Annotated in this window: 53 protein-coding genes and 1 pseudogene (1 of these 54 only partly in view); 20 read left to right on the top strand and 34 right to left on the bottom strand. The window is 75.3% G+C overall.

Annotation, left to right across the window (positions count from 1 at the left end; all coding sequences use genetic code 11):
* Positions 1 to 455 precede the first annotated feature (455 nt).
* Positions 456 to 1,121: a response regulator transcription factor gene (locus ACIRD3_RS30320; protein ID WP_402222993.1), complete on the top strand. Its 666-nt coding sequence runs from the start codon at positions 456 to 458 to the stop codon at positions 1,119 to 1,121.
* Entirely contained in the window at positions 1,118 to 2,416 is a 1,299-nt protein-coding gene (locus tag ACIRD3_RS30315; RefSeq protein ID WP_402222992.1) for a sensor histidine kinase, read from the top strand. Before ACIRD3_RS30320 ends, ACIRD3_RS30315 begins: the two co-directional genes overlap by 4 nt.
* Before the next feature lie 114 nt (positions 2,417 to 2,530).
* Here the strand turns inward: ACIRD3_RS30315 and ACIRD3_RS30310 are convergent, their stop codons facing one another.
* Positions 2,531 to 3,493 (bottom strand): DUF5937 family protein, encoded by a 963-nt coding sequence (locus ACIRD3_RS30310; RefSeq protein ID WP_402222990.1) that lies wholly within the window; start codon positions 3,491 to 3,493, stop codon positions 2,531 to 2,533.
* Between the two features lie 91 nt (positions 3,494 to 3,584).
* Between ACIRD3_RS30310 and ACIRD3_RS30305 the strand changes: the two genes are divergently transcribed.
* Positions 3,585 to 4,490, top strand: coding sequence for an alpha/beta fold hydrolase (locus tag ACIRD3_RS30305; RefSeq protein ID WP_402222988.1), 906 nt, complete (start codon positions 3,585 to 3,587; stop codon positions 4,488 to 4,490).
* A 150-nt stretch (positions 4,491 to 4,640) separates the two neighbouring features.
* The gene (locus tag ACIRD3_RS30300) at positions 4,641 to 5,912 is read left to right on the top strand and encodes an MFS transporter (protein ID WP_402222986.1); all 1,272 of its coding nucleotides are present in this window, start codon (positions 4,641 to 4,643) and stop codon (positions 5,910 to 5,912) included.
* 7 nt (positions 5,913 to 5,919) lie between these two features.
* On the opposite strand, the gene ACIRD3_RS30295 is transcribed toward ACIRD3_RS30300, so the two are convergent.
* The 7 genes from ACIRD3_RS30295 to ACIRD3_RS30265 all read right to left on the bottom strand — a co-directional run bounded on the left by ACIRD3_RS30295 (position 5,920) and on the right by ACIRD3_RS30265 (position 13,785).
* The gene (locus ACIRD3_RS30295; protein WP_402222984.1) at positions 5,920 to 6,795 is read right to left on the bottom strand and encodes a helix-turn-helix transcriptional regulator; all 876 of its coding nucleotides are present in this window, start codon (positions 6,793 to 6,795) and stop codon (positions 5,920 to 5,922) included.
* Positions 6,796 to 6,933: 138 nt separating this feature from the next.
* On the bottom strand, positions 6,934 to 7,818 hold the full coding sequence (locus tag ACIRD3_RS30290; protein WP_402222982.1) for a class I SAM-dependent methyltransferase: 885 nt from the start codon (positions 7,816 to 7,818) through the stop codon (positions 6,934 to 6,936).
* Entirely contained in the window at positions 7,815 to 9,317 is a 1,503-nt protein-coding gene (locus tag ACIRD3_RS30285; RefSeq protein WP_402222980.1) for a 4-hydroxyphenylacetate 3-hydroxylase family protein, read from the bottom strand. The genes ACIRD3_RS30290 and ACIRD3_RS30285 overlap by 4 nt, the downstream gene beginning before the upstream one ends.
* Entirely contained in the window at positions 9,314 to 9,883 is a 570-nt protein-coding gene (locus tag ACIRD3_RS30280) for a flavin reductase family protein (protein WP_402222979.1), read from the bottom strand. Before ACIRD3_RS30280 ends, ACIRD3_RS30285 begins: the two co-directional genes overlap by 4 nt.
* Positions 9,880 to 11,715, bottom strand: coding sequence for an asparagine synthase (glutamine-hydrolyzing) (asnB, locus tag ACIRD3_RS30275; RefSeq protein WP_402222977.1), 1,836 nt, complete (start codon positions 11,713 to 11,715; stop codon positions 9,880 to 9,882). Before asnB ends, ACIRD3_RS30280 begins: the two co-directional genes overlap by 4 nt.
* Position 11,716: 1 nt before the next feature.
* On the bottom strand, positions 11,717 to 12,595 hold the full coding sequence (locus tag ACIRD3_RS30270) for a hypothetical protein (protein WP_402222975.1): 879 nt from the start codon (positions 12,593 to 12,595) through the stop codon (positions 11,717 to 11,719).
* Positions 12,596 to 12,867: 272 nt separating this feature from the next.
* A complete protein-coding gene (locus ACIRD3_RS30265; protein ID WP_402222973.1) occupies positions 12,868 to 13,785 on the bottom strand; it encodes a LuxR C-terminal-related transcriptional regulator in 918 nt (305 codons plus the stop codon).
* Positions 13,786 to 14,500: 715 nt separating this feature from the next.
* Between ACIRD3_RS30265 and ACIRD3_RS30260 the strand changes: the two genes are divergently transcribed.
* The 7 genes from ACIRD3_RS30260 to ACIRD3_RS30230 all read left to right on the top strand — a co-directional run bounded on the left by ACIRD3_RS30260 (position 14,501) and on the right by ACIRD3_RS30230 (position 21,938).
* The gene (locus ACIRD3_RS30260) at positions 14,501 to 15,445 is read left to right on the top strand and encodes an ABC transporter permease (protein WP_402222971.1); all 945 of its coding nucleotides are present in this window, start codon (positions 14,501 to 14,503) and stop codon (positions 15,443 to 15,445) included.
* A gap of 1 nt (position 15,446) precedes the next feature.
* The gene (locus tag ACIRD3_RS30255) at positions 15,447 to 16,448 is read left to right on the top strand and encodes an ABC transporter permease (protein WP_402222970.1); all 1,002 of its coding nucleotides are present in this window, start codon (positions 15,447 to 15,449) and stop codon (positions 16,446 to 16,448) included.
* Positions 16,445 to 17,227, top strand: coding sequence for an ABC transporter ATP-binding protein (locus ACIRD3_RS30250; RefSeq protein WP_402222968.1), 783 nt, complete (start codon positions 16,445 to 16,447; stop codon positions 17,225 to 17,227). Before ACIRD3_RS30255 ends, ACIRD3_RS30250 begins: the two co-directional genes overlap by 4 nt.
* The gene (locus tag ACIRD3_RS30245; protein WP_402222967.1) at positions 17,224 to 18,093 is read left to right on the top strand and encodes an ABC transporter ATP-binding protein; all 870 of its coding nucleotides are present in this window, start codon (positions 17,224 to 17,226) and stop codon (positions 18,091 to 18,093) included. Before ACIRD3_RS30250 ends, ACIRD3_RS30245 begins: the two co-directional genes overlap by 4 nt.
* Positions 18,090 to 19,706 carry an ABC transporter substrate-binding protein gene (locus tag ACIRD3_RS30240; RefSeq protein ID WP_402222965.1) on the top strand — a complete coding sequence of 539 codons (1,617 nt, stop codon included), beginning with the start codon at positions 18,090 to 18,092 and terminating at the stop codon, positions 19,704 to 19,706. The genes ACIRD3_RS30245 and ACIRD3_RS30240 overlap by 4 nt, the downstream gene beginning before the upstream one ends.
* A 35-nt stretch (positions 19,707 to 19,741) precedes the next feature.
* Positions 19,742 to 20,767, top strand: a complete 1,026-nt coding sequence (locus ACIRD3_RS30235) for an LLM class F420-dependent oxidoreductase (protein WP_402222963.1) — start codon at positions 19,742 to 19,744, stop codon at positions 20,765 to 20,767.
* Between the two features lie 76 nt (positions 20,768 to 20,843).
* Positions 20,844 to 21,938 (top strand): LLM class flavin-dependent oxidoreductase, encoded by a 1,095-nt coding sequence (locus ACIRD3_RS30230; protein ID WP_402222962.1) that lies wholly within the window; start codon positions 20,844 to 20,846, stop codon positions 21,936 to 21,938.
* A gap of 18 nt (positions 21,939 to 21,956) precedes the next feature.
* Here ACIRD3_RS30230 and ACIRD3_RS30225 read toward each other — a convergent pair whose 3' ends face one another.
* The gene (locus tag ACIRD3_RS30225; RefSeq protein ID WP_402222960.1) at positions 21,957 to 22,448 is read right to left on the bottom strand and encodes a signal peptide protein; all 492 of its coding nucleotides are present in this window, start codon (positions 22,446 to 22,448) and stop codon (positions 21,957 to 21,959) included.
* A gap of 203 nt (positions 22,449 to 22,651) precedes the next feature.
* On the opposite strand from ACIRD3_RS30225, the gene ACIRD3_RS30220 reads away from it, so the two are divergent.
* Positions 22,652 to 22,954 (top strand): hypothetical protein, encoded by a 303-nt coding sequence (locus ACIRD3_RS30220; protein WP_402222959.1) that lies wholly within the window; start codon positions 22,652 to 22,654, stop codon positions 22,952 to 22,954.
* Between the two features lie 69 nt (positions 22,955 to 23,023).
* On the opposite strand, the gene ACIRD3_RS30215 is transcribed toward ACIRD3_RS30220, so the two are convergent.
* From ACIRD3_RS30215 to ACIRD3_RS30205, 3 genes and pseudogenes are all read right to left on the bottom strand, one after another.
* The gene (locus tag ACIRD3_RS30215) at positions 23,024 to 23,752 is read right to left on the bottom strand and encodes a hypothetical protein (RefSeq protein ID WP_402222958.1); all 729 of its coding nucleotides are present in this window, start codon (positions 23,750 to 23,752) and stop codon (positions 23,024 to 23,026) included.
* Positions 23,753 to 24,040: 288 nt separating this feature from the next.
* Positions 24,041 to 24,460: a TlpA family protein disulfide reductase gene (locus tag ACIRD3_RS30210; protein WP_402223022.1), complete on the bottom strand. Its 420-nt coding sequence runs from the start codon at positions 24,458 to 24,460 to the stop codon at positions 24,041 to 24,043.
* A gap of 5 nt (positions 24,461 to 24,465) precedes the next feature.
* Positions 24,466 to 24,951: pseudogene (locus ACIRD3_RS30205) on the bottom strand (DUF4395 domain-containing protein).
* Between the two features lie 130 nt (positions 24,952 to 25,081).
* Between ACIRD3_RS30205 and ACIRD3_RS30200 the strand changes: the two are divergent.
* Positions 25,082 to 25,282: a hypothetical protein gene (locus ACIRD3_RS30200; RefSeq protein WP_402222957.1), complete on the top strand. Its 201-nt coding sequence runs from the start codon at positions 25,082 to 25,084 to the stop codon at positions 25,280 to 25,282.
* A gap of 91 nt (positions 25,283 to 25,373) precedes the next feature.
* On the opposite strand, the gene hypE is transcribed toward ACIRD3_RS30200, so the two are convergent.
* From hypE to ACIRD3_RS30120, 16 genes are all read right to left on the bottom strand, one after another.
* Positions 25,374 to 26,471 carry a hydrogenase expression/formation protein HypE gene (hypE, locus tag ACIRD3_RS30195; protein ID WP_402222955.1) on the bottom strand — a complete coding sequence of 366 codons (1,098 nt, stop codon included), beginning with the start codon at positions 26,469 to 26,471 and terminating at the stop codon, positions 25,374 to 25,376.
* Positions 26,464 to 27,588, bottom strand: coding sequence for a hydrogenase formation protein HypD (hypD, locus tag ACIRD3_RS30190; RefSeq protein ID WP_402222954.1), 1,125 nt, complete (start codon positions 27,586 to 27,588; stop codon positions 26,464 to 26,466). Before hypD ends, hypE begins: the two co-directional genes overlap by 8 nt.
* Positions 27,585 to 27,917, bottom strand: coding sequence for a HypC/HybG/HupF family hydrogenase formation chaperone (locus ACIRD3_RS30185; RefSeq protein WP_402222952.1), 333 nt, complete (start codon positions 27,915 to 27,917; stop codon positions 27,585 to 27,587). Before ACIRD3_RS30185 ends, hypD begins: the two co-directional genes overlap by 4 nt.
* A gap of 6 nt (positions 27,918 to 27,923) precedes the next feature.
* Positions 27,924 to 30,242 carry a carbamoyltransferase HypF gene (gene hypF, locus ACIRD3_RS30180; protein ID WP_402222950.1) on the bottom strand — a complete coding sequence of 773 codons (2,319 nt, stop codon included), beginning with the start codon at positions 30,240 to 30,242 and terminating at the stop codon, positions 27,924 to 27,926.
* Entirely contained in the window at positions 30,239 to 31,033 is a 795-nt protein-coding gene (gene hypB / locus ACIRD3_RS30175; protein WP_402222948.1) for a hydrogenase nickel incorporation protein HypB, read from the bottom strand. The genes hypF and hypB overlap by 4 nt, the downstream gene beginning before the upstream one ends.
* 5 nt (positions 31,034 to 31,038) lie before the next feature.
* The gene (gene hypA, locus ACIRD3_RS30170) at positions 31,039 to 31,419 is read right to left on the bottom strand and encodes a hydrogenase maturation nickel metallochaperone HypA (RefSeq protein ID WP_402222946.1); all 381 of its coding nucleotides are present in this window, start codon (positions 31,417 to 31,419) and stop codon (positions 31,039 to 31,041) included.
* Between the two features lie 171 nt (positions 31,420 to 31,590).
* Positions 31,591 to 31,695 carry a DUF6893 family small protein gene (locus ACIRD3_RS30165; protein ID WP_402222944.1) on the bottom strand — a complete coding sequence of 35 codons (105 nt, stop codon included), beginning with the start codon at positions 31,693 to 31,695 and terminating at the stop codon, positions 31,591 to 31,593.
* Positions 31,689 to 32,195 (bottom strand): hydrogenase maturation protease, encoded by a 507-nt coding sequence (locus ACIRD3_RS30160; protein ID WP_402222942.1) that lies wholly within the window; start codon positions 32,193 to 32,195, stop codon positions 31,689 to 31,691. The genes ACIRD3_RS30165 and ACIRD3_RS30160 overlap by 7 nt, the downstream gene beginning before the upstream one ends.
* Complete coding sequence (locus ACIRD3_RS30155; RefSeq protein WP_402222941.1) at positions 32,192 to 33,580, bottom strand: hypothetical protein; 1,389 nt, start codon at positions 33,578 to 33,580, stop codon at positions 32,192 to 32,194. The genes ACIRD3_RS30160 and ACIRD3_RS30155 overlap by 4 nt, the downstream gene beginning before the upstream one ends.
* Positions 33,577 to 34,221, bottom strand: a complete 645-nt coding sequence (locus ACIRD3_RS30150; protein ID WP_402222939.1) for a DUF6084 family protein — start codon at positions 34,219 to 34,221, stop codon at positions 33,577 to 33,579. Before ACIRD3_RS30150 ends, ACIRD3_RS30155 begins: the two co-directional genes overlap by 4 nt.
* On the bottom strand, positions 34,218 to 34,865 hold the full coding sequence (locus ACIRD3_RS30145) for a DUF5947 family protein (RefSeq protein WP_402222937.1): 648 nt from the start codon (positions 34,863 to 34,865) through the stop codon (positions 34,218 to 34,220). Before ACIRD3_RS30145 ends, ACIRD3_RS30150 begins: the two co-directional genes overlap by 4 nt.
* On the bottom strand, positions 34,862 to 35,329 hold the full coding sequence (locus ACIRD3_RS30140) for a thioredoxin (RefSeq protein ID WP_402222935.1): 468 nt from the start codon (positions 35,327 to 35,329) through the stop codon (positions 34,862 to 34,864). The genes ACIRD3_RS30145 and ACIRD3_RS30140 overlap by 4 nt, the downstream gene beginning before the upstream one ends.
* A complete protein-coding gene (locus tag ACIRD3_RS30135; RefSeq protein WP_402222933.1) occupies positions 35,326 to 37,110 on the bottom strand; it encodes a nickel-dependent hydrogenase large subunit in 1,785 nt (594 codons plus the stop codon). Before ACIRD3_RS30135 ends, ACIRD3_RS30140 begins: the two co-directional genes overlap by 4 nt.
* Before the next feature lie 94 nt (positions 37,111 to 37,204).
* Positions 37,205 to 38,251 carry a hydrogenase expression protein HypE gene (locus tag ACIRD3_RS30130; protein ID WP_402222931.1) on the bottom strand — a complete coding sequence of 349 codons (1,047 nt, stop codon included), beginning with the start codon at positions 38,249 to 38,251 and terminating at the stop codon, positions 37,205 to 37,207.
* Between the two features lie 134 nt (positions 38,252 to 38,385).
* Entirely contained in the window at positions 38,386 to 40,089 is a 1,704-nt protein-coding gene (locus tag ACIRD3_RS30125) for an enoyl-CoA hydratase-related protein (protein ID WP_402223020.1), read from the bottom strand.
* A gap of 174 nt (positions 40,090 to 40,263) precedes the next feature.
* Entirely contained in the window at positions 40,264 to 41,397 is a 1,134-nt protein-coding gene (locus ACIRD3_RS30120) for an FAD-dependent oxidoreductase (protein WP_402222929.1), read from the bottom strand.
* A gap of 182 nt (positions 41,398 to 41,579) precedes the next feature.
* Between ACIRD3_RS30120 and ACIRD3_RS30115 the strand changes: the two genes are divergently transcribed.
* Positions 41,580 to 42,485 (top strand): hypothetical protein, encoded by a 906-nt coding sequence (locus ACIRD3_RS30115; protein WP_402222927.1) that lies wholly within the window; start codon positions 41,580 to 41,582, stop codon positions 42,483 to 42,485.
* A 38-nt stretch (positions 42,486 to 42,523) separates the two neighbouring features.
* On the opposite strand, the gene ACIRD3_RS30110 is transcribed toward ACIRD3_RS30115, so the two are convergent.
* Positions 42,524 to 43,108 (bottom strand): hypothetical protein, encoded by a 585-nt coding sequence (locus ACIRD3_RS30110; protein ID WP_402222925.1) that lies wholly within the window; start codon positions 43,106 to 43,108, stop codon positions 42,524 to 42,526.
* Between the two features lie 128 nt (positions 43,109 to 43,236).
* On the opposite strand from ACIRD3_RS30110, the gene ACIRD3_RS30105 reads away from it, so the two are divergent.
* Positions 43,237 to 43,740 (top strand): N-acetyltransferase, encoded by a 504-nt coding sequence (locus ACIRD3_RS30105; RefSeq protein ID WP_402222923.1) that lies wholly within the window; start codon positions 43,237 to 43,239, stop codon positions 43,738 to 43,740.
* Between the two features lie 245 nt (positions 43,741 to 43,985).
* Here the strand turns inward: ACIRD3_RS30105 and ACIRD3_RS30100 are convergent, their stop codons facing one another.
* The 3 genes from ACIRD3_RS30100 to ACIRD3_RS30090 form a co-directional block, all read right to left on the bottom strand.
* Entirely contained in the window at positions 43,986 to 44,573 is a 588-nt protein-coding gene (locus ACIRD3_RS30100; protein WP_402222921.1) for a hypothetical protein, read from the bottom strand.
* 172 nt (positions 44,574 to 44,745) lie between these two features.
* Positions 44,746 to 45,855, bottom strand: a complete 1,110-nt coding sequence (locus ACIRD3_RS30095) for a sensor histidine kinase (RefSeq protein WP_402222919.1) — start codon at positions 45,853 to 45,855, stop codon at positions 44,746 to 44,748.
* Positions 45,856 to 45,865: 10 nt separating this feature from the next.
* Positions 45,866 to 46,576: a response regulator transcription factor gene (locus tag ACIRD3_RS30090; RefSeq protein WP_402222917.1), complete on the bottom strand. Its 711-nt coding sequence runs from the start codon at positions 46,574 to 46,576 to the stop codon at positions 45,866 to 45,868.
* Positions 46,577 to 46,663: 87 nt separating this feature from the next.
* Here ACIRD3_RS30090 and ACIRD3_RS30085 point away from each other — a divergent pair, with 87 nt between their 5' ends.
* From ACIRD3_RS30085 to ACIRD3_RS30065, 5 genes are all read left to right on the top strand, one after another.
* Entirely contained in the window at positions 46,664 to 47,749 is a 1,086-nt protein-coding gene (locus ACIRD3_RS30085; protein ID WP_402222915.1) for an endonuclease/exonuclease/phosphatase family protein, read from the top strand.
* Between the two features lie 277 nt (positions 47,750 to 48,026).
* On the top strand, positions 48,027 to 50,225 hold the full coding sequence (locus ACIRD3_RS30080) for a PQQ-binding-like beta-propeller repeat protein (RefSeq protein WP_402222913.1): 2,199 nt from the start codon (positions 48,027 to 48,029) through the stop codon (positions 50,223 to 50,225).
* 2 nt (positions 50,226 to 50,227) lie between these two features.
* Positions 50,228 to 52,705 carry a PQQ-binding-like beta-propeller repeat protein gene (locus ACIRD3_RS30075; RefSeq protein ID WP_402222912.1) on the top strand — a complete coding sequence of 826 codons (2,478 nt, stop codon included), beginning with the start codon at positions 50,228 to 50,230 and terminating at the stop codon, positions 52,703 to 52,705.
* A 171-nt stretch (positions 52,706 to 52,876) separates the two neighbouring features.
* The gene (locus tag ACIRD3_RS30070; protein ID WP_402222911.1) at positions 52,877 to 53,296 is read left to right on the top strand and encodes an SsgA family sporulation/cell division regulator; all 420 of its coding nucleotides are present in this window, start codon (positions 52,877 to 52,879) and stop codon (positions 53,294 to 53,296) included.
* A gap of 213 nt (positions 53,297 to 53,509) precedes the next feature.
* A complete protein-coding gene (locus ACIRD3_RS30065) occupies positions 53,510 to 55,135 on the top strand; it encodes a cytochrome bc complex cytochrome b subunit (protein WP_402223018.1) in 1,626 nt (541 codons plus the stop codon).
* Here the strand turns inward: ACIRD3_RS30065 and ACIRD3_RS30060 are convergent.
* A complete protein-coding gene (locus ACIRD3_RS30060) occupies positions 55,101 to 55,493 on the bottom strand; it encodes a cytochrome c oxidase subunit 4 (protein ID WP_402222909.1) in 393 nt (130 codons plus the stop codon). The two genes, ACIRD3_RS30065 and ACIRD3_RS30060, sit on opposite strands and share 35 nt — an antisense overlap.
* On the bottom strand, positions 55,490 to 55,601 hold the 3' end of the coding sequence (ctaD, locus tag ACIRD3_RS30055) for a cytochrome c oxidase subunit I (RefSeq protein WP_402222907.1). It continues 1,595 nt past the right edge of the window; only the last 112 of its 1,707 coding nucleotides appear in the window; its start codon lies off the right edge, out of view; the stop codon is at positions 55,490 to 55,492. Before ctaD ends, ACIRD3_RS30060 begins: the two co-directional genes overlap by 4 nt.

Below are 55,601 nucleotides of genomic sequence, written 5' to 3'. Positions count from 1 at the left end.
CTGCTGGGCAGGGCCGGTCGGTCGGCCGTCGTACCGGCGGCGGCCCTGGTGACGGTCATGGCCACGGGTGCCGCGACGGCGGCCCACCTCGTGGCGGACGCGGACATCCGGCCGGCCGAGGCGATCTGCGAGCGGCTGGCGGTGATCCGGCACCACCGGCTACTGGCGCAGCACTGCCCTCCCGGGCCGCCGAGCCGCCGCAACGGCACGGTCGTCCCGTCGAGCGCGGGAGCTCCCGATCCCGCGCCCGACTCCGCGACCGGCCCCATCCCCGATTCCGCTGCTCCCGGCTCCGCTGCCGGCCCGGCCGGCCACCGGCCTCATCGAATCCTCAGGTTCCCCCGGTGATGCTGGTCCCCGTCGACGGCGGCGCCTCCCCGGTCCCCCACGGAGGGGGAGGCGTCCCGTCGCCACCACGGACGGCTCCGCCGCAGGTCACGGCTATCCTGACCGGCATGCGCGTACTGGTGGTCGAGGACGACGATGACCTGCGGTTCGCCGTGGCCGCGGCCCTGCGCGGCAGCGGCCTGGCCGTCGACGAGGCCGGAGACCTCCCGGCCGCGGACGAGGCGTTGTTCGTGACCACCTACGACTGCGTGGTCTTCGACCGGATGCTGCCCTCCGGGGACTCCGCCGAGTACGTGCAGCGGATGCGGGCGGACGGCCGGACGGTGCCGGTGCTGTTCCTCACCGCCCGCGACACCGTCGCCGACCGGGTCGAGGGCTTCGCCACCGGCGGCGACGACTACCTGGTCAAACCCTTCGCCGTGCCCGAACTCGTGGCCCGGATACGGAACCTGTGCCGGCGCACCGCCGTCGCCCGCCCGCCGGTGGTGCGCTGCGGCGGGCTGGAGATCGACACCGCCCGCCGTACGGTCCACCGCGACGGCGTCCTGCTGTCCCTCACCACCAAGGAGTTCGCCGTTCTGGAGACGCTCGCCGCCCGGCCCGCGGAGGCGGTGCGGCGCGCCGACCTGATCGAGCGCTGCTGGGACGAGCTGACCGAGCCCAACTCCAACGTGGTCGAGGTGCTGGTGTCGCAGCTGCGCCGCAAACTCGGCGACCCGCCGCTGATCCACACCGTGCGCGGGGTCGGCTACCGCCTGGAGTCACAGCCGTGAGACGGGCCGGGCGGGAGCCGCGCCGGGGGCGCAGGCCCCCGACCCCGGCGGGCCGGATCCGTCGGCTGCGCCGGCGGATCGCCCTGCTGTTCGCCCTCGTCAGCGCCGTCGGCCTGGTCGGCATGGCCGTCATCGCGGTGCGCGCCGACGACTCGTCCTGGCGCGCCCAGGTGGACGCCGATCTCAAGCTCAGGACCGGCGAGTTCTCCGCCGACCTGCACTACGACGAACAGGGCGCCCTGGAGTACCCGGATCCCAAGGAGGGCGCCTACGACTGTCCTCCGGTGACCCTGTTCACCGGCACCGGCGGCCGGTTGACTCCGCTCGCCTCGCCGCACCGGCCGTGCCTGGCGGTCCCCGCCCCCGCCCTCCGGGCGGTCGCCGAGGCGGCCGCCCGGGAGGGGGACTTCGCCCGGGCCACCGTCACGGCGGCGAACGGCCACCCGCTGCGGTTGTCCGCCGAGCCCTTCGCCGGACCGGCCGCCGAGAACACGGACGGCGTGGTGGTCGCGGCCGTCGACACCTCCGGCTACCTGGACGACCACGACCGGCTGACCGTGCTCCTCGGCATCGCGTGCGCCGTCCTGATCGCGGTGTCCGCCCTGGCCGGCCACTGGCTCGCCGGGCGGGCCGTCCGGCCGGCGCTGGCCGCGCTCGACCAGCAGGAGGCGTTCTTCGCCGACGCCGCCCACGACCTGCGCACCCCCGTCACCTCGATGCGGCTGCTCGCCGAGACCGGCCTGCGCGGCGAGGCGGACGGCCGGGAGGTGCTGCGCCGCACGCTGCGCCAGTCCACCCGGATGAGCGAGCTGGTGGACGACCTGTTGACCCGGGCCCGGCTGATGGCCGGCGCCGTTCCGCTGGACCGGGAACCGCTCCGGCTCGACCAGCTCGTGGACGCCGTGGTGGCCGACACCCCGGCGGAGGGGCACCGGGTGACCGTCCGGACCGAACCGGTGGTCGTGCTCGCCGACGCGTCGCTCCTGCGCCGGGCCGTCGCCAACCTGCTGGGCAACGCGCTCGCCCACGGGCACGCCCCGGGCGAGCCGGCCGACGTCGAGGTCTCCGTCGGCGCGGACGGCACCGTGACGGTCGACGACGCCGGCCCCGGCATCCCGCCCGAGCAGGCGACGTCGCTGTTCGAGCGGTTCCGCAGCGGCGCCGGGTCCAGCGGCCTCGGACTGTCGATCGCCGCGTGGGTGGCACACGCGCACGGCGGCTCGCTCACCGTCGACCGCGGCGCCCGTGGCGGCGCCCGCTTCCTCCTGCGCGTCCCGGTCCAGAAGCAGCCCTGACCACCCGGGACGGACCCGCCCGGACGGACACGCCCGGACGGTCAGCGGATCCCGGCCGTCCGGACGCCTCCGCCCCCCGGACCGGCGCGAGGCCCCGGCCCGGCGGCTCCCGGCTCAGGCCGGGGCGGTGGTGAGGGCGGTGCCGGTGGCGGTGCGGAGGTGGACGGCGGTGCGGCCGGTGCGGTGGGTGGCGACCAGACCGGCGGCGCGCAGGGCGCCGAGGTGTTGGGAGACGGCGCTGGGGGTGACGGCGAGCCGGGTGGCGAGGTCGGGGGTGGTCAGGGGTTCGCCGAGGGCTTCGAGCAGGGCGGCCCGGGTGCGGCCGAGGACGGCGGCGAGGCCGGCCCGGGTCGCGGTGGGCCGTTCCCAGAGCAGGCCGACGCCGGTGGCCGGGTAGCGGATGGAGGCGGCGCTGCGCGGGTCGTGGTCGACGATCACCTCCGGCCAGGCGAAGACGGAGGGCATCAGCACCAGGCCGTGCCCGTCGGCCTCGACGGTCCAGGGGGTGCCGGAGCGGCGGCGGCCGTGCACCAGCAGGTCGCCCTCGCGCCAGACCACGTCGTCGTGCAGCTGGGCGAAGAGCCCCTCCACCCCGCCGTCCACCAGGGCCACCGCCCGTCGGCCGAGGTCCGCGTCGAGGACGGCGCGCATCCGCCCCCAGTGCGGGGCGAGCAGCCGGGCGTGGCAGCGCTCCAGCAGGGCGGCCGTCCGGCGCAGCAGTTCGGGCGGTTCGGGCAGGCCGGCGCCGCGGTGGCCCAGGGCGGCGGCGCACTCGGCGGCGACGTAGGCCGGGTCGGTGGCGCGCAGGCCCGCCAGCTCCGACGCGAAGGCCGGCAGGCGTTCGTCCGGCACCGGGAAGAGGAACGCGGGCAGGCAGCCCTCCAGCAGTGCGCGCAGCAGCGGGGCGTCGGGGTCCCGGGCCAGGACGGGCCGGGCCTGCTCCAGCCACGGCCGGTGCACGCCGTGTCCGCCGACGCCGAGCGCCGCCCGCAGGCCGAGGACGGTCTCGGCCAGCGGTGACACCGCGAACCGGACCCTGGCCACCTCGGCCGCCGACAGCCGGATCTCCACCGCCACGTACGCCCCCGTTCACCGATCCTGAAGCCCGATCGTGTAGCCCTGGCTGAACGGTAGCCGAGCGCGGACGGCAGCCCTCAGGGTGTCCACCATGGACACCTTCACGAGCTTCCCTTCGTACGACGGCACCCGGCTGGCCTTCCGCACCCTCGGCGGCGGCCCGCCGCTGGTCTGCCTGCCGGGCGGCCCCGGCCGGGCCGCCGCGTACCTGGGCGACCTGGGCGGGCTCGGCGCGCACCGGACGCTGGTCCTGCCGGACACCCGGGGCACCGGCGCCTCCGCCGGGTCCGCCGATCCGACGGCCTACCGGGTGGACCGGCTGGTCGCCGACGTCGAGGCGCTGCGCCGGAGGCTCGGCCTCGACCGCATCGACCTGCTCGGCCACTCCGCCGGCGGCAGTCTGGCCCTGCTCTACGCGGCCGCCCACCCCGAGCGCCTGGCGAGCCTGACCCTGGTCACGCCCTCGTTCGCGGCCGTCGGGCTGCCGTCGGACACCGGTGCCGAGGAGGTGATCGCCGCCCGCGCCGCCGAACCCTGGCACCCGGAGGCGGTGGCGGCCTACCGGAGGATGAAGGCGGCCCGCTCCTTCGCCGAGGCCGCGCCGCACCGGCTCGCCTTCGAGCCGCTGATGTACGGCCGCTGGGACTCCGCCGCACGGGCCCACGCCGCCGCCGACCCGGCGCAGCGTTCGCTGACCGTCAGCGAGCACTTCTACGCGGGGTACCGGCCGGACGGCGAGGACCTGCGGCGCCGGCTGGCCGGGCTGACCTGCCCGGTGCACCTGCTGGCCGGGGAGCTGGACCTGTGGCCGACCGCCACGGCCGCGGCCGACGCGGCCGCGCTGTTCCCGGAGGTGTCGCTCACCGTGCAGCCGGGGGCGGGCCACTACCCGTGGCTGGACGATCCGCGGGCGTTCACCGCCGCCGTCGGAGGCTTCCTCGCCGACCTGGAGGGGGCCCGCCTGGAGGGGGCCCCCTCCAGGCGGGCCAGCCTGTGACCCGGACTCACAGGATCACCGCCTGTCTGGTTGGCCGCCGCGCCGGTCCGCAGGATGGCCGCATCGGACGTCCCGTCAGCCGTCGCGGCCGCCTGCGCCTGCCGTCCGAGGGCCCGGCCGCGTCCCCGTACGTGAAGGTGGTACTTCGCCGTGAGCAGCATCTCCGATCCGCCCCGGCCCTCCGACCGGGCCGAGGACGTTCCCGAACTGCCCGCGCCGGCGGGGGGTTTCGACCGGTGGCGGTACGCCGGGGTGTTCCTCCTGCTGTTCCTGTTCGGCACCGAGACCTTCCTGGTCTCGCCGCTGCTGCCGACCATCGCGGACTCGGTCCACACCAGTGAGGCGGCCGCCGCGTCCAGCGTCACGGCCTACGTGTTGGTGTACGCCGTCGCGGCGCCGTTCCTCGGGCTGCTGAGCGACCGACTGGGCCGCCGCCGCACGCTGCTGGCGGGCACGCTGCTGTTCGTGGTGTCGAACGCGGCGGCGGCGCTGTCCACCGGGCTGACGCTGCTGGTGGTCTCCCGGGCGGTGGCCGGGCTGGCGGCGGCCGCGGCCGGGCCGGCGATCTGGGCGCACATCGCGGAGACCGCGCCGGAGGCGGTGCGCGGGCGCGCGCTCGGGCTCGGCATGGCGCTGTTCTCGCTCGGCCAGGTGATCGGGGTGCCGCTGGGCGGCTTCCTGGCCGGGCTGGCGGGGTGGCGTTCGGCGTTCTGGGCGCTGGCGATCGGGACGGCCGCGGCGGTGCCGCTGCTGCTGCGTCAGGTCGGACGGAGCACGGCGCCGGCTCCGGCGGCGCGGGTGGGAGCCGTCCGGGCGATCCTGGCGGGCTGGGCCGATCCGACGCTGCGCCGGGCGCTGCTGGTCAACACCGTCTTCCACACGGCCAACCTGGGCGCCTACACCTTCCTCGGCGCGCTGCTGGTGGAGCGCTTCGACCTGTCCGTGCAGGCCCTCGGCCTGGTCGGCGTGCTGGTCGGTGCGGGCAGCATGACCGGCTCGCTGCTGGGCGGGCGGCTCGGTGACCGGGCCAGGACGGCGGGGCGCTCGGACCTCCCGCTGCTGCCGCTGTGGGGCCTGCTGCTGGCGGTGGGCGTCGCGGTCGCGGCCACCGGGCCGGGCCTGGTGCTCGCGCTGGCCGGGGTGACGCTCTGGTTCGTCGCCTCGGGCGGCTTCGTGACGGACCAGCAGACGCTGGCGGGCACGATCGCCCCGGAGCTGCGGGCGACCTCCAGCGCGTGGCTGACCTCGACCATGTACGCGGGCACCGGCGTCGGTGCCTGGGCGGTGGGCGCCTTCGGCGACGTCGCGGACGGCACGCTGCTGATCGGCGCCGGGCTGGCGCTGGTCGCGGCACTGGGCGGCCTGGCGGTCAGCCTGGGGCTGCGCAGGGCGGGCGCGGCGACGCCCGCGACGGACGCCTGAGGGCGGCTCAGCCGACCCGCCGCTCCCCCTCCACGCCGCCGACCGCGCGCAGCGGGTGTTCGACCAGTTCGGACATCCGCGCCCGGTCGGCGGCGTCGGTCGGGGTGAACAGCAGGACGGTCGCCGAGGGGTCGTCCACCGGGTGGAAGGAGGACAGGGTCAGCCGGACGGGGCCGAGCCCGGCCGGCTCCACGGCGACGGTACGGACGGTCAGCTCCGCCACCGAGTGGCAGCCCCACCAGTGGCGGAGCTCCGGCGCGTCCTCGTCCAGGTGGCGGTAGACCTCGCCGGTGCGCGGCTCGGCCAGGGCGGGGCCCGCCTGGGCCCGGAAGTGCTGGAAGACGTTCATCGCCAGCGGCTCCCAGTCCCGCAGCACCGCGCGCACCCGCCGGTCGGCGGCCATCACCCACATCAGGTTGCGCCGGTCCGCGGGCACGAACTCGGGTGAGCCCCAGAGCGCCGCCCACGCGGCGTTCCAGCCGCGCAGGTCGAAGTGACGGTCCAGCAGGACGGCCGGGCTGACGGGCCAGGAGTCGAGGACGGGCTGGATGGCCCGGGTGACGCGGTCCTCGGCGTCCGAGCCGCCGACCGGCGCCGGCTCGTGGAAGCCGGCCAGGCGCAGGGCGTGCCGCAGGCCGGCGTCGTCCAGCTTGAGCACCCGGGCGATCGCCTCCAGCACCTGCCGGGAGGCGGCGACCCTCCCCTGCTCGACCCAGGTGTACCAGGCCAGGCCGACGCCGGAGAGCGAGGCGACCTCCTCGCGGCGCAGGCCGGGGGTGCGGCGGCGGGTGGTGGCGGTGAGGCCCACGTCGGCGGGCTTGAGGAGTTCGCGGTGGGCGCGCAGGAAGGCGCCGAGTTCCCGTCCGGCGGGGGGAGTTGACACGGTGGCTCCTCGGCCGTGGTCGGTGCTGCGGTTTCTGGGACGGTCCCCAGCGTAGGCGTGGCCCGCCGCTCGTCCCAGGGATGAGCGGCGGGCTACACACACTGTTAACGGGAGGCCGCCCCAGGCGGGGGAAAGGCCCTATCGGGCGACCAGCGTCCAGAGCCGGACCGGCATGTGGCTGACGTGCCCGCGCTCCTGCTGCCGCCGCCAGGCGCTCTCGCCGACGGCGCGGAAGAACGCGGCCCGCCGGTCCTCCGGCACCAGTCGGCTGTAGTAGTCGCCGAAGGTGGCGGCGTGGAAGTGCTCGTACCGCGCGGCGCTGTCCACGGTGACGACGGCGTCGCGCTCCCGGTGACCGGCCACCGCCAGGTGCGGCCCGAGGAGCGCCGTGAGGTCCTCGACGGTCCTGGTGCGGGTCGCGATCGGCAGCACCCCGCCGCGCGCGAACAGGGCGGGCACCTCCTCCTCCGGGGTGCCGAGGGCCACCAGGGCGTCGCGGACCAGCTCGTCCTCGCCGCCGAGGCCGTGCTCGTCCCGGGCGGGGTGGTAGGTGGTGAGCAGGAAGCGGCCGCCGGGGGCGAGATGGGCGGCGGCCCAGGCGAAGATCCGTTCCTCGTCCGGGTACAGCCAGTGCAGCACCGAGGTCTGGGTGATCACCTCGGCCCGGTACGGCAGCGGCTCGGGCGCGGTGAGGTCGGCCCGGTGCAGGGCGGCCCGCTCGCCGTACGGCCGCAGCCGGGCGGCGGCCTCGGCGATCCGGTGCTCGGAGCGTTCCAGGCCGACGGCGCGGCGCAGCGTGGGGAAGCGCTCCAGCGCCTCCTGCAGCAGTTGGCCGATGCCGCTGCCCAGGTCGATCAGGGTCTCGGGGGCACCGGTGACCTGGTCGAGCACCCAGTCCCGGTCCTGGACCTGGCGCAGCCGGCTGGCGTCGGCGTACCCGGCGAGGGTGCGGGCCTGGATCTCGACGGCGGACGTGCTCACTGCTGCTCCTCGCTGCTCCTCCTCGACGGCGGACGTGCTCATTCCTGCTCCTCCTCGGCGCCGGTGGGCCGGTCGTCGACCAGGTGCAGCAGGCGTGCGCGGGCCTCGCTCTGGTCGTACCGCTTGAAGATGTTGATCCGGTTGCGGGTCAGGTCACCCCGGTGGACGTACTCGTAGAGGTCCTGGCGCTGGCCGAAGCCGTCGCCGGTGAGCTCCCAGGCGATCCGGAACAGCCGGGACTTGCGCTCGGCGTCGATGCCTCGTCCGCGCATGTAGCGGTCCAGGTGCGGGCGCAGCCGGGGGTTGTCGAGGTCGGCGGCGGTGGGCTGGATCAGCAGTCCCGAGGCGCCGATCCGGCGGACGATCTCCACGGCGCTGCCGGCCACCTCGGCCGACCAGACCCGGGAGGCGGCGGTGTCGCCGGGAGCGAACAGGCCGCCGTCGGTGAGCCCGCCGCGGGCCTCGGCGGCGTCCAGGAAGTACTCGGTGAGCTCGGCGTAGCCGGCCAGGCGGCCGAGGTCCTCCTGGATGTTGCGGAAGCCGTCCACCCCGATCGACTCGGCGACGAGGGTGGCGGTGGCGAGCAGGGTGCGTAGCCGCTCGCGGTAGCGGATGTGGCCGACGTAGGCGCTCCAGGCGTTGATCCGGCCGAGGCCGAGCCGGGCGAGGCCGGCGTCGCGCAGCAGGAAGACGCGATCCCAGGGCACCAGGACGTCGTCGAAGAAGAGCATCGCGTCCTGCTCGTCGTACCGCGCGCCGAGCGGGTGGGCGTGGCCCCAGGGGGCGCTGCCGAGCGGTTCGCGGGCGAGTGTGACCAGGCCGGGGGTGTTGAGCGGCAGGGCGAACCAGGTCACGAACTGCTCGCCGCGGCCCTCGGTGAAGGAGGCGGAGAGGTAGACCAGCACCTCGTGGGCGAGGGGTGCGAGGGTGGTGAGCTGTTTGGCGCCGCGCACCACGATGCCCCGGTCGTTCTCCTCGATGACGCGCAGGGCGAGGTCCGGGTCGTCGAGCGGGTTCGCGGAGCGGTCGATCTGCGGGTCGCCGAGGGCGTGCGAGAGGACGAGGTCGTTGGTGGCGCAGTGGCGGTACCAGGCTTCGGCGTTGGCGCCGAAGCGCGGGTCGGCCTCGGCCAGGCGGTGCCGGAAGTCGTACACGCCGACGGCGATGGAGGCCATGAAGGCGGGCGAGCGGCCCTGCTGCCCGAGGGCCTCGGCGTGCCAGAACTCGGCGCTGCGGCGCTGGAGCCGGAGGTCTTCCAGGGTGCGCGGGGGCTGGTAGGCGCGGGCCAGTCGCAGTCCGCTGTCCGGGTCCTTCCAGGTGAGCAGGTCGTGGTGCTCGGGGTGGTGCTGGAGGTCGAGCAGTCGGGCCAGTTCGTCGACGGCCGGTCGGAAGGCGGGGTGCTCGGCGGGGTTGGTGATCCGCCGGCCGTCGAGGTAGAGCTCGCGGCCGTCGTCGAGTTCGGCCCGGTAGCGGTCGCCGGTGAGCAGGCCTCGGGCGGTGGCGGGCGCGCCGCGACCGGTGGCGGTGTCCAGCAGTGTCATGCGCCAACTCCGGTGGTGGTGAGGGGGGTCGGGGCCAGTAGGCGGTACCGGCCGTCGTGGTAGAGGAGGGGTGCGCCGTCGCCGCGGGCCGCGGCGGCGACCCGGCCGACCAGCAGGATGTGGTCGCCGCCGGGCAGGGCCGCGTGCAGCCGGCAGTCGAACCAGGCCAGGGCGGATTCGACGAGCGGCGCCCCGGTGGCGGCCGTCCCCATGGGTACGGCGGTGAAGGCGCCGAGCGCCCGCCCGGCCCCGGGGGCGGCGAACCGTCGGGCGACGGCTTCTTGATCGTCCGTCAGGATCGACAGCCCGAACCGTCCGGCGGCCCTGACGGCGGTCACCAGCGGGCTGTGCCGGCCGATCGCGACGGTGACCAGCAGCGGGTCGAGGGAGAGGGTGCTGAAGGAGGAGACCGTCTTGGCGAAGACCTCCTCGCCCGACCGGGTGGTGACCACGGCGACCCCGCTGGTCCAGCCCCGGGAGGCGGCCCGGAAGTCCTCCTCGGTGGCCTGCGCGGCGAGACCCTGCGCCACCCGCACGTCCCGTGCGGCCGGTGCGGCCCCGCTCATCGCAGCCCCACCCGGTAGGCGCGCAGCCACTCGTCGACCTGGACCAGGTGGTCGAGGCCGCCGACCGGGTTCGGCGCGGTGCGCGGGCTGGGCAGCGGGCGGCCGTCGGCGAGCAGCCGGCGGACCGTCTCGCGGTCGACCAGGTCGAAGACCGGCGCGTTCGGGTCGGCCAGCAGTTCCCGCGCCCGGGCGGTGAGCACCTCGGTGTAGCGGACGGCGGGGGTGGACGGGTAGCCGCTCTTGGGCCGGTCGGTGACCTGCGGCGGCAGCAGGTCCCGTACGGCGTCGCGGAGCAGCCCCTTGGCCCGGCCGTCCGGCGCCTTGAGCGCCCACGGGACGTTCCACAGGTACTCCACCAGGCGGTGGTCGCAGAACGGCACCCGGACCTCCAGGCCGACGGACATGGACACCCGGTCCACCCGGTCCAGCAGCGGCGGCAGCCAGCGGGTGAGCGCGAGGTGGAAGACCTCGCGGACGCGCGCGTCACCGGCCGACTCGCCGCGCAGGCGGGGCACTTCGCCGAGCGAGCGCCGGTACGCGGCGGCGGTGTACTCCTCGGGCCGCACCTCGGCCCGGACGTCCGGGCGCAGCAGGTCCGCCGGGGTGGCCCTGCCGTGCAGCCAGGGGAAGGTCGGGGCGGCGAGCGCGTCGGCGTCGTGGAAGTACGGGTAGCCGCCGAAGATCTCGTCCGCGGCCTCGCCGGAGAGGGCGACGGTGGAGCGCCGCCGCACCTCGCGGAAGAGCAGGTGCAGCGAGGCGTCCATCTCGCCCCAGCCGGGGCGGTCGCGGGCGCGCAGGACCGCGTCGCGGGCGTCCAGCAGGTCGTCGTCGGGGACCAGCACGGTGGTGTGCAGGGTGCCGATGTGCTCGGCGGCGGCCTCCACGTAGGGCGCGTCGCGGGTGGTCCGCCAGGCGTCGGGGGTGCGGTCGGCACTGCCGGGGAAGTCGACCGAGAAGCTGGTGATCTTGCCCTGGCCGGCCCGTTCGCGGGCGGCGGCGGCCAGCGCGGTGACGGCGCTGGAGTCGACGCCGCCGGAGAGCAGGGTGCACAGCGGCACGTCGCTGATCAGCTGCCGCTCGACGGCGTCGGCGAGCAGCTCGCGCACGGTGCGCCGGGTGGTCGCGGCGTCGTCCCGGTGCTCGGCGGACTCCAGCCGCCAGTACCGGACTTCACGCGTGACGGAGCGCCTCACCACCACCAGGTGGCCCGGCCGGACCTCGTGCAGACCGCGGAAGATCCCGTGGCCGGCGCTCGGCGCGGCGGGCAGCGCGAACAGCTCGGCGATGCCCTCGGCGTCCAGTTCGGCGCGGAACAACGGGTTGGCGAGGACGGCCTTCGGCTCGGACCCGAACAGCACGCCGCTGCCGTGGGCGTGCCAGTAGAGCGGCTTGATACCGAGGTGGTCGCGGACGAGCAGCAGTTCCTCCCGCCGGGCGTCCCACAGGGCGTAGGCGAAGATGCCGTTGAACCTGGTCGGCGCCTCCCGGCCCCACTGGAGGTGGGCGCGCAGGACGACCTCGGTGTCCGAGCGGGTCCGGAAGACGTGCCCGAGGGCCTCCAGTTCGGCGCGCAGCTCGCGGTGGTTGTAGAGCTCGCCGTTGTAGCTCAGTACGGCCGCCGGGTCCGGGCCGGGCCGGTCGGCGAGCGGCTGGGCGCCGCCGTCCGGGTCGATCACGGACAGCCGGCGGTGGCCGAGGGCGGCGTGCCGGGACAGCCAGAGGCCGTCGGCGTCCGGGCCGCGGCAGGCCAGGGTGGCGGTCATCTCCCGGACGGCCCGCGCCTGGTGGAGCAGGTCGGCGTCCCAGTCGATCCAGCCGGTGATTCCGCACATCTCAGGACTCCCCGGGTTCGTCGGTGGCGGCGGGCGCGGCGGGCGCGGTGGTCCCGGCGGGCGCGGCAGGTGCGGCGGGCGCGGTGGTCCCGGCGGGCGCGGTGGTCCCGCTCCCCGCCGTGGCCTCCCAACGGCAGCCGTGGCCGGTCGGGCCGTGGGTCAGCCGGTGCGCGGGCCGGTAGCCCTTGGCCCGGATGTTGGCGGACAGCGCCTCGGTGCAGTAGGTGCAGGGCGAGGCGAGGGTCAGCCGGACGCCGGAGCGCCGGGCCTTCTCGCGGTAGTCCCAGATCGCGCAGTGCGTGATGGTGAGCGCCGCGTGCTCCGGGCCGGGCGGCGCCTCGTCGTCGAACTCGTAGTCGGAGCCGTACAGTTCGGCCTGCCGGGCGATCCGGTGGATCGGGTCGGCGGCGCCCCGGCCGTGGTCGGGTTCGACCTCGCGGTGCACCTCGGCATTGGACCGGGCCCAGTGGCCGAGGACCTCCTCGCCGTAGCGCAGGACGAGGAAGCGCTCCATCAGCGCCTGGTCGCGGAAGAACACCCGCTGCCATTCGACGGCCGGGGCGTCCGGCGCCGGCAGGTCGGCGAACAGCTCCGACTGCAGGACGAACCAGTCGGTGAGGTGCAGTTCGTCTCCGCGGGACACCAGGTACCGGGTCAGCCCGGCCTCGGCCTCGTGCAGCCGCTGCCGCCAGAGCGCGGACCGCTCGGCGTCCCCCATGGCGCGGTACGGGGACCGCGGCTGCTCCGCGCCGGGGCGCGGACTCGCGGCGGCGGCCAGCACCGCCGTACGGGGGCCGAGGTCCCCACCCGCCCGCGCACCGGAGCCGGGGCCGGGACCGGGGCCGGCCGGAACGCCGCTCCCTTCGGACACACCCCCCATCGGGCCATCTCCCTTCGGCTGAACGATCCTTCGGACCGTCGCGTCGTCGTGTCGTCGTCGTTCCCGCCACGCTACGAAGCGGTCCACCGGCCCCGGTAGCCCCGAACGGCGCCGGTCAGGGCGCCGATCGTCGCCGAAGGGATGCTCCGAAGGTCGCCCCTCCCGGAGCCCCCGGACACCACGAAGCCCGGACACGACCGAGGGCGGGCCCCGCGAACGAGCGGGACCCGCCCTCCGGCGGTCGGTCATGCGATCGGAAGACGGCGACGGGCCTACCCGGCGAGCCCGTGCCGGTGCGCGTAGAGCGCGGCACGCAGCCGGTCCGGCTGCCCGATCTTGCGCATGGCCTGGGTCAGGTGCTTCTTCACCGTCGCCTCGGCCAAGGCGAGTTCACGCCCGATCTCGGCGTTGCTCAGCCCCTGACCGAGCTTGACCAGCACTTCCCGCTCGCGCTCGGTCAGCCCGGCCTGCTGGGGCTGCGGCTCGCCCAGGTGGCGCGCGGGGGCCGCCGCGTGGATCCGGGCCGGCGGCGGGGCCGGCAGGAACACCGACCCGCCGGCCGCGGCGAGTTGGACCGCGCCGATGATCCGCTCCCCGGCCAGGTCGAGCGGGAAGCACCCGCTGGCCCCGGCCAGCAGCATCCGGCTCGCCTCGGCGGTGGACTCGGCCCGGCGCAGCAGCAGGACCCGGGCGTCGGGTGCCCCGTCCGCCGCGCGCAGCGCCACCACGGTGGCCAGGTCCTCCTCCAGGCTCGCACCGCGCCCGAGCAGCACGACGTCGGGGGCGGTCCGGTGCACGGCCGCGACGGCGCGCAGCGGGTCGCCGGTGGAGCCGACCACCGTCAGTCCGGGCGCGGTGGCCAGCACGCTGCGCAGTCCGGCGCTGGTCACCGAGTTCCGTTCGACCAGGAACACCCGGGCCAGCGCGCTGCGGTCGCGGTCCCGGTCCACGCACATCGGATGGCCGCAGCCGCATGCCGCGACGGTGTGGCCCGCGGCGGGCACGGCCGTTTCGGCCAGCAGCTGGTGACCGGCGATCAGGTCGAGCGGGTTGTCGATCTCGGCCTGCAGCCGGGCCGGGCCGACGGCCGGGGTGTCCCCGGGGCCGGGGCCGCCGCAGCCGGGGCGGCGGGCGCTGTGGCGGCGGCCGCGCGGGCCGGCCGGGGCGGCGAAGGCGCTCACCGCTGCCATCGCGCACCTCCGGCAGCGGAGGCGGGGCGTCTGAAGTTGGGCATGGCTTTCGGTCCCCCTAGCTGGTGGCTGGTCGTCCCGGTGGTCGCGGCGCGCGCCGGCGACCGGGCCCCGCCGCCGACGCGGACCGGCGTCGGGTGCGAACGGGCAGGTCGTGGACGGGAGTCGGCCGCGTACGGGTGCGGATCCGGGTGGTGAGGTGGGGGCGCCGACCGCGGCGGGTGTGGACCGGGGCGGTCAGCGCGCTGCGCGCGGTCGACACAGCTCGTCGAAGCACCTGCGGTGCCACGAGCCGCCGATCCCGACCAGGGTGAAGTCGGTCCGCCGAATAGCCATGCCGGAAACCCTAGGTCCGGTTCCTTGTGCAGGTCAAGGACGGGACCGGGCCTCGGTGGCCCGGGCAGCGGCACTCCGGCGGCCACGGATGCTGTGAGTGGGAGTAACAGCATCAGGAGCTGACTGGCTGTCCGGGACGGACGTCCGCAACGCTCCTCCCAGCGACGCCGGCCGTCCCGCCGCCGCCCCGACGTCTGCGGGGACGACCCCGCGACCGCGCCCAACGCGCCGTCGTGCTCAGCCGATCTGACGGATCGACACCTCACGACACCTCACGACACCTCACGCACCCTTCCCGAAGGAGCAGCAGCGCCATGCCCGCCCCGCCCCACCGGCCCGACGCCGGCCCGTCCGGTGCGCCGCCCCGGAGGGCCGAAGGGTGACCGGGTTCCTGCTGCGCCGGCTCCTGCTGGCCGTCCCCACGCTGCTGGGCGTCACCGTCGTGGTCTTCGCGACCGTCGCGCTCGTCCCCGGTGACCCGGTCACCGCCTTCCTCGGTCCGGGCGCACCGCCCGAGGCCCGTCGGGAGCTCGGCGAACGGCTCGGCCTGGACCAGCCCCTGCCCGTCCGCTACGCCGACTGGCTCGGCCACGCCCTCACCGGCGACCTCGGCACCTCCGTCTCCGGACAGCGCCCGGTCGCCGACCTGCTGCTCCCCGCGCTCGGCCAGACCCTCACCCTCACCGCGGCCGCCTTCGCCCTGGTGCTGGCCGGCGGGGTGGCGCTGGGCGCCCTGGGCGCACTGCGTCCGCGCGGCCCCGGCGGCCGGATCTCCGGCGCGCTGTCCACGCTCGCGGTGTCCGCCCCGCAGTACTCGGTGGCCCTGCTGCTGATCGCCGTCTTCGCGGTCGGGCTGCGCTGGCTCCCGGCCGGCGGCACGCACGACGCGTTCGGCTCCGGCGGCACGGCCGACCTGCTCCGCCACCTGGTCCTCCCGGCGGTCGCCGCCGCGCTGGTACCGCTCGGGCTCACCGCCCGGGTGTTCCGGGCGGCGCTGGGCACCGTCCTGGCCGGTGAGCTGGCCGACTCGCTGCGCGCCCGCGGCCTGCGCCCGGCCGCCGTGCTGCGGCACTGCGTGCACAACGCCTCGCCCGCGCTGCTGACCATCGGCGGCCTGCAACTCGCCTACCTGCTGGAGGGGGTGGTCTTCGTGGAGACCCTGTTCGCCTGGCCCGGCATCGGCCGGCTGCTCTACGACGCGCTCACCGCCCGCGACCTGCCGCTGGTGCAGGGCGGGGTGCTGGTGGTGGCGGTCGCGTTCGTCGGCGTCAACCTCCTGGTGGACGCGGCGCACGCGGCGATCGACCCGCGGGTGAGGGTCTGACATGGCCGCCCACCCGCCCGCCGGACCGCGCCCCGCTCTGCGCGCCGTCCCACGCACCGGCCTGCCCGCCGTCCCCCGCACCGGCCTGCCCGCCGCACCGCGCGGAGGCCTGCCCGTCCGACGGAACCTCGGCCTGCTCGTCCCCGCCGCCCTCGCCGTGCTGCTCGTCCTGCTCGCCCTCGCCGCGCCGCTGGTCGCCCCGTACGACCCGGCCGCCGGCACGCTCACCGACCGGCTGCTCGACCCCGGCAGCCCCGGCCACCCGCTCGGCACCGACGGGCAGGGCCGCGACCTGCTGAGCCGGCTGATCTGGGCCGGGCGGGCCTCGCTCACCGGAGGCCTCGTCCCGGTCAGCGTCGCCACCGTCGCCGGGACGCTGCTCGGCGTCGCGGCCGGACTCGGCGGCCGGTTCACGGAACAGGCCCTGCTGCGCACACTGGACGTCCTCTACGCCTTCCCCGGCGTGCTGCTGGCGATCGCCGTCGCCTCCCTGCTCACCCCCGGCCTGGGCGCGACCGTGCTCGCGCTGTCCGTGGTGCTCACCCCCGCAGTCGCCCGGGTCGCGTTCACCGAGACCCGGCGGATCCGCTCCGCCGAGTACCTGGAGGCCGCCCGGGTCAGCGGCGCCGGCTGGGGCGCCCTGGTGCTCCGCCAGGTCGCCCCCGTGGTGGCGCCGGTGGTGCTGGTGTACGCCTCCTCGCTGGTCGGGCTCGCCGTCGTGTACGCCGCCGGGCTGTCCTTCCTCGGGCTCGGAGTCGCCCCGCCCACCGCCGAGTGGGGCGCGATGCTGGACGAGCTGCGGCCCGCGCTGCTCACCCACCCCTGGGTGGCGGTGCTGCCGGGGCTGGTCATCCTGGCCGTCTCGGTGGTGTTCAACACCCTCGGCGAGGCGCTGCGCACCCGCGTCGGCGACACCGCCGCCCACCTGCCGCGGGCCACCGCGGCCGCCCGACGGCCCACCCCGGCCGCGCCGCGCGGAGCCACCGAGCAGGTGAGCCGATGAGCGCGCTGCTGGAGGTCGACGGCCTGTCCGTCGAGTACCCCGGAGGCGTCCGGGCCGTCGACGGCGTCTCCCTCACCCTGCGGCCCGGCGGCGCCCTCGTGCTGCTCGGCGAGTCCGGCAGCGGCAAGACCACCGTCGCCCGGACGGTGCTCGGCCTGCCCGGCCGCGGAGCCGCCGTCACCGGGGGCGTCCGGCTGGCCGGGACGGACCTGCGGGCGCTGGACGAGCGGGCGCTCTCGGACGTCCGCGGCCGGCGCATCGGGTACGTGCCGCAGGACCCGAGCGCCTCGCTGGACCCCCTGCGCCGGATCGGCCCGCAGCTCGCCGAGGTGCTGCGCCGGCACCGGGTCGCCGACGGCCGCCGGGCCGCCCGCGCCGCCGTGCCCGGGCTGCTCGCCACCGCCGGCGTCCCGGATCCGGAGCGGGTCGCCCGGGCGTACCCGCACGAGCTCTCCGGCGGCCTGCGCCAGCGCGCCGCGATCGCCCTCGCGATCTGCTGCGGCCCGGAGCTGCTGATCGCCGACGAGCCGACCACCGCGCTGGACGCCCTGGTCCGCGGCCGGATCCTGGACCTGTTCACCACCCTGCGCGCCGACTGCGGCATCGCGCTGCTGCTGGTCACCCACGACCTCGCGGTGGCCCGCCGGATCGGCGGCACGGTGGCGGTGATGCGGGCCGGCCGGGTCGTCGAACGGGGACCGGCCGCACGGGTGCTCGCCGAGCCCGACCACGCCTTCACCGCCGCCCTGGTGGCCGCCGAACCGGGAGCCCACCGTTGACCCCGCCGTCGAGCCCAGCGTCGAACCCGCCGCCGCACGCGCACCACGACGCCCCGACGCCGCTGCTCACCCTGGACGCCGTCGCCAAGCGCTACCGCGACCGCACCGCCCTGGACGGCGTCACCCTCGCCCTCACCCCGGGCGAGACCGTCGGCCTGGTCGGCGAGTCCGGCTCCGGCAAGTCCACCCTGGCCCGCCTCGCCCTCGGCCTGGTCGCCCCCGACTCCGGCACCGTCCGCTTCGCCGGCCGGGACCCGTACCGCCTGCGCGGCCGCGCCGACCGCGCGCTGCGGGGCCGGCTGCAGTTCGTCCCGCAGCACCCGCGAGGCTCGCTCAACCCGAGCCTGCGGGCCGGCGAGGCGGTCGCCTTCGCCCTCCGCCTGCACGGCACCCCGCGCGCCGAACGCCCCGAGGCCGTGGCCCGGCTGTTCGCCCAGGTCGGTCTGGAGCCCGCGCTGGCCGCCCGCTACCCGCGCGAGCTGTCCGGCGGGCAGCTGCAGCGGGTGGCCGTCGCCCGGGCCCTGGCCACCGGGCCCGAGCTGCTGGTCTGCGACGAACCGACCTCCGCCCTGGACCGCGGCGTCCAGGCCCGGCTGCTCGACCTGCTCACCGACCTGCGCGAACGCACCGGCCTGGCCTACCTGTTCATCTCCCACGACCTCGCCGTGGTCCGCCGGCTCGCCCACCGGGTGCTGGTGCTGCGGCACGGCCGGGTGGTCGAGCAGGGCCCGGCCGACCGCCTCTGGGACTCCCCCGCGCACCCGTACACCCGCGCCCTGCTGGAAGCCGCCACCGGCACCCTCCCGGCCACGGGCCGACGCCCCACCGAACTCCCGCACCACCGAACCGACGAGGAATCACCATGACCCGCACCGCCCGCACCCGCTCCAGAGCCGTCGCCCTGTCGGCCGCCGTCGCCCTGCTCACCGCGGCCACCGGCTGCGCCGGATCCGACGGCGGCGCCACCGCGGCGGGCGGCGGCGCGGGCCGCGGCGGGACCTTGGTCATCGGCGCCACCGGCAAGCTCCCCAACACCGACACCGTGATCGGCGGCGCGGGCTTCGAGGGCAAGCGGCTGGTCTCCTTCCAGCTCTACGAGGGTCTCACCCGCTACGAGTTGCTCCAGGGCACCGACAAGCCGCCGGCCGTCACCGGCGCCCTCGCCACCGACTGGCAGGTCGCGGCCGACCGCAAGACCTGGACCTTCACCCTCCGCAAGGGCGTGAAGTTCCAGGACGGCACCCCCTTCGACGCCGACGCCGTGGTCTTCAACCTGGCGCGCTACCTCGACAAGGGCAGCCCCGAATACACCGACGCCCTCGGCGCCGCCGCCGCGGAGTACGCGGGCGACATCGCCTCCTACCGCAAGACCGACGCGGACCACGTCGAACTGGTCACCAAGGAGCCCAACGGCCACTTCCCGGAGGACCTCGCCCACGTCCTGATCGCCAGCCCCACCGCCGTCCGCAAGGCCGGCTCCGCGAACTTCGCCCAACACCCCGTCGGCACCGGCCCGTTCGGCTTCGTCTCGCAGACCGAGGGCCAGCAGATCGAACTCGCGGCCAACAAGGACTACTGGCGCGGCGCCCCCAAGCTCGACCGGCTCGTGATCAAGGCCCTGCCGGACGCCGCCGCCCGCACCGCGGCCCTGCGCTCCGGAGGCGCCAACTGGATCGAGTACCCCAACCCGGACGACATCGACAGCCTCAAGGCCGACGGCGTCACCGTCGCCACCAACAGCTACGACCACCTCTGGTACTGGATCCTGGACACCTCCAAGGCCCCCTGGGACAACCCGCTGGTGCGCCGCGCCGCCAACTACGCGATCGACCGCAGGGCCATCGCCGACAAGCTGCTGCACGGCACCGCCGACCCCGCCTACCAGGCCGCGCCGCGCGCCACCGCCGCCTACGACCCGGCCGGCGACGCCTACTCCCACGACCCGGCCAAGGCCCGGCAGCTGCTCGCCGAGGCCGGCCTCCCGAACGGCTTCTCGACCTCCGTCACGGTACCCACCGGCGGCAGCGGCAACCTGCTGCCGGTGCCGATCGCCGAGGCCCTCCAGCGCGACCTCGCCGCCGTCGGCATCAAGGTCGAGCTGCGCACCACCGACTGGACCACCCTGATCGGCGCCGAGGCCAAGGGCCAGGTCGCGCTCGGCTCCGACGCCGTCGCCCAGTCCACCACGCTGTTCCAGTCCGAGGCGCTGCTGCCGCTGTTCATCGGCTCCAAGAGCCCGTTCTGGACCGGCCACTACGCGAACCCGCAGGTCGACGAGTTGCTCGCCGCCTCGGCCGCCGACGCCGACCAGGCCGCCCGGCAGGCCGGGTACCGCAAGGCCCTCACCCTCGTCACCCAGGACGCGCCCTGGCTCTTCGTCGTCAACGACCGCAATCCGCGGGCCCTTTCGCCCAAGGTCCACGGGCTCGTCCAGCCGCAGTCCTGGTTCCTCGACCTGACCACCGTCTGGGTCGGCTGACCAGCCCCCGGCACGACAGAACGGACACCCACCCGATGACCACCCCGCACCCGCCGCACCACCACCCCGAGACCGAGCCGCCCAAGTGGGGCATCACCCTGCCCCTGCCCGGCCTGACCATCGACCGGCACCGCTTCCTGGTCGAGCGGCTCCCCGACCTCGGCTACACCGACGTCTGGAGCGCCGAGGGCGGCGGCACCGACGCCTTCACCCCGCTGGCCGCCACCGCGGCCTGGTCCCCGTCGCTGCGGATCGCCACCGGGATCGTCCCGGTGCACACCCGCGGCCCCGCGGTGCTCGCCCAGACCGCCGCGACCCTCGCCCAACTCGCCCCCGGCCGCGTGCTGCTGGGCATCGGCGCCTCCGTCCCCGCGCACGTCACCGACATCAACGGCATCCCCTTCGACGAACCGTTCAAGCGGACCAGGGACGTCCTGCGCTTCGTCACCCGGGCCCTGCGCGGCGAGTACGTCACCGGCGGCTTCGACACCTTCGACATCACCGGCTACCGGCTGCCGCACCCGCCGGCCGACCCGGTCAAGGTGATCCTGGGCGCGCTGCGGCCCAACATGCTCCGGCTCGGCTTCACCGAGGGGGACGGCGCCATCACCAACCTGCTGTTCCCGCACGACGTGCCGAAGATCCTGGACACCGTCGGCCCGCAGCCGCCCGGCAAGGAGCTGGTGGTCAAGGTCTTCGTCTGCCCCACCGAGGACACCGACTACGCCCACCGCGCCACCCGGCCCTTCCTGGCCTGGATCCTCAACCGCGAGCCGTACCGGAAGTTCCACGAGTGGCTGGGCCACGGCGAGTTGCTCGCCGAGACCCACCGCAAATGGGCCGAGGGCGATCCCGAGGGCGCCCAGAAGGCCCTACCGGACGAGGTGGTCGACGGACTGTTCGTCAGCGGCTCCCCCGAGGAGTGCCGCGAGCGCATCCTCGCCTACCACCGCCCCGGCGTCACCACCATCCAGCTGTACGTGTCGCTGCCGCCCGAGGTGTTCGTCAGCCGGGCCAGGCTGCTCGACACCCTGGCCCGGCTCGGCCCGGCCGCCCGCTGACCCGCCCGCCCCGCCCGACGCGTCCGCCCCCGCCCCCGCCCGACACATCCGACCCGTCACCCGTGGAGGAGTTCCCGTGCCCCTGGAGATCCGCGGCGGGGTCCGCGCCGCCCCCGTCCCCGGCGGCACCCCGCAGGAGCGCCAGGCCCTGCGGTGGGCCCCCGACGGCCGCGACCGCACCGCCGACCCCGCGTACGTCGCCCGCACCGCCCGCGAGAACGAGGAGGACGGGCTGGACAGCGCCCTGGTGGTGCAGTCCAGCTCGTGGCCCGACCCCTGGCTGGTCGCCTCCTGGGCGCTGGCCGCCACCACCCGGCTGCGCATCGCGGTCGCCCACCGGGTCGGCACCACCGCCCCCACCGTCGCCGCCCGCACCCTGGCCACCCTGGACCGCCTCTCCGGCGGACGGGCCGCGGCGCACGTGATCATCGGCTCCAGCGACCGCGACACCGCCCGGGACGGTGACCACCTCGGCAAGGCGGACCGCTACCGCCGGGCCGAGGAGTACCTCGACCTGTTCACCCGCTACCTGACGGCCGATCAGGACATCGACCACAAGGGCGAGTTCTACACCGTGGCCGAGGCCCGGCCCGGCCTGCACCCCAGACCGGGCGGCGAACTGCTCTCCTTCGGCGGCTCCTCACCCCAGGGCCTCGACCTCGCGGCCCGCTACGCCGAGGTGTACGCCGTCAGCCCGCTGCCCCTGCCCGACACCCGGCGGCGGATCGCCCAGGCCCGCGCCGCGGCCGCGGCCCACGGCCGGACCCTGCGGATCTGGCGCCACCTCACCGTCGTCCTCGCCGACACCGACGAGGAGGCCCGCGACCGGGTCCGCCGGCTGCGCCGCGAGGCCCTGCGCCTCACCTCCGCGGGCGCGGCCGGCCGCTGGCGCGAGGCCGTCCAACTCGACCGCGACCGCGAGCGCGGCCACTCCGACCCGGCCCACGGTGACGACCAGGTCGCCGCCTACATCCGCCGCTCCCTCACCGCCGCCTACACCGGCTCCCCCGCCACCGTCGCCGCCCGCATCGGACTCCTCCGCTCCGCGGGCGTCGACATCGTCCAACTCGACCTCCCCGTCGAGACCGACCACGACCGCGACCTGCGCCGCACCCTCGTCCGCCACCTCCGCACCGGCCACGGCACCCCCGCCGACCGCCGCCCCTGGTGACCCGCCCCGCCTCGCCCCTCAGCCGAACACCGCCACCCGCGGCACCACCGTCCCCGGCGACACCTTCAGCACCGTCAGCCGGTAGTACTGCGTCAGCGTGTGGTGGCTGTGCAGCACCAGCTTCGCCGACGTCAGGCTGCTGTACAGCGTCCCGGTCTGGCTCGCCAGCGGCACGGTCCTCCAGTGGCCGCCGGTCAGGGCCTCCAGCTTGACGTTCCCCGGCGCGAGGAACGGCCCGGCGTCCGGCGACTCGACGAGGATCTGCGGGGCGATGGTCTGGTCCGCCCCCGTGCCGTTGCGGTAGGTGACGACGATCCGGTGCGCCGCGTGGTCGGAGGGCAGCGGGCTGCTCGGCAGCTCGACGAAGGAGATCGGCGCGGTGACGGCCGCCGCCTCCGGGGCGGAGGCCACCGCGGCGACCGCCGGCGACGGCACGGTGAACGCGGTGGCCGGCAGAGCGGCGAGGGCGGCGAGGGCGAGGGCCCGGCCGAAGAGCTTCCTGGTCGGCATGGCGGCCTCCTTCGATCGTTCTCGGCTCCCCGGGAGCGTCCGCGGGCGGCCGGAGCGTACCCGTCCACCCTGCACTCCGACGGCCCGACCCGCATCCGCGCCGCTCCCCCGGCGGTCGCGGTGGCAGCGCGTGAACGTCGGCGGGACCCTGGAGTGAGCAGTCGACCGCCTGCGCCGAGCCGAGCGACGAGGAGGTTGGGCCCGTGAGGTTCATCCAGATCATCGAGTACCGGACGAGTCGCATCGACGAGTTCAACGCCCTGCTCGACGCCTGGGTCGAGAAGAACGCGGGGAACCGCCTGGCCTCGCGGGCCGTGCAGACCCGCGACCGGGACGGCGAGAACGTCTACCTGAACATCGTCGAGTTCCCCTCCTACGAGGTGGCCATGCAGAACTCCGACCGCCCGGAGACCGCGGAGTTCGCCGCTCAGGTCGCGGCGCTCTGCGACGGCCCGCCGACGTTCCGCAATCTCGACCTGCTGGACGAACGGACCTTCCAGGACTGACACCAGGACCGAAACCCAGGACCGAGCCCCGAGCCCGAACCCCGGGACCGCACCGGGCGCCACCCGGATTCACTGCCGGGGGACGCCCCCGACGAAGTCCTTGAGGGCGTCCAGCCGGGTCCGCCGCCCGGGCGGGTAGCGGCGCAGCGCCCGCCCGGCGCGGCGCGAGCCGGGCGGGTAGCGCCAGCGGGCCCACGGCGAGTCGGGTTTGGCCAGCCGCAGGCAGGCGACCAGGGCGACCAGGGGCACCAGCAGCCCGATCACGCCGGTCGCCGTCTTCCCCTTGAGGATGGCCCCGACCGAGAACACCAGGTTGACCAGCAGCAGCACGGCGAAGGTCAGGTGGGCGGTGGCGCCCTGGCCGGCGTCGGAGAACGGGTTGAACCCGGCGACCAGCAGCAGGCCGACCGCCACGGCCAGGAAGGTCGCGTCGACGGACTTGCGGCCCTCGCGCGTCCAGTAGACGTCCTCCAGGTGCAGCCACAGCGCGTACTCGTCGAGGGTGAGCGCGGCGCCGGCGCCGAACAGCGCGGCCAGGATCTGCACCCCGGGGGTGTCCGGCCGGTAGGAGAACTCCATCGCGCCCGCCACCAGCATCGCGAGGATGCCGTACACCTGGTGGTGCACGTGGGTGCCGCCGACCTCGACGTTGCGGAAGGGCCCGCGCCCGGCCCGGATCAGCCGGGTGACCGCCCGGGTGCCCACGAAGGTGAGGACGAACGCGCCGACCATCCACAGGCCGATGCCGTGGTTGGGCAGGGTGACGACGACCTCGACGTCCTCGTCGGCGAAGCGCACGGTCGCGGCGTCCCGTCAGTGGTCGCGCGGGGCGCGCGCTCCGCGACATCCGGACCGCGGCCTGCTGCTGTTCGGCACCACGCACCTCCGTACCGGCCCCCTCCGCCCAGCGTATCCGGATCACGCGGAAGGGGCCCGCACGACGGCGGGCCCCTTCGCGCTCACCCGGTGCGCGGGACCGGGACGACGCCGCGGCGGCCGTCACCGGCGCCGACCTGGTCGTGTTCCCCACCGAGCGGCCGGCCTTCACCCACGAGGCCCTCTCCGAGGAAGGTCAACGCCACGGCTTCAGGGGGCGGTGGCCGTCGCCAGCGCCGCCAGCACCCCGGCGCGGGTGGGCGTGCCGACGGAGTGGTGGGTGACGTGGCCGTGCCCGTCAAGCACCAGCACGGTCGGCGTCCGCAGCACGTCCACGCGGCGGACCAGGTCGAGCCGTGCCTCGGCGTCGATCTCGACCAGCCGCACCCCCGGACGGTCCGCCGCCACCGTGCCGAGCAGCCTCCGCGAACCCGGGCAGGCGGCGCAGAACGAGGTGGAGAACTGCACCAGCGTCGCCTGCTCGCCCAGCGGCTCGCCGAGGTCCCGGCCGGTCAGCCGCAGCGCGCCGCCCGCCCGCCCTCGCCTCATCCTGCCGTCCCGCGCGGCCCGGAAGAGCCCGAACGCCGTCGTCGCGGCCAGGACCACGAGCAGGACCAGTAGTCCCGTCAGCGTGCTCATGGACGCGCCTGTGCCGAAAGGCCGCTCACCCGGGCGCGTCCGCGCACGGCCAGCAGGTAGAACTCGCAGCCCAGGCAGTAGCCGAAGGCCGCGTTGAGGAAGGCAGCGGCGAGCGCCAGCGCGGTCGCGGCCGCGCCGAGCCAGACTGCGCCGCAGAGGTAGCCGACGGTGCCGACCACGGCGAAGGCGAGGCCGACGGCCTGCGCGAACCGGAGCGGCCGCTCGTTCTCCAGCTCGGTCGGTGGACCCAAGCGCGGGCGCACCAGCCGCCGGTAGAGGAGGCCGTAGGGCGAGAAGCGCAGGCCGGGCAGAGCGCCCAGCGCGAAGACGGCGGCCTACGCGGCCAGCAGCGCACCGCTGCCCGTCACCAGGACGACAGCGAGGACCACGGTGGTCAGGGTCGCGGCGAACCGCGGGCCGCGGGGATCGATGCCGGCGGGTGCGGGGGTGGCGCGGGACGTACCGGGACTGCCGAAAGGCATGTCGGGACTCCGGGGGTTCGAGGTTCCTGGGGTGGACGGGTGTCAGGAACGACGACACGCGGCGGACCACACTCGACCGAAGTCGATGTGGTCCCGGGTCACCAGGAAGGTCTCGTGAGGCACGGCTCCATTGCAGCAGCCGCGCAAGCCGCGGGTCAACGGCCGGATCGACGCCGGGTGCGGTCCTCCGGCAGTCGGCGAAGGACCGGGCTGTGCCCTGGAAGACGCCACCGCCCCGCGCACCATGGTCGCCGACCACGTCCTGGTCGTCGTCGTGCTCCAGGTCTTCCACGAGCTCCGGTACCTGATAGACGAGGCCGACGCCCGCTGAGCGGTCAGGAACGTCGGCCTCGTGTGCCCACGGGCGGGGCTCCGAGTCGTGGTGGGCAGGGTGTCGTGTGGAGCACTGCCCGAGCCGGGCCTCAGCAGATCCGCGGCAGCTGCTCCCCCATCGGCAGGTCCACCACCCGGCTGCCGCCGAAGCCGGTCCGGGCCACGACCATGCCGGGGTGGTCCTCGACGCACTCGCCGATCACCACCGCCTCCGCCCCGAGCGGGTGGGCCCGCATCGCGGCGAGCACCGCGTCCGCCTCCCGGCGCGGCACGAAGGCCACCAGCTTGCCCTCGTTGGCGACGTACATCGGGTCGAGTCCCAGCAGGGCGCAGGCGTTGGCCACCGCGTCCGGGACGGGCACGGCCCGCTCGCTCAGCGTCACGCCCACCCCGGCCGCCGCCGCGATCTCGTTGAGCGCCGCCGCCAGCCCACCCCGGGTGGGGTCGCGCAGCACGTGCAGGTCGGGGGTGACGGCCAGCATGGCCTCGACCAGGCCGCCGAGCGCGGCGCAGTCGCTGCGCACCTCGACCCCGAACTCCAACCCCTCCCGGACGCTCATGATGGCGACGCCGTGCAGCCCGATCGGCCCGCTGACGATCACCACGTCGCCGGGGCGGGCCCGCTGCGGCCGGATGTCCACCCCGGCGGGCACCAGCCCGATGCCGGCCGTGTTCAGGTAGACGCCGTCGCCGCGCCCGGCCTCCACCACCTTGGTGTCCCCGGTGACCACCTCGACCCCGGCGGTCCGGGCGGCGGCGCCGAGCGCCTTGGCCACCCGGTCGACCACGGCCATCTCCACGCCCTCCTCCAGGATGAACCCGCAGGACAGGTAGGCCGGCCGGGCCCCGCTCATGGCGAGGTCGTTGACGGTGCCGTTGACGGCGAGGTCGCCGATGCTGCCGCCGGGGAAGAACAGCGGCCGCACCACGTAGGAGTCGGTGGAGAAGGCGAGCCGGGCGCCGCCGAGTTCCAGGACGGCGGAGTCGCCGAGCCCGGCGAGCGCCGGTCCGCCGAAGGCCGGCGCGAAGAGGTTCTCCACGAGTTCGGCGGACATCGCCCCGCCGCCGCCGTGCCCCATCACCACCCGGGGGTGGTCGCGCAGCGGCAGCGGGCAGCTCCAGCCGGAGAAGTCCGGCGCGGGCGGGGCGTCGGGCGCCGCGCCGGTGAGGGTCTCGGTGTCAGCCAACGGGGCTCACCTCCGCGGTGGTGACCGGCACGCTCAGCCGGCGGTAGAGGTAGTACGCCGCGCAGGCCCCCTCGCTGGAGACCATGGTCGCGCCGAGCGGGGTGCGCGGGGTGCAGACGGTGCCGAAGGCCTCGCACTGGTGGGGCTTCAGCAGTCCCTGCAGCACCTCGCCGCTGCGGCAGGCGGCGGGTTCGCGGGTGGTGATCCCGGCGACGTCGAAGCGGTGCTCGGCGTCGTGGTCCCGGTAGCGCGGCGAGAGCCGCCAGCCGCTCTGCGGGATGACGCCGATGCCGCGCCAGGCGCGGTCGGCGACCTCGAAGACGTCCTCCAGCATGGCCCGTGCCGCGGGGTTGCCCTCCGGCCGGACGGCCCTCGGGTAGGCGTTGTCCACGGTGTGCTCCCCGCGCTCCAACTGCCGTACGGTGCGCCGGATCCCCTCCAGGATGTCCAGCGGCTCGAAGCCGGTGACCACGATCGGCACCCGGTGGCGCTCGGCGAGCTCCGGGTACTCCTCGGTGCCCATCACGCTGCAGACGTGTCCGGCGGCGAGGAAGCCCTGGACCCGGCAGTCCGGTGAGGCCATGATCGCGTCGATCGCCGGGGGCACCCGGACGTGCGAGACCAGCATGCTGAAGTTCCGCAGGCCCTCCTTCCGAGCCAGGTGGACGGCCATCGCGTTGGGCGGCGCGGTGGTCTCGAAGCCGATGCCGAAGAAGACCACCTCCCGGTCCGGGTTCTCCCGGGCGGTCTTCAGCGCGTCCAGGGGCGAGTAGACCACCCGGACGTCACCGCCCTCGCCGCGCACCCGGAACAGGTCGCGGTCGGTGCCGGGCACCCGCAGCATGTCCCCGAAGGAGCAGAAGATCACCCCGGGCCGGGCGGCGATCGCCAGCGCGCGGTCGATCATCTCCAGCGGGGTGACGCACACCGGGCACCCCGGCCCGTGGATCAACTCGACCTCCTCCGGCAGGAGTTGGTCGATGGCGTGTCGGATGATGCTGTGCGTCTGGCCCCCGCAGACCTCCATCAGCGCCCAGGGCCGGGTGACCGTCGCCCTGATGTCGGCGAGCAGGCCCTCGGCCAGCTCCGGGTTCCGGAACTCCTCCAGGTACTTCACCGTCCGGCCTCCTCAGCCCCGTGTTCCACCACCGCGTCCGCGCCGACCGCACCGACCGCGCCGGCCGCCCGTGCGGCCTCCCACGGGTCGCCGAACTCCTCCTGCAGCAGCCCGAGTTCCTCGAACAGCGCGAGGGTGCGCCGGGCCGACTCCTCGTCCAGCCGCTGCAGCGCGAAGCCCACGTGCACGATCGCGTAGTCGCCCACCGCCAGATCGGGCAGGTACTCCAGGCAGACGTCCTTGACCACTCCGCCGAAGTCCATCACCGCCATCCGGGTCCCGTCCCGCTCCTCGATCTCCGTCACCCTGCCGGGCACCGCCAGGCACATCCGCTGTCACTCCTCCCGGGCGGCCGCCGAGCGGGCGGCCACCATCAGCTGGCCGAGCGCCAGCCCTCCGTCGTTGGGCGGCACCCGGCGGTGCCGCAGTACGGTGAAGCCGTCCTCCCCGAGGCCGCGCGCGCAGGCCGAGGAGAGCAGCGCGTTGGCGAAGACGCCGCCGCTGAGCGCCACCGTGGTCGTGCCGTGGCGCTCCCGGACGGCCGCGCACACCCGCCGGACCAGCTCGGCCACCGCGGCGTGGAAGCGTGCGGCGACCAGCCCGGCGGGCGCGCCCGCCGCCACGTCGGCCACCACCGCGGCCAGCACCGGCCCGGGTGCGGCGATCCAGCCGTCCGCCGCCGCCGACAGCCCGAACCGGTACCCGTCGGCCGGGCCGGACTCCGCGGCCGCCGCCTCCAGTTCGACCGCCGCCTGGGCCTCGTACCCGGCCCGCTGGCAGATCCCGGCGAGCGAGGACACCGCGTCGAAGAGCCGGCCCATGCTGGAGGTCGGCACGCAGTTCAGCCCGAGCTCCAACTGCCGTTCCAGCAGGCGGATCTCCTCGGCCGGGCAGGCCTCGACCGGCGGCAGCCCGGCGGTCCAGGGCAGTCCGGCGGCACGCAGGTGCGCCAGCGCCGTCCGGTACGGGCGCTCGACGGCCGCGTCCCCGCCGGGCAGCGGCACGTACCCGAGGTGGGCGAGGCGCCGGAACCCGTCGTAGTCGGCCAGCAGCACCTCGCCGCCCCAGATCGCGCCGTCCTCGCCGTAGCCGGTCCCGTCGAAGGCCAGGCCGAGCACCGGGCGGCTGCCGTCCAGGCCGTGCTCGGCCATCACGGCGGCGATGTGCGCGTGGTGGTGCTGCACCCGGCGCACCGGCCGGCCGGCGGCGGTCCGCTCGGCGTGCCGGACCGAGCGGTAGCCCGGGTGCCGGTCGGCCACCAGGACCTCCGGCCGCACCCCGCTGACCATCCCCAGCTGGTCGACCGCGCGGTCGAAGGCGCGCAGCGTGGCCAGGTCGTCCATGTCCCCGATGTGGCCGGACAGCCAGGCGTAGCCGTCCCGGGCCAGCGCGAAGGCGTTCTTGAGGTCGCCCCCGACGGCCAGCACCGGGCGCACCGGCACGGGCAGCGGAAGCGGCAGCGGCGCGTACCCGCGCGAGCGGCGCAGCGGCAGCTGTTCGCCGTCCACCACCCGTACGACCGAGTCCTCGCACGGCACGTGGATCGGCCGGTCGTGGGTGAGCCAGCCGTCGACCAGCGGGGCGAGCCGTTCCCGTGCCTCCCGGTCGTCGGTGACGATCGGTTCGCCGGAGAGGTTGGCGCTGGTCATCACCAGCAGGTCCGGTCCCGGTGCGGCGAGCAGCAGGTGGTGCAGCGGGGTGTACGGGAGCATCACGCCGAGGTCGGGGCTGCGCGGCGCCACCGCGTCGAGTCCGGCGGTCGGCGCGCCGGTGCGGCGCAGCAGGACGATCGGCCGTACCGGCCCGGTGAGCAGTTCCCGCTCCACCGGGCCGAGCGGCAGCAGGCTCTCCACCGTGGCGAGGTCACGGGCCATCAGCGCGAAGGGCTTGTCCCCGCGCCGCTTGCGCCGGCGCAGCAGGGCGACGGCGTCGGCGTTCCGCGCGTCGCAGGCCAGGTGGTAGCCGCCGATGCCCTTGACGGCGAGGACCGCCCCGGCGGCGAGCAGTCGGCGCGCGCCGGTGAGCGCCGCGTCCCCGGCGAGGTCGGCGCGGCCGGGCACGGTCAGCGCGAGTCGGGGCCCGCAGGCGTGGCAGGCGACGGGCTGCGCGTGGAAGCGGCGGTCGGCCGGGTCGGCGTACTCCCGGGCGCAGTCCGGGCACATCGGGAAGCCGGCCATGGTGGTGTCGGCGCGGTCGTACGGCAGGCCGGTGACGATGGTGTGCCGTGGGCCGCAGTTGGTGCAGCTGATGAAGGGGTGCCGGTGGCGCCGGTCGGCCGGGTCGGTGAGTTCGGCGAGGCAGTCGGCGCAGACGGCGACGTCGGGCGGGATCAGGGTGGCGCGGAGCCCGTCGGTCCGGGAGGGGGCGATGGCGAAGCCGGTGGCCCCGGTGGCGGCGAGCGGCGCGTGCTCGACGGAGGCGACGTGCGCCAGCGGTGGCGCGTCGCTGGCCACCCGGCGGCAGAACGCCTCCACCGCCGCTGGGCTGCCCTCCACTTCGGCCAGGACGCCCTCGCCGGTGTTGGTGACGCTGCCGGCCAGGCCGAGTTCGCCGGCCAGGGTGAAGACGAAGGGCCGGAAGCCGACCCCCTGGACGAGTCCGCGCACGGCGACCCGCCGCCGCTCGCGGTCGAGCTCCGGATGACCGGCCGTCACGGGGTCTCCCCGACCGCCACGTGCTCGTGCCCGTGCCCGTGCGCCTCCCCGTGCCCGTGCCCGTGGTCGTGCGGCTCCCCGTGCCCGTGCCCGTGGTCGTGCGGCACCGCCGCCATCACCGGCCGGTGCGGCTCGGCGCCGTCCAGCACGGCCGTGGCCCGGTCCAGCAGCGCGCCGACGCCGACCCCGGTCCGGGCCGAGGTGTGCACCACCTCCACCCCGGGGTTGACCCGCCGGACGTTCGCCGTGAACGCCGCCTCGTCGAACTCGGCGGCCGCGGCGAGGTCCGTCTTGGTCACCAGCACCAGGTTGGCCAGCCCGAAGGCGGTCGGGTACTTGAGCGGCTTGTCCTCGCCCTCGGTCACCGAGGCCAGCACCACCCGCAGCGACTCCCCCAGGTCGTACGAGGCCGGGCAGACCAGGTTGCCGACGTTCTCCACGAACAGCAGTCGGCAGTCCTGCGGCAGCCAGCCGTCCAGGTGCCCGGCGAGCATCCGCGCCTCCAGGTGACAGAGCCCGTCGGTGAGCACCTGCTTGACCGGCGCGCCCGAACGGGCCAGCCGCAGCGCGTCGTTCTCGGTGGCGAGGTCCGCGGTGAGCGCGGCGACGGACACCCCGCGACGCCGGGCCAGGCCCAGCTCGGCCTCCAGCAGGGCGGTCTTGCCGCTGCCCGGGCTGGAGAGCAGGTTCACCGCGACCGTCCCGCGGGCGGCCAGCGCGGCCCGCAGCTCGCGGGCGCTGTCGTCGTTGCGGGCGAGGACCGCCTGCCGGAAGTCGACCGTGCGGCACATCGGCATCAGCCTTTCTGTTCGACCGGGACGCCGGGGCGCTCGGCCCACTCGACGTCGAGGATCTGGAGCTCGCGCCCGGACAGCAGCTCGACTCCGCCGCCGCCGGCGCAGCTCGGGCAGCCGAGGTCCGGCGGCATCCCGACGGCCCACTCGGTGTCACAGGGCACGCAGCGGGCCCGCGCCGGGACGGGCTCGGTGTGCAGCACCGCGCCCTCCACCAGCGTTCCGGCGCAGGCGAGTTCGAAGCAGAAGTCGAGGGCCTGCGGCACCACGCCCGCCAACTCGCCCACCTGCAGCCGGACCCGCGCCACCCCGGGGGCCCCGTGCTGGCGGGCGGCCGCGTCCACCTGCTCGACGACGGCTGCGGCGATCGACATCTCGTGCATCGGTCCCTCTCGACGGCGGTCGGCAGCGAGCCCCACGACCGGACGGCCCCCCGGTTTCCGGGGCGCGCCCCCAGGACGAGGCGCGCCCCATTACAAGGCGCGGCGGCGGCGACGGCTCGAAGCCGCGCCGCCACCGCGCCCGGGGCTGCACCGTTCGCAGCAATGCGCGGCTCACATCCGCGAGATCTCCAGGTACCGCTTGATGTCCGGCAGGCTCTGCCAGACCAGCGCGCCGATCCCGGCCAGCAGGACCGCGCAGAACAGTTTCCTCAGCATGGTGTCGTCTCCCTCTCCGGCTGCGTGGCCTCGTCCACGACCCGCAGGACCACTTGGACCGCCTCCTCGACGGCGGCGGCGACGGGCGCGCTCAGCCCGATGCCCTCCTCCAGCGACGCCGGCTCGCAGCCGACCACCAGCACCCGCCCGGGCGGCTCGCCGCCGGTGCCGGCGGCGAGCGTGGCGAGCAGCCCGAGCACCGCGTCCGGGCCCATCCGGTGCCCGTCCAGCAACGGTGCCTCCAGCGGCTCGGCGGAGGCCTCGATGAGGTAGAGCGTGCCGGGTGCCCCGCCGCGGCAGGTGGCGTCGACCAGGACGGCCGTCCGGTGGCCGTCCAGCAGCCGGTAGGCCAGGTCCACGCCGCGCACCCCGGTGTCGACCAGCTCGACGCCCTCCGGCAGCGGGTGCGCGGCCAGCCGCCGGACGGTCTCCACGCCGAACCCGTCGTCGCCGAGGAAGATGTTGCCCACCCCGGCGACCAGCACCGTGGCGCCGCTCACGACTCCTCCAGCGGGGTGACCTCGTCGGGCTGGAAGTAGCGGAACCGCCCCTGCGCCCGCCACAGGTCGGCGCCCGGGTCGTCCTCGACCGTGACGGCGAGGTGCACCGAGCCGTCGACGTCGTGCAGCACGGCCTCCACCACGCCGGTGCGCCCGTCCAGGAAGAGGTCCTGGGCGTCGGTGCGCCGCCGCCCGGGCCGCAGCAGCACCCGGCTGCCGGCCCCGACCGACCGGCCGTCGACCAGCACCCGGTCCCGCTCGGGGTCGACGCCCGGGTCGTTGCCCGGGTCCCACCAGGGCTGCTCCGCCCCGGCGGTGGCGCCGGTGAGGTCGCGCAGCCCGCGGATGGCGCCGTGCAGGCGTTCCAGCACCTCGGGCGGCATGGACTCGGCGAGGTCGATCACGGCCGCGGCCCGCTCGTCGGTGCCGCGGGCCTCCCGCTTCTCCTCCTCGGTGAGGGCCGCCGTCCGCAGCGCCAGGATCTCGTCGATCTCGGTGGCGTCGTACAGGGTGCCGAGGCTCTCCGGGGCCACCTTCGGGTGGTCCTCCAGGATGATCGGCGAGGACAGCATCACCCCGAGCTCGCCCTCCGGCCCGGCCAGCACCGGCCAGGTGTGCCGGCTGCGGCAGCGCTCGACGGCCGGCCGCGCCCACTCGGGCGGGTCGGTGGCCGACACGAACCGGCCGTGCTCCAGGCCGAGCAGCAGGTGGGCGGAGACCAGGGAGCGCGGCAGCGCCTCCTCCCGGGTCGCCCGGCGGGGCGGCACCCAGGTGGACACGTTCTCCACCACCGCCGTCAGCCGCTGCGCCCGGTACGGGCCGGGCAGGTCCTCGACGGTCACCCGCAGCAGGCCGTCGACCTGTTCGCGGCGCCGCACCAGCCGTCCGACGGCGGTGCCGTTCTCGCGCAGCAGCTCGGTCTCTCCGACGCCCGGCAGCCGGAACGCCCGCTCCACTCCGGCGCCTCCCAACTCCTCGATCGGCAAGAGGAGTTCGATCCGCTCCTCGACGCCCTCGTCCCACTCCACGAGCACCCGGTCGGCCAGCTCCAGCCGCTCCACCGGCTCGAACCCGCCGGTCTCGGTGGCCCGTTCGACGGTGCGCCGCTGCACCCGCAGGAAGCGCAGCTCGACCGCCAGCCGGTCCTCACCGCGCGCCTCCATCACGCACTCGGTGCGCTGGTGCGAGTGCTCGCCGCCCTGCGCCGTGTACTCGGGCGGCACCAGGACGCCGAACTGCCAGCGCAGCCGGTTCTTGGCCGCCGAGGCCCGGTAGGGGTAGAGGACGTAACCCTCCAGCAGCACCGCGTCGGCGATCTGCCGGGCGGCCGCGAAGCCGCGCTCGATCCCGGCCGGCAGCTCCAGGGTGTCGGGGGATCCGCTCACCGGGCCACCTCCTCGATCGCGGCCGCCGCGAGCAGTTCCCGCACGGTCGCCTCCCAGGAGGGCAGGGCCCGCCGGGAGCGGTAGGCCAGCAGCGCGTCCATCACGTCGTCGGGCAGCCGCAGCCAGCCGCAGCCGGGGAAGTGCTGGTCGACCGCCTCGCGCCAGACCCGGACCGGCATCCGGACCCGGGCCTCCTTGTCCCAGGGCACCGGGGTGACCTGGAACCCGCCGGGGCCGGCGAACGCCGTGCCGGAGAAGAGCAGCAGCAGCGGCACCTCCCCGCCGTCCAGCGCCCGGAAGTAGCGGGCGGAGGCCACCTCCAGGTCGTAGCTGCACGGCACCGCGAGGTCCGCCTCGGTCTGCCCGGTGAAGCCCGGCACCAGCAGCGGCACGGTGGCGAGCTGGATCGGGTTGAGGGTGGTCGCCCAGCGTTCCCGCTCGCCGAACAGGTCGGCCAGCCGCTCGCCCTCCGGCTCGCCGTACGAGCGGCGGCCGGGTTCGATCCGCAGCTGGCACTGGAGCGCCAGGGCGTGCACCCGCGTGTCGGCCGGCGCGGTGATCCGCAGCCGGAACACCAGGGTCGGTACGGCCGCGTACGGGTCGGACCGCACGCCGGCGCAGCTGAAGCCGAGTGCCGTCACGCCGTCACCGCCGCGGGCAGCGGGCGGGCCCGGTCGGCCAACCGCGCGAAGAACGCGTCGAGTTCGGCCCGCGCCTCGGCTCCGCCGTCGAAGCCGTGCCAGCACCGCCGCAGTCGGCCGACCAGCTCGTAGCAGACGTCGATCGGCACCAGGAAGCACTCCACCCGGTGGTCGACGCGGCGCAGCAGCAGCGCCTCGACGTCCGGTTCCAGGGCGGCGGCCAGCCGGCTGCCGCCGAGGGCGCGTTCCCAGTCCTCCTCGTCCACCTCGCTCTCCGTGGCGCCGGCCGGGCCGGGGTAGAAGGCGAGCAGCTGGTCCAGGGCGGCGTTGCGGAACAGGAAGGCGGTGCCGACCGGGATGCCCAGCACCGACCAGGCCCGCTCGTCCGGTCCGCCCTCCGGGTCGGTGAGGTAGCGGTCCGGCACGGTGCGGAACCGGCCGCCGGCCGCGCCCGGCTGCTGGAACAGCAGGCCGCAGGCGGTGCAGGTGCAGGCCAGCGCGCGTTCCTCGACGTCGACCAGGTGGCGGTGGCCGGGCGGCAGGTCCCGGCCGCAGAACCCGCACTGCTCGGGCCGCGGCTGCGCCGGCTCGCGCAGCCGGCGCAGCAGGGCGGTCCCGTCGCGGGAGATCCGGCGGGTGTTCATCGCACCTCCGCGGTCTGCGGCGGGCGGACGCCGATCTGCAGCAGCTGGGGGGCGCGCTCCAGCTCCACGGCCGTCACCTCGGGCACGTGGCAGGCCAGCACGGCCTCCACGTCGCCCTCCGCGCAGCCGCAGCCGGAGGCGGTGCGGCGCAGCCGCAGGGCGCCGGTGCCCGGGTCGAAGCCGAGCACCTCGATCCGCTCGGGCAGCGTCGCGAGCGCCCGGTCGATCCGGGCGGCGACGTCCTCGGGGTGCAGGTCGTGCAGCAGCAGGAGCCCGGCCACCGCCGGGTCGTCCAGCATCCGTTCCAGGGCCGGCGGGGGCAGCGCCGGGACGATCCTGGCCAGCCCCTGGCCGTAGAACTCCATCAGGTCGCGGACGAGTTGCTCGCCCGCCCGCTCGGCCCCGCTGCCGGCCAGGGCGTCCAGGGCCTCCTGGATCCGCAGCCCGGTCTGCTCGGCCGTCATGCGGTGAGCCCGCTGAGACCGGTGGGCACGTGCATGGTCTGCACGGTGCGCCCGCCGACGTACATGTGCACGCCGCAGGGCAGGCAGGGGTCGAAGCTGCGCACCGCGCGCATGATGTCGATGCCCTTGAAGTTCTCCGGGGAGTTCTCCTCGAAGATCGGGGTGTTCTGCACCGCGTCCTCGTAGGGACCGGGCGTGCCGTAGCTGTCCCGGACGCTGGCGTTCCACGGGGTCGGCGGGTACGGGTGGTAGTTGGCGATCTTGCCGTCGCGGATCACCATGTGGTGCGAGAGCACGCCGCGCACGGCCTCGGTGAAGCCGCAGCCGATCGACTCGTCCGGCACCTCGAAGCGCTCCCAGGTCTGGCTGCGCCCGGCCCGGACCTCGTCCAGCGCCTTCTCGGCGAAGTGCAGGGCGGCGGCGGCCGCGTAGGCCTGGAAGTAGGTGCGGGCCCGGTTGCGTTCGAGGGCGTTGCTCCACTGCGGGATCTTCCACTCGAAGGTGACCTCGGGCTTGGTCATCGAGCGGGGCAGGTTGATCTGCACGCTGTGCCCGGTGGCCTTGACGTAGCCGATGTCGACCAGGCCCGACAGCGCGGTGGACCACAGCCGGGCGATCGGGCCGCCGCCGGTGTCCAGGGCGAGGTGCTCCTTGCCGTCGAACCAGCGCGGGGACATCACCCAGCTGTACTTGTCGTCGAAGTCACGCTTCTGCGGCTGCGGGATGGTGTGCTGGTTCCACGGGTGCCGGGGGTCCACGGGGTTGCCCAGCGGGTCGTGGGTGACGAACAGTTCCTTGCCCTGCCAGTCCTCGTAGTAGGAGCTGCCGAGCAGGATCCGGATGCCGAGGTTGATCTCGGTGAGGTCGTTGGTGACCAGCTTGCCGTCCACCACCACGCCGGGGGTGACGAACATCCGGCGGCCCCAGTCCGTCATGTTGCGGTACGTGAAGTCGCAGTGGTCCGGGTCGTTGAGGCTGCCCCAGCAGCCGAGCAGGACGCGGCGCCGGCCGACCTCCTCGTAGCCGGGCAGCGCCTGGTAGAAGAAGTCGAAGAGGTCGTCGTGCAGCGGCACGACCTTCTTCATGAACTCGACGTAGCGCATCAGCCGGGTCAGGTAGTCGGTGAACAGCTGCACCGTGGCGACGGTGCCGACGCCGCCCGGGTAGAGCGTGGAGGGGTGCACGTGGCGGCCCTCCATCAGGCAGAACATCTCCCGGGTGTACCGGCTGACCTGCAGCGCCTCGCGGTAGAACTCGCCCTCGATCGGGTTGAGCGAGCGCATGATGTCGGCGATCGTCCGGTACCCGTGGTCGGCGGCGTGCGGCGCCTCGGTGCGCTCGGCCTGCTCCAGCACGCCGGGGTTGGTCTCGCGGACCATCTTCTCGCAGTAGTCGACCCCGACCAGGTTCTCCTGGAAGATGTTGTGGTCGAACATGTACTCGGCGGCCTCGCCGAGGTTGATGATCCACTCGCCGAGGTGCGGGGGCTTCACCCCGTAGGCCATGTTCTGGGTGTAGACCGAACAGGTGGCGTGGTTGTCGCCGCAGATCCCGCAGATCCGGCTGGTGATGAAGTGCGCGTCGCGCGGGTCCTTGCCGCGCATGAAGACGCTGTAGCCGCGGAAGACCGAGGAGGTGCTGTAGCACTCCGCGACGCGCTTCTGCTTGAAGTCGATCTTGGTGTGGATGCCCAGACTGCCCACGATCCGGGTGATCGGATCCCAGGACATCTCCGTCAGGCCGCTGCCGTCGCCGGCCGCTCTGGTCGTCGGTGTTGCCATCGTGTCTGTCGTGTCCTTCTCTGAGCGGGGGCGGGGCGGGGGCGGAGGAGGCGGCACGGGGCCGCACACCGCGGGGGTGTGCGGCCCCGCGGCGTCACCCGGGCGGGCGGTAACCCGTGGTCAGGTGGCGGCCGGTGTGGCGCCACTTCGGTTCCTTGTCGACGGTCTTCAGCGTGATCGCGCGCAGCCGGCGGATCACCGAGCCGTAGGCGTTGCTGACGCCGCTGGAGACCCGCGAGCCGGGCGGCGGGTCCATGAAGGGCATGAACTTGTCCGGGAAGCCCGGCATGGTGCAGGCGATGCAGATGCCGCCCACGTTCGGACAGCCGCCGACGCCGTTGATCCAGCCGCGCTTGGTGACGTTGCACTTGACGACCGGGCCCCAGCAGCCGAGCCGCACCAGGCACTCGGGCGTGCCGTACTCGGTGGCGAACTGGCCCTGCTCGTAGTACCCGCCGCGGTCGCAGCCCTCGTGCACGGTGGCGCCGAACAGCCAGGACGGCCGCAGCTTGTCGTCCAGCGGGATCATCGGCGCGGAGCCGGCCAGCTGGTACAGCAGGTAGGTGAGCGTCTCCGCGAAGTTGTCGGGCTGGATCGGGCAGCCCGGCACGCAGACGATCGGCAGGCCGGCCTTGGACTTCCAGTTCCAGCCCAGGTAGTCCGGTACGCCCATCGCACCCGTCGGGTTGCCGGCCATCGCGTGGATGCCGCCGTACGTGGCGCAGGTGCCGATCGCGACCACGGCGGTCGCCTTGGGCGCGAGCCGGTCCAGCCACTCACTGGTGGTGATGGGCTGTCCGGTGGCCGGGTCGTCGCCGAAGCCGCACCAGTAGCCCTCCTTCTTGATCTTCTCATTGGGGATGGATCCCTCGACGACCAGCACGAACGGCTCGAGCTCGCCGCGGTCGGCCTTGAAGAACCACTCGACGAAGTTGTCCGCGCCCTGGACCGGGCCGCACTCGAAGTCGATCAGGGGCCAGTGCACGGCGACCTTGGGCAGGCCGGGCAGCGCGCCGGTGACGATCTCCTCGATGCTGGGCTGCATCGCGGCGGTCAGCGAGACGGAGTCCCCGTCGCAGCTGAGGCCGGCGTTGATCCAGAGAATGTGCACCACGTCGGTGTCGGTTGTTGCAGCACCCATGAGGATGCCTCCTCGGGGATGGGAGCCGGACGAAATGGCTCGAACCCAGTCATAGCAACAGTCCGCTCCGGCCGCCGGTCCGGCGGTCCGGGCGGGGTAGCCCCGGCGGCGCGAGCCGGCCGGGGCCGTTCGGGTCACGTCCGGGCGAGCAGCCCTTCGGGCGCGGGGCGTTTGTGGACGAACGCGGTCCGCAGGGCGTGGTACGGCGATCCGGGTGTGAAGAACTGCCGGTGCATCACCGCCAGCTCCTCCTCCCGGTAGGCGGCCAGCGGTTTGACCAGCTCGTCCGCCTCGCGCGCGGCCTTCTTCGCCGCGATCCGCCGCTGGGCGGCTGGCGAGGCGGCGAGCAGCCCCGCCAGCCGGGCCGTGTCCGGCCCGAACTCCTGCGGGCCGCGGTCGAGGACGCGGTCGACCAGGCCGATCCGCTCGGCCGTCGCGGCGGACACCGGCAGCGCCTGCCGGGTGAGCCGTTCGGCCTCGGTCGGCCCGACCCGGCGCGGCAGGCTGTACGTCCAGTACTCCGACCCGTGCAGCCCCATCAGCCGGTAGTGCGGGTTGAGGACGGAGCCCCGGCGGCACCACACCTCGTCGGCCGCCAGCGCCAGCATGGCGCCGCCGGCCGCCGCGTTCCCGCCGAGGGCGGCGACCACCAGGCGGTCGGTGGTGGTGAGCACCTCGGCGACCAGGTCGTCCATTGCGGTGATGTTGGCCCAGGACTCCGCGGCCGGGTCCGGCGCGGCCTCGATGACGTTGAGGTGGATGCCGTTGGAGAAGAAGTCCCGGCCGCCGCCGAGCACCAGCACCGTGGTCGGCCGGCGCCGGGCGAAGCGGTACGCCTCCAGCAGCCGGCGGCAGTGCCCGGTGGACATCGCGCCACCGGGGAAGGCGAAGCGGAGGAAGCCCACCGGGCCCTCCTCGCGGTACGCGATGTCCGTCCAGCCCCGCCCGTCGGCATCGGCGTCGGCGTCGGTGGCCATCAGCGGTGCCGCGACCTCCGGGAGGGCGGGCAGCAGCTCGCCGAGCGCCGTCACCGCGGGGAGCTTGACGGTCGGGGGCCCACCGGGCCGGCGCCGGCGCCGGAGTTCCGGGATCCACACCGCGCCGTCCGCGGTGGCCCGGCACACCGCCCCGGCCCGGGTGGCGATCAGCTCGCCCGGGCGGCCGCGCAGCTGCGGCTCGGGGTGCCCACCGTGCAGGTACCACTCGGTGCCGCCCAGGGCGTCCAGTACGCCGGGCTGGGAGTCCGCGGCGCGCAGCTTGCGCAGCACCGCCACGGTGGAGTCGGCCGCCCAGTCGATCCGGCGCTCCTCCTGGCGCAGGAAGGGGCGCACCCGCACCGGCTCGCGCCATTCCGCGCCGTGCTGCGGCCGCGGTGCGTACGAGCCGGAGGCGAAGCGCTCGACGGCGAGCAGCGCGGCCCGGACGGCGGCGTCGGAGACCTCGTTGCGGTAGAGGTCGCTCTTGCCGAGCGGGGGCAGCCTGCAGGGCTCCCAGGCCCAGACCGGCCCGGCGTCCAGCTCCGCCTCGGCCTGCAGCACCGTCACGCCCCAGTCGGTGACGCCCTCCTGGACCGCCCGGTCCAGCGAGGAGGGGCCCCGGTCGCCGGGCGGGCCCGGGTGGACCACCAGGCAGGTGAGCGCCGACCAGACGTCCTCCGGGATCGCGGTGCGGAGCATGGGGGCCAGCAGCAGGTCCGGGGAGAGCCGGCGGATCGACGCCCGCAGTTCCCGGTCGTCCCCGGCGAGCCGGACGTCCACGGTGTGCCGCCGGTCCCGCAGTTCGGCGTGCAGACGCTGGCTGAGGCTGTTGAAGGCGCTGGCGAGGAGCAGGATCCGCATGTCTGCCTCCGGGGTGCGGGCGGCCGGGAACCCGGCGATCATCGCCCCCGGTCCGGCGGTCACCCGGACGGTGCCGCGTGCCGCGCCGCCCGTTCACCCGGGCGGCCCCCGGCGGCGGGTGCGCGCGGCTCGACGCGCGGGCCGGGGGTGCGGCTCAGCGGGCGGGTGCGCGGCTCAGCGGGCGGGGGTGACGTCCGGCAGGCGCCGCAGGCTGTCGGCCACGGCGACGAAGCCGTACTCCAGCATCCGCTGCTCGTACTGCTCGACGGCGGCCGGGAGTTCGGCGCTGCCGCGCTGGACGGCGGCGAGCGTCCGGGCCAGCAGGGCGGCGTCCCGCAGGGCGGTGTTGGCGCCCTGGCCGCCGCTCGGCGGCATCGGGTGGATCGCGTCGCCGAGCAGGGTGACCCGGCGGGAGCCGCCCCAGTGCGGCACGGGCTCGGCGTAACGGGCCGTCAGCGGTGCGCTGTTGACGACGTCCGCCTGCCGGACCAGGTCCAGGAGGTCCGGGTGCCAGTCGTCGAGCCGGGCGAGCAGATCGGTGCGGACGGCCTCCCAGGGGCGCGGTCCGGCGGGCAGCGGCTCGGTGGGCATCACCACCCAGCGCAGATAGCTCCCGGTGTCGGGCAGCCGGACGTCCGGGGCCAGCTCGGCGGCCGCGAGCCGCGGCGGGCGGCGGAACTCCATCCGGCCGAGCAGCATGCTCGCGGCTGCGCCGTGCACCACGGTGCCGAAGCCCGGGACGAGGGCGGCGAACCGCGCGGTGAGCGGGGTGCGGCCGAGGACGGCGTTCCCGGGGAGGGTCACCACCTCGGCCCGGGGCAGCAGCCGGCGGCGCACCGCCGAGCCCACGCCGTCCGCCCCCACCAGCAGGTCGCCGACCGCGCTGCCGCCGTCGCCGAGGTGCGCCTCGACCGTGCCGTCCGCCCGCTCGGTGTACCCGACCACCGGCCTGCCGAACTCGACGCGGTCGGCGAGCCCGGCCAGCAGCAGCTGGCGCAGCACGTACCGGTCGGTGGCGGTGCCCTCGTCGGCGGGGCCGAGCCGGCGGACCTCGCGGAGCCGCTGGTCCACCACCCGCCGCTCGCCGGCCATCGGACCGGAGACGGCCGCGAGCAGGGCGTGCAGCCGCTCCGGCAGGCAGGCGTGCAGAGCATCCAGGCCGTGCGCGTTGAGGGCGATCCGGAAGCCCTGGTAACGACTGTGCGGGCCGTCCTCCCGTTCGAGCACCCGGACGTCCACGCCCGCCCGCAGCAGCCCGTGCGCGAGGCAGAGCCCGCCGAGTCCGGCTCCCGCCACCAGTACCTTCATGTCCGCTCCCCTGGTCGTTCCTTCGAGGACCGAGCCTGCCGGACCGGGCCGACCGGGTGTCAGTGAACTCTGTGGCCGGAACCGCGTGACAGATGTCACCGGGGGCGGCCGGAGCGGACCGGTCGCCCCCGGCCCGTAGCATGGCGACCTTCGGAACTGCGGTGCGAGGAGAGGAACGGGACGTGCGCGGGGGCGAGCTGGTGGGCGGTCTGGGACGGCTGGTCGGAGTGGCGGCGGGAGCGGCGGCGGAGGCGGCCGCGGGCCTGGGTGAGGCCGGGCGGCAGGCCGTACGGCGGGGCAGCCGGGGAGCGGCGGCCGGCGGGCGGTGGGCGCTCACCGCCCTCGCCTCGGTCGAGCCGCCGTCGGTGCCCGCGACCGAGCCCTGGAAGCTGTCGCTGGGCACGCTGATCGGCCGTCACCCCAGGACCCCCGCCGTGGTGCACAAGCTGCTCGGGCTGCTGGACGGCCTCGGCGCCGTCCACCTGGGGCCCTCGCAGGTCGGCTTCGACGGCGAGGAGATCGACTGGGACAAGGTCGTCGAGATCCGCACCCGCAGCGCCTTCGAGGTGCTGACCACCACCGCCCTGGAGCACGAGGTGGACCGGATCCGCGAGTTCCTCCCGCCGGTGCCCGGCCGGAAGTGGGTCGTCACCAAGGCCGGCGAGGCGCTGGCCACCGTCGTCCTCGCGGCCCTCGAACGCGGATCCGACGACCAGCGCCTGGACGAGCTGACCGTCCCCGCCCGGATCGTGTACCGCGGCCTGCTCGGGCGGCAGAAGACCCTGGACGCGGCCGCGTTCGCCGCGGCGGCGCTCGTCGTCACCCCCCGGGCGGGCGAGAGCCTGATCGCCACCGCCCGCAGCCGCGGCATCCCGGTCCTGCCCGCCGAGCCGCTCGCCGATGCCACCGACGCCGCCCGGGTGGCGACGCTGCGGGAGCGCACCGACTCCGTCGCCCGGCTGCTGGACCGGATCGAGCGGAGCGACCCCGAGGCCGAGGTCGACGAGGCCGTCGAGGCGGCGCCGCTCCCGCCGTTGTCGCTCGACAAGGGCGGGAGCGGCAACGGCGGGGCGCAGCAAGCCGGTTGAGTCAAGGCGGCGGCCTGAGCCGGGGCCGGGAGCAGCGGTCAGTGCCCGCCGCGCGGCTCCTCGCAGCCGGTGCCGTCCGCATAGCCCGCGAAGGCCTCCACGGTGGTCGCCTGACCGGCCGTCGAGCCGGAGAGGCACAGTCCGGTGGCGGCCTCGATCAGGAAGTCGCCGCCGGACCGGACCTTCACCGTCTCGGCCCGGTAGCCGAGGCCGAGAAGCGCGGTGCGGATCCCGTCCGGATCGACGCGTTGCGCGGCGCGGACGGGATCGAGGGCGGCCTTGATCCGTTTGGCGGCGTCCAGACCGTCGCAACGACGCCGGCCGTGGAGCGGGAGGGGCGCCTTGAAGCCGTGGTTCTCGGCGTAGTGGTCGGTGACCGGCCCGGTCGGGGCCGGGGCGCTCGCGGTCGGGGTCGGCGTCCTGGTCGGGGTCTCACCGGGGCAGGGGAAGTCGGCCGACCCGCTCGGCGGCGCCGTCGCGGCCGCCGGGGTCACGCCCCCCGACGGCCTGCCCGCACCGCTCGGCGCGTCCACGTGCTGCGTACCGCACCCCGCCGCCAGTGCGGCCAGGGCCGCCACCGCCGGGATCCCGCGGCGCCCCCACCCGGTCCTGATCTTCGTCATCCCGTGATGATGCCCCGGCAGCGGTCCCGGCGTCATCCCGGTGGCGGGCCGGGCGGCATCACGGCCGGTCAGGGCCCGAACCGATAATCCGAGCAGGCCGGAGTCCCGCTCGGCTAGCCTCGTCCCCCATGACCTGGTTGCCTGCCGATTTCGTCCACCCCGTCCACGTCCCGCTCCCCGGCGGGGGCTACCACCTGCGCCCGATCGCCGGGACCGACACCGAACTCGACTACCCCGCCGTGATGGGCTCCCGGGAGCGCCTCTGGTCCATCTACGGCGAGGCCTGGGGCTGGCCCGCCGCCACCATGACCTACCAGCAGGACCTCGACGACCTGGTCCGGCACGAGCGGGAGACCGCCGCCCACGAGTCCTTCAACTACGCGCTGTTCGACGAGGCGGAGACGGCCCTGCTCGGCTGCGTCTACATCGATCCGCCGCAGAAGGCCGGCTCCGACGCCGAGATCTCCTGGTGGGTGGTGGACGAGCAGGTCGGCGGCGAGCTGGAGCGGGAGCTGGACGCGCTCGTGCCGCAGTGGATCGCCGATGCGTGGCCCTTCCGGGAGCCCTGCCTGATCGGCCACGAGGTCGCCTGGGCGGACTGGCTCGCCCGGCCCACGGCCGTCGGCGCCTGAACGCTCCGGATCCAGGAGGGTCGGCCCCGGCGTTCCGGACGGGGTTCGACGCGTCCCGCCACGATGCGTCCATGACGGACCGTGAACCGGCGGAGCCGCCCGCCCGGCCGCCCGCGCGGGGCGCCGGGCGGGCCCACACCCCGGACCGGGGAGCGGTGGGGGCGATCGCGGACGTCGGCGACGATGGCGGCGCCGTCCGTCGACGGCCCTCGCATATTCGGGCTGACCGAACCGCCGCGCCGGTCTCAGCCGGTGGCCGTCGGGGTGGGGGCGGCCGCGCCGGAGGGTGGGGCCTGGCAGGGCAGGGCGACGCTGACGAGGACGCCCGTGCCGGGCTCCGTCCTGGCTTCCAGGGACACGGTGTAGCCCTCGGACGCGTGGACGGCGTCGAAGTCCCGACCGGCCGGACCGGACTCCGGTTCGGTGATCTTGAAGCCCTCGGCCGCGAGCTTCTCCCGCAGGGACCGGAACACCTCGGGACGCTGGTCGTCCGTGGCCTTCAACTGGATGGCGGAGCGGAGCTGGTACGCCTCGCCCTGCTCGGCCATGCCCGTCCCCCGCCCCGGGCACCTGAAGTAGCCGACGATCTTGATCCACGGGTTCCGTTCGAGGCCCGTCAGCTCGCGGACGTGGTCCTGGACCTGGTCCGTCCGGGTCAGCGCCTGCTCCCGGGACTCGACCCGCCGGGGCTCACTCGCGGTGCCCCACCCCCCGTCCGACGACCGCAGCAGCGAGCACGCGCCGAGCACCAGGGCGCCCGACACCAGCAGGACGGCCGCCCGGCCCGCTCGCGCGGCCGCCGTGGACGGCCCGGCCGTCGATCCGTTGGACACGTGCCCTACTCCCCCGTGAACAGATGTGCGATCTCCCGCCCGGGATGCTACGCCACCACCCGCAGCTCCTCCGGGGCGGAACGCCTCGGTCGGCGGCTCCGTCGCGGGTTCAACCCGGAGCAGGGGGGCTTCCCCTGCCCGGCCCCGTAGCCCGTCGGCCCGCGCGGGGCCGTCACGGCCCGGTGGGCGGGGCCGTCGTCGGCAGGTCCACCGTGACGCGCAGGCCGCCGGCCGGGCGCGGGGTGAGGGTGAGGGTACCGTCGTGGGCCCGGGTGATGGACTTGGCGATCGCCAGGCCCAGCCCGACCCCGGGATGGTCGGCAGCGGCGCCGGGGTGGATGCGTTCGGTGCCGCGCTGGAAGGGCTCGGTGAGGGTCGCGACCAGTTGCGGGGTGAGCCGCTCGCCGGTGTTCTCGACGATGAGCCGCGCGGCGCCGGGGCGCGGGACGGTGGTGACCCGCACCTCGCCGCCCTGGGGCAGGTTGTGGACGATCGCGTTGTGCAGGAGGTTGCTGGTCAGCTGCAGCAGGAGGGCGGGCGAGCCGGTGGTGGGGGTGAGCCCGCCCTCGGTCCGGACGGTGACGCCGTGGCGCTCCGCGAGGGGCAGCAGGGTCTCCGCGGCCTCCTCGGCGACCAGGGACAGGTCGACCGCCTCCGGGGTGAAGGAGCGCTGGTCGGCGCGGCTGAGCAGGAGGAGCGCCTCGGTGAGGTCGATCGCCCGGGTGTTGACGGCGTGGAGGCGGTCGAGGACCTCGCCGGTGTCGTGCTCGGGGTCGCTGCGGGCCACGTCGATCAGCGCCTTGGAGATCGCCAGCGGGGTGCGCAGCTCGTGCGAGGCGTTGGCGGCGAACCTCCGCTGTTCGTCGACGTGGGATTCGAGCCGGGCCAGCATCGTGTCGAAGGCGTCGGCGAGTTCGCGGAACTCGTCCTCGGGGCCCGGCAGCCGGATCCGGTGGGAGAGCGATCCGGTCGTGGCGAGGCGGGTGGCGTCGGTGATGCGGGTCAGCGGGGCGAGCACCCGGCCGGCCAGCAGCCACCCGCCGACGAGGCCGAACAGCAGCAGGAACGCCAGCACCACGGCCGCCCGCGGGGCGAAGACGCGCAGCAGGTTGGTCCGGACGGGGAACACCCCGTGGGTGGGGGTGTCGGTGGCGCCGGAGACCAGGAACGCCTTGTCGGGGACGTAGCGCAGGAGGAAGACCCACACCGCGGCGAGCAGCAGCACCGCGGCGACCGCCAGGAATCCCGCGTAGCTGAGGGTGAGTCTGAGCCGGACGCTCATCCCCCGTCGCCTATCCACGCCCGTCCCCGCGCTGCCCGCCGGTCGGCGGCAGCGGGGCCGGCCGCGCGTCGATGCGGTAGCCGACGCCCGGCACGGTGGCGATGATCCACGGCTCGCCCAGCCGCTTGCGCAGCGCCGACACGGTGATCCGCACGGCGTTGGTGAACGGGTCCGCGTTCTCGTCCCACGCGCGTTCCAGGAGCTCCTCGGCGCTGACGACACCGCCCTCGGCCGCGACGAGGACCTCCAGTACGGCGAACTGCTTCCTGGTCAGCGCGACGAAGCGGCCGTCCCGGTGGACCTCGCGGCGGAACGGGTCCACCCGCAGCCCCGCGATCTCCCGGACGGGCGGCCTGCTGTGGGCACGCCTGCGGTCCAGCGCGCGCAGCCTGAGCGCGAGTTCCCGCAGGTCGAACGGCTTGGTGAGGTAGTCGTCGGCGCCGAGGCCGAACCCGGAGGCCTTGTCGTCGAGACGGTCGGCCGCGGTGAGCATGAGGATCGGCAGGCCACTGCCGGAGGCGACGATGCGCCGGGCGATCTCGTCGCCGGACGGCCCCGGGACGTCGCGGTCGAGAACGGCGATGTCGTACGCGTTGGCGCCCAGCAGCTCCAGGGCGGTGTGCCCGTCGCCCGCGATGTCGGCCGCGATGGCCTCCAGGCGCAGGCCGTCGCGGATGGCCTCGGCCAGGAAGGGCTCGTCCTCGACGATCAACACGCGCATGACCCCGATGCTACGAGCGGGGACGTATCGTCCGCGTATCGGAAACCGCATACGCCCCGGCAACAGCGCGACGCGTTGGGTGGCGGCATGGACCACACCACCGCGTCACCGCCGACGAGCCGCCGGGGGACCGACTCCGCCGCTCTTCCCCCGGACACGAGCCCCGGCGAGGGCCGCATCGGCCGCCTCCTGCGCGGCCTCTCCCGGCCGGAGCCGTGGAGACGCGGCCCGCTCCTCACGGCGTCGGCGCTGCTCCTCGGCCTGGCCATGCTGCTGCACGCGTGGATCCCGAACCGGGTGTGGCACCTGGGCAGCCTGGCGGAGAGCGCCCTGCCGTGGTTCGCGCTGCCCGTCCCGCTGCTGCTGGCCGGGGCGCTGTGGCGCCGCTCCGCCGCCGCGGTGGTCGCGCTGCTGCTGCCGGTGGTGGTGTGGCTGGACCTCTTCGGCGGCCTGCTCGCCGACAAGTCGCGTGCTGGCGGCGACCTCACCGTGGTCGAGCAGAACGTCGACGCCGACAACCCCGACCCGACGGGCACCGCCCGGGCCCTCGCCGCCTCCCACGCTGACCTGCTGGCCCTGGTGGAACTGACCCCGCAGTCCGTGGGCAGCTACCAGAGCGCGCTGGCGACCGCGTACCCGTACCACGAGGTGCGGGGCACCGTCGGGCTCTGGAGCACCCTGCCGCTTGCCGACACCCAGCCGATCGACGTCATCAACTACGGCCCCCTCGCGAGCACCAGGCCCGCCGGGAGCCACGCCGGCGAGAACCGGGCGCTGCGCACCACGGTGACGACGCCGCGCGGACCGCTGACGGTGTACGTCGCCCATCTCGGGTCCGTCCGCGTGTACCCCGGGGCGGGCTTCTGGACGGCCTCGCGGGACATCGGCGCGCAGGCGATCGGCAGGGCCGTCGCCGCCGACCGCAGCGAGCGGGTCGTCCTGCTGGGCGACCTGAACGGCACCACCGACGACCGCGGGCTCGTCGGCCTCACCTCGCAGCTGCGCTCGACCCAGGAGGCCGCCGGAGCCGGCTTCGGCTTCAGCTACCCGACCGCGTTCCCGGTGGTGCGGATCGACCAGGTCCTGGTGCGTGGCCTGACGCCGGTCAGCTCCCGGGTCCTGCCGGACACCGGCAGCGACCACCTCCCGGTCGCGGCGGCGCTCGGCTGGTGACCGCGGTCCGCGCGGCTCGACGCTCGTACTCGGCGGTCCGGCTCCGGACCGTCGCCGCGGCCCTCCGGACCGAGTGATCGTCTTCGCCGCGAGGACGATCCGTCCGGTACGCGTCGAATACGCTGGGGGAGATCACACCCTGACGGACAGTCAGTCGACGAACCGTCGGATCGCTCGCGCCGTCATCCGAGGCCGACCGGCACGTCTCCTGCGGTGATCCGCTGTCCTTCGCCCCCGCTTGCCCCTAGCCTTTGAGGGCTCACAGAAGGGGGAGACGGTGGAGCGACTCGGATCCGCGGATCCGCAACGGGTGGGCCCGTACGACCTGTTGGGCCGGCTCGGGGCCGGCGGCATGGGGGCGGTGTACCTGGGCCGCTCGGCCGGCGGGCGGACCGTCGCGGTCAAGGTGGTGCGCCCCGAACTCGCCGGGGACCGGAGCTTCCGCGAGCGCTTCCGGCTGGAGGTCGACGCGGCCCGCCGGGTGTCGGGGGCGTTCACCGCCCCGGTCGTGGACGCCGACACCGAGGCGCCCGTGGCCTGGATGGCCACCTCCTTCGTGGTCGGCGTGCCGCTCCAACAGGCGGTGCAGCGGCACGGCCCGCTGCCCGAGGGAACGGTGCTCACCCTGGCCGCCGGGCTCGCCGAGGCGCTGCGCGACGTCCACCGCGCCGGGGTGATCCACCGCGACCTCAAGCCCGCCAACGTCCTGGTCGCGCTCGACGGTCCGCACGTCATCGACTTCGGCATCTCCCGGGCCGCCGACGGCACGGCGCTGACCACCACCGGGGCGGTGGTCGGTTCGGCACCGTACATGTCCCCCGAGCAGGCGCTGGGTGAGCCGCTCACCCCGGCGAGCGACGTGTTCTCGCTCGGCTCGACGGTCGCCTACGCGGCGCTGGGCCGCCATCTGTACGGCGAGGGCGCCGCTGCGGCCGTGCTGTTCCGGGTGGTGAGCACCGAGCCCGACCTCGGCGCCCTGCCGCACGGCCTGCGGCACCTGGTGGCCGCCTGTCTGGCGAAGAACCCGGCCCACCGGCCGACGCCCGGTCAACTCGTGGAACTCGTCCAGCGGATCGGTCGGCCGCGGACCACGGACGGCTGGCTCCCGCCGGCCGTCGCCACCGACGTGCTCGCCGTACGCGGCCTCCTGACCGCCCCGCCCGAGCCCCCGGCGGCCGAGCCCCCGCACGTCGGCCCGCCCCCCGCCGAGCCCCCGCACGTCGGGCCCCCGCCCGCCGAACCGACCACCGGCCCGCAGCGGTTCGGCCGCCGCAAAGTGCTGCTGGGGGTGGCCGGCGGCGTCCTCGCGGCGGCCGGCACCGGCACCGCCGTCACCCTGCTGCACGACCGGAGCACCGGTACGACGGCGGGCGGCGCGGGGTTCGACCGCCCGGACGGCGACGACGTCCCCGAGGGCCTGCTCTCCTGGAAGGTGACCCTCCCCGAGCCCTGCCTGCAGACCTTCGCCCTGCCGGGGCAGGTCATCGGGGTGACCGGCAAGAAGGTCCTGGGGATCGACGGACAGGGCAAGACCGCCTGGACCTTCGAGGGCAGCGCGAAGAACCTGACGTTCTCCCTCACCGCCTTCCCCGGCAACCTCGCCGCCACCGACGGCAACGGGCTGTACGTGGGCGCGCAGACCTGGACGGGCACGAATTCGACCAGCGCGCTGGCCGCCGTCGATCCAGAGGACGGCACGCCCGACTGGACGCTCACCGCGGACCGGGACGGGACCAGCGTGCTGCGGCTCGCCGGGATCCGGGGCGGACGGGCGTTCGCGATCGGCCTGGGCAACGGCAGGGGCGGCACGCTGAGCGGCCACGTCTGGGCGGTGGACCTCGCCTCCCGCGGCACCGCCTGGTTCCAGGGCCTCGACTGGATGCCGGTGTTCGCCGCGTGCCCCCGGGAGGGCGACCACCTCGTCGTCGCGGGCATGAAGCAGCTCGCGGGGCTCGACGGGCAGGGCCGCGTGGTGTGGTCCCAGGACGGGACCCGGACGCTAGTCGGGACGGCGGGGCCGCTCGTCCTCACCACCGAGCAGGACACCCTGTCGGCGGTGGACCCGGCGACCGGCAAGGCGGTCTGGACGGTCAAGGGCGTCGCCACGTACGGGACCGACTCGGCGCTCCCCGAGGACGGCCGCGTCGTCCGCTGCGTCCTCAAGGACGACGGCGGCGGCCTCTCACTGGCCGCCCTGGACGCCCGCACCGGCAAGACGCTCCAGCGGACCCCGCTGCCACGCGAGCACGGCGAGCCGTTCGCCGTCCTGCGGGTCGCCGACGGCAACGTCTACCGGATGGGCGCGGACGCCGTGATCTGGGCCCTGGACCCGACGACCGGGAAGCCGCGCTGGAAGTTCACCGGCCTGCGGGGCAGCAACCTGGCCGGCCTCACCTGGTCGGCGGGCGGCGGCAGGGTCTGCGTCGCCGAGTCCGCCGCCAGCAGGATCGCCGTGCTCGCCGCGAACGGAGCCTGACCATGCGCCAGCTCGAACCCTCCGACCCCCGTCGGATCGGCCCGTACGCCCTGCTCGGCCGCCTCGGCGCGGGCGGCATGGGCGTGGTGTACCTGGGCCGCTCGGCCGGCGGACGGACCGTCGCGGTCAAACTGGTGCGCCCCGACGTCGCGGAGGACCCGAAGTTCCGCGCCCGCTTCCGGCACGAGGTGCGGGCGGCCCGGGCCGTCTCCTCCGCGTTCACCGCCCCGGTGGTGGACGCCGACCCCGACGGCCCGCTCCCGTGGCTGGCCACCGTCTTCGTGCCGAGCGTCGGGCTGCACGAGGCGGTCCGGCTGGTCGGGGCCTTCCCCGAGCACATCCTGCGCGTCCTGGCGGCCGGGATCGCCGAGGAACTCGTCACCATCCACGCCGCCGGCCTGACCCACCGGGACCTCAAGCCCAGCAACGTGCTGCTGGCGCTGGACGGCCCGCACATCATCGACTTCGGCATCTCCCGGGCCGCCGACGGCACGGTGCTGACCGCCGCGGGCGAACGCTTCGGCACGCCCTCCTTCATGTCCCCGGAGCACGCGCTCGACCGGCCGACCGGCCCGCCCAGCGACGTGTTCTCACTCGGCGCGACGCTGGTCCATGCGGCCTCCGGCGGCCACGGGCCGTTCGACGCCGGGCATCCGCTGGCCACCCTGCGCAGAGTGGCGCAGGAGGAGCCCGACCTGTCGGCGGTGCCCGCCGGCCTGCGGCTGCTGATCGCGGCGTGCCTGGCGAAGGAGCCGGCGGACCGGCCGACACCGCAGCAGATCATCGCGGCCGTGGCCGTGGGGGCGCGGCCGCCGGCCGCCGGGACCTGGCTGCACCCGGTGCTGATCGCCGCGATCGAACAGGCGTCCGCCGTCCTCGCCCCCTCGGCGACCCCGTCCGTTCAGCAGCCACCGGCCCCGCCCGGCACGCCGTCCGATCCGCCGACCGGGCCCACCCAGCCCCTGCCCGCCCCGGCCCCCACCCTGCCGCTGCCCGCCCCGCCGGTGGAGGGCGCGACGCTGCGGCTCACCCCCGCCCCGCCCGCGGACGACGCGACGCTGCGCCTCGCCCCCGCCGGGCCGACGCCGACGAACCCGACAGCGGACCGCCCCAGCCGCCGCACGCTGCTGCTCGGCCTGGCCGGCGGCGCAGCGGCCCTGGCCGGCGGCGCCACGGCGGTCGTCCTCGGGCTGCGCGGCGACGACCCGAAGGGGCCGCAGGCCGCGCCGGCGAGCACCACGGGGGCACCGTCCCCGACCGCCTCGGCCCGTTCGCTCGCCACCGACACCGTCGCCACCCCGCTGTGGACCGCCCCGGTCACCGAGGCGCTGGTCCAGATCATCGGCTCTGGCCGGACGGTGGTCGCCATGGGCGCCGGCAGGATCTGGGCCTTCGACCTGTCCGGCCGCCGGCTGTGGGGGCCGGTGGCCAACCGCACGGACCTGTTCAGCGGATCCCTCCGCCGCACCCTCGCGGCTGTGAGTGACACGCTGCTGTTCACGGCGGGCACCGGCGACGCGTGGGGGACGAGCCGCGGTCTGCGCGTCTTCGACCTCGCCACCGGGCAGCAGGCCTGGGCCGTGAGCCAACCCCCCGGCACGCTCACCGACATCTGGGTGCCCGGCATCCTCAACGGCATCGTCTACGTCGCCGTCGGCACCATGTCCCTCCCCGCCGGCCTCCCCTCCGGGCCGTTGACACCGGAGTTGGCCGGCATGGGGGCCGGCATCTGGGCGGTGGACCCGTCGACCCAGAAGACCGTCTGGACGAAGCGCTTCGACTCCTCGGGGTGGCAGGGGGGAACGCTGATGGTCCCCTCCTCCGGAACGCGGCTGCTGTGGGCCACGGCCAACCCGGACCAGAGCGCGGCGAGCATCTCAGGCCTCGACACCACGGCCGAGGGGAAGACGCTCTGGGAACTGCCCGCCCCCGGGGTGTCCGCCGGCGCGGGGATGACCTCGCCCTTCACCAATGCCCCCTGGTACGACGGCCCGCACTCCTCGGCCGGCGGCCGCTTCCTCTACCGGTCCGACCGGCTCTACGCCGTGGAGCCGGACAGCGGACAGGTCGCCTGGCGCTCCCCCGGGGACGCGCTCGCCTACCAGACGACCGTGGCCTCCCCGGACGGCACCACCGTGTACGCCGCCGGGTCCTCCTTCGAGAACCTGAGGGCCGAGGCGGTGGTCCGCGCCCTCGACGCCGCCACCGGGGAACCCCGCTGGACGGGCCGACTGCCCCTGGAGAGCATCGCGGCGGCGGTGGCCCTCCACTGCGCCGACGGAAACGTCTACCTCTGGCTCAAGACCAAGGTGTACGCCCTGGACGCGGCCACCGGGGCGCCCAGGTGGACCTACCAGTTCGGCGGCAAGGCCGACGGCACCGGGCCGATCGCGTTCTGGGCGGGCGGCGGCATGCTCTTCGGCAACACCGATCAGGGCCTGGTCGCGATCGCCGCCGACGGCAAGGCCGCCCGGGCCTGAACCGGCCGCCCCGCGCGTCGAGCACGGCGTCGAGCACGCCGCCGGGGCGGATCCGGGGAAGTTGTGGAGGTTTCGCGGACGCGGACTGCACGCGGGGGCACCGGGTAGGCGGCGAGCGAGGGCGCCGGCCCGTACGGGGCAGGCGCGCCAGGAGCTCTGGAGGGTCGCTCGATGCAGATGCCCGTACGCCCGATGCCCGTCACCTTCCCCGACAGCCCGCTGCCCGACGTCCCGATCGTCGCCGAGCTGCGGTTCGACCCGGAGCTGCCGTACGCGGCCTGCCTGGCGTTCCCGCTGACCCCGTGCGATTGCGTGTCCGGGGAGCCCCAGGTGTGCTGGTACTTCAGTCGCGAGCTGCTGAACGAGGGCCGGCACGCCCCCGCCGGCACCGGTGACGTCCGGGTGAGCCCGGGGCAGGACGGCGAGGTCCTGATCACCCTGCGGGGGCCCAGCGGCCAGGCCGTGCTCAGCGCCCCGGAGGACGAGGTCACCGCCTTCCTCGCGGACTCCTTCACGCTGGTGCCCGCCGGATCGGAGTCCGAGCACCTCGACGTCGACGCCGCGCTCACCCGGCTGCTCGCGGACGGCTGAGCGCGCGCCGCGGGACGCCCGCTCCGCCGACGGGGTGATCTGCCGCCGCGCGCCACGGCAACCGCACTGCGCGACCGCCCCGCTCGGACCGGCGCCCACTAGGTTGCCTGCGTGGACGAAACGAGGGCTTCGGACGGGCACGAGCCGTCCACCGGCGAACGCGTGGTGACCGGCGAACGCCTCGCGGTCGGGCTGGACAAGCGGCTGCCGGTCATGGAGGCCGGCCGGGAGCTGCTGCGCAAGGTCTTCCCGGACCACTGGTCGTTCCTGCTGGGCGAACTCGCCCTGTACGCCTTCGTGGTGCTGCTGCTGACCGGCGTCTACCTGACCTTCTTCTTCGACCCGAGCATGCGCGAGGTCGTCTACGACGGCGCCTACCCGCCGCTGCGCGGTGTGCGGGTGTCCGAGGCGTACGCGTCGACGCTGCACATCAGCTTCGAGGTGCGCGGCGGGCTGCTGATCCGTCAGATCCACCACTGGTCGGCGCTGTTGTTCGCCTCGGCGATCGGCGTGCACCTGCTGCGGGTGTTCTTCACCGGGGCCTTCCGCCGCCCGCGCGAGCTCAACTGGGTGATCGGGGTGACGCTGTTCAACCTCGCGCTGCTCGAAGGGTTCTCCGGCTACTCGCTGCCGGACGACACCCTCTCGGGCACCGGCCTGCGGATCGCCGAGGGCGTCCTGCTCTCGGTGCCGCTGGTCGGCAGCTACCTGACCTTCTTCGCCTTCGGCGGCGAGTTCCCCGGCGAGGCGATCATCCCGCGGCTGTTCACCGTGCACGTCCTGCTGGTGCCCGGCCTGCTGCTGGCGCTGATCGGGGCGCACCTGACCCTGGTGGTGGTGCTGAAGCACACCCACTGGGCCGCGCCCGGCCGCACCAACCGGAACGTCGTCGGGATGCCCTTCTTCCCGCAGTTCCTCACCCGTACGGTGGGCCTGACCTTCGCGGTGGCCGGGGTGACGGCGGTGTCGGCGTTCCTCGCCGAGGTCAACCCGATCTGGCGCTACTCCTCCTACCGGCCGGACGTGGCCGCGGTCGGCGCCCAGCCGGACTGGTACATCGGGTTCATCGAGGGCGCCCTGCGGCTGATGCCGGCCGCCGAGACCGGCCTGTTCGGGCACACGGTGTCCTGGAACGTCTTCCTGCCCGCCCTGGTGGTGCCCGGGCTGCTGTTCGCGGTGCTCTACGCCTACCCCTTCGCCGAGCGGTGGCTCGACCCGGAGCCGGGCGAGCACCACCTGTGCGACCGCCCGCGCAACAAGCCCACCCGCACCGGGCTGGGCGTGGCCGGGATCACCGCCTACGCGGTGCTGCTGATCGCCGGCGGCAACGACGTGATCGCGTACGTCTTCGGCGTCTCCGTCAACGCGCTCACCGTCGTGCTGCGGACCGCCCTGATCGTGCTGCCGCCGCTGGCGTTCCTGCTCACCCGGAGGCTCTGCCTCGCGCTGCAGGCCAGGGACCGAGGCCGGCTGCTCCGGGGCGACGAGACCGGCCGGATCGACCAGTCCCCCGACGGCGGCTTCACCGGGCACCGCCGCCCGGTGCCCGCCGACGAGCGGTACGTGCTGCTGGCCCGGTCCGCGCCGGACCCGCTCCCGACCCCGGACGGCGCGCCGCGGCACCAGCGGGTGCGCGCCGCGGCGAGCTCCTGGTTCTACCGCGACCGGGTCGAACTCCCCGCCACCGAAGGGGAGTCGGCGCACATCGCGGGCGTCCTGACGGCGCCCGCCCACCCGCCGGCCCCGCCGGAGCAGCCGGCCGCGCCCACCCGGGCCGGCCGGGTGCGCCGCCTCCTCGGCGGTCTCATCCGCCGTCGCCGTCGCGGTACTGGAAGATGAAGCCGTACACCGCGTAGGCCAGCACCAGGGCGCCCGTGACGATCAGCCAGCGGGCGAAGACCAGGCCGAGGGCGAACACCGCCACGCCGACCGCCGTCAGCACCGGGTAGCCGCTGCGGGCCGGGAAGAAGCCCACCGGGCCCGTGGCCTCCGCGATCTCGGCGTCCTTGCGGTCCTGCGCCCGGCCGCCGCCGCGCCGGTGCTGGACGAACCAGAACAGCGCGATCAGCCCCGACATCAGGAAGGCCACCGTCAGGATCGCCTTGCCGGCGGGCTCCTCGGCCCAGAAGCCGTAGATCAGCCCGGTCACCGCGAAGAACGCCGTCATGACGGCGAACAGCCGTCCCTCCGCCTTCATCGCCCGTTCCTCCGCTCTCCGGTGCGGCCCGCTGCCGCCCCGCCCGTCGACGCGTCCGTGGGCACCTCCGTGGGGACCTCCGGATGGTGCAGCTCGAAGGCCGGGGAC

The sequence above is a fragment of the Kitasatospora sp. NPDC093550 genome (assembly GCF_044764985.1).
Taxonomy (GTDB): Bacteria; Actinomycetota; Actinomycetes; order Streptomycetales; family Streptomycetaceae; genus Kitasatospora.
The sequence above is the reverse complement of the archived record's forward strand: the minus strand, read 5'-3'. Positions and strand labels throughout refer to the sequence as shown.

Coding starts and splice junctions, on each gene's coding strand:
- ACIRD3_RS30320 (WP_402222993.1), top strand. CDS start 456: ATGCGCGTACTGGTGGTCGAGGACGACGATGACCTGCGGTTCGCCGTG.
- ACIRD3_RS30305 (WP_402222988.1), top strand. CDS start 3,585: ATGGACACCTTCACGAGCTTCCCTTCGTACGACGGCACCCGGCTGGCC.
- ACIRD3_RS30290 (WP_402222982.1), bottom strand. CDS start 7,818: ATGAGCACGTCCGCCGTCGAGGAGGAGCAGCGAGGAGCAGCAGTGAGC.
- ACIRD3_RS30285 (WP_402222980.1), bottom strand. CDS start 9,317: ATGACACTGCTGGACACCGCCACCGGTCGCGGCGCGCCCGCCACCGCC.
- ACIRD3_RS30280 (WP_402222979.1), bottom strand. CDS start 9,883: ATGAGCGGGGCCGCACCGGCCGCACGGGACGTGCGGGTGGCGCAGGGT.
- asnB (WP_402222977.1), bottom strand. CDS start 11,715: ATGTGCGGAATCACCGGCTGGATCGACTGGGACGCCGACCTGCTCCAC.
- ACIRD3_RS30270 (WP_402222975.1), bottom strand. CDS start 12,595: ATGGGGGGTGTGTCCGAAGGGAGCGGCGTTCCGGCCGGCCCCGGTCCC.
- ACIRD3_RS30265 (WP_402222973.1), bottom strand. CDS start 13,785: ATGGCAGCGGTGAGCGCCTTCGCCGCCCCGGCCGGCCCGCGCGGCCGC.
- ACIRD3_RS30255 (WP_402222970.1), top strand. CDS start 15,447: ATGGCCGCCCACCCGCCCGCCGGACCGCGCCCCGCTCTGCGCGCCGTC.
- ACIRD3_RS30250 (WP_402222968.1), top strand. CDS start 16,445: ATGAGCGCGCTGCTGGAGGTCGACGGCCTGTCCGTCGAGTACCCCGGA.
- ACIRD3_RS30240 (WP_402222965.1), top strand. CDS start 18,090: ATGACCCGCACCGCCCGCACCCGCTCCAGAGCCGTCGCCCTGTCGGCC.
- ACIRD3_RS30235 (WP_402222963.1), top strand. CDS start 19,742: ATGACCACCCCGCACCCGCCGCACCACCACCCCGAGACCGAGCCGCCC.
- ACIRD3_RS30225 (WP_402222960.1), bottom strand. CDS start 22,448: ATGCCGACCAGGAAGCTCTTCGGCCGGGCCCTCGCCCTCGCCGCCCTC.
- ACIRD3_RS30185 (WP_402222952.1), bottom strand. CDS start 27,917: ATGTGCCTGGCGGTGCCCGGCAGGGTGACGGAGATCGAGGAGCGGGAC.
- hypB (WP_402222948.1), bottom strand. CDS start 31,033: ATGTGCCGCACGGTCGACTTCCGGCAGGCGGTCCTCGCCCGCAACGAC.
- hypA (WP_402222946.1), bottom strand. CDS start 31,419: ATGCACGAGATGTCGATCGCCGCAGCCGTCGTCGAGCAGGTGGACGCG.
- ACIRD3_RS30165 (WP_402222944.1), bottom strand. CDS start 31,695: ATGCTGAGGAAACTGTTCTGCGCGGTCCTGCTGGCCGGGATCGGCGCG.
- ACIRD3_RS30145 (WP_402222937.1), bottom strand. CDS start 34,865: ATGAACACCCGCCGGATCTCCCGCGACGGGACCGCCCTGCTGCGCCGG.
- ACIRD3_RS30140 (WP_402222935.1), bottom strand. CDS start 35,329: ATGACGGCCGAGCAGACCGGGCTGCGGATCCAGGAGGCCCTGGACGCC.
- ACIRD3_RS30135 (WP_402222933.1), bottom strand. CDS start 37,110: ATGGCAACACCGACGACCAGAGCGGCCGGCGACGGCAGCGGCCTGACG.
- ACIRD3_RS30130 (WP_402222931.1), bottom strand. CDS start 38,251: ATGGGTGCTGCAACAACCGACACCGACGTGGTGCACATTCTCTGGATC.
- ACIRD3_RS30125 (WP_402223020.1), bottom strand. CDS start 40,089: ATGCGGATCCTGCTCCTCGCCAGCGCCTTCAACAGCCTCAGCCAGCGT.
- ACIRD3_RS30120 (WP_402222929.1), bottom strand. CDS start 41,397: ATGAAGGTACTGGTGGCGGGAGCCGGACTCGGCGGGCTCTGCCTCGCG.
- ACIRD3_RS30110 (WP_402222925.1), bottom strand. CDS start 43,108: ATGACGAAGATCAGGACCGGGTGGGGGCGCCGCGGGATCCCGGCGGTG.
- ACIRD3_RS30105 (WP_402222923.1), top strand. CDS start 43,237: ATGACCTGGTTGCCTGCCGATTTCGTCCACCCCGTCCACGTCCCGCTC.
- ACIRD3_RS30095 (WP_402222919.1), bottom strand. CDS start 45,855: ATGAGCGTCCGGCTCAGACTCACCCTCAGCTACGCGGGATTCCTGGCG.
- ACIRD3_RS30090 (WP_402222917.1), bottom strand. CDS start 46,576: ATGCGCGTGTTGATCGTCGAGGACGAGCCCTTCCTGGCCGAGGCCATC.
- ACIRD3_RS30085 (WP_402222915.1), top strand. CDS start 46,664: ATGGACCACACCACCGCGTCACCGCCGACGAGCCGCCGGGGGACCGAC.
- ACIRD3_RS30075 (WP_402222912.1), top strand. CDS start 50,228: ATGCGCCAGCTCGAACCCTCCGACCCCCGTCGGATCGGCCCGTACGCC.
- ACIRD3_RS30070 (WP_402222911.1), top strand. CDS start 52,877: ATGCAGATGCCCGTACGCCCGATGCCCGTCACCTTCCCCGACAGCCCG.
- ACIRD3_RS30065 (WP_402223018.1), top strand. CDS start 53,510: ATGGAGGCCGGCCGGGAGCTGCTGCGCAAGGTCTTCCCGGACCACTGG.
- ACIRD3_RS30060 (WP_402222909.1), bottom strand. CDS start 55,493: ATGAAGGCGGAGGGACGGCTGTTCGCCGTCATGACGGCGTTCTTCGCG.